The organism is Pseudomonas sp. 09C 129, from assembly GCF_002843625.1.
In the GTDB taxonomy this organism is placed as follows: Bacteria; Pseudomonadota; Gammaproteobacteria; order Pseudomonadales; family Pseudomonadaceae; genus Aquipseudomonas; species Aquipseudomonas chlororaphis.
Genome location: NZ_CP025261.1, coordinates 4,334,796 through 4,390,604, shown reverse-complemented (window position 1 = coordinate 4,390,604; position 55,809 = coordinate 4,334,796). Strand labels below are relative to the sequence as shown.

General features: G+C 66.4%; 52 protein-coding genes and 1 pseudogene (2 of these 53 running past the window's edge). 38 read left to right on the top strand and 15 right to left on the bottom strand.

Features of this window, described 5'->3' with window-relative positions; all coding sequences use genetic code 11:
• The 10 genes from moaC to CXQ81_RS19725 all read left to right on the top strand — a co-directional run.
• On the top strand, positions 1–374 hold the 3' portion of the coding sequence (gene moaC / locus CXQ81_RS19770) for a cyclic pyranopterin monophosphate synthase MoaC (RefSeq protein ID WP_007929119.1). It extends 112 nt beyond the left edge of the window; the window shows 374 of its 486 coding nt (coding positions 113–486); the start codon falls outside the window, past its left edge; it ends in the stop codon at positions 372–374.
• Positions 371–616: a MoaD/ThiS family protein gene (locus CXQ81_RS19765; RefSeq protein ID WP_007929122.1), complete on the top strand. Its 246-nt coding sequence runs from the start codon at positions 371–373 to the stop codon at positions 614–616. The genes moaC and CXQ81_RS19765 overlap by 4 nt, the downstream gene beginning before the upstream one ends.
• Positions 617–620: 4 nt before the next feature.
• On the top strand, positions 621–1,064 hold the full coding sequence (locus tag CXQ81_RS19760) for a CopD family copper resistance protein (protein ID WP_007929123.1): 444 nt from the start codon (positions 621–623) through the stop codon (positions 1,062–1,064).
• Positions 1,065–1,156: 92 nt separating this feature from the next.
• A complete protein-coding gene (locus CXQ81_RS19755; RefSeq protein ID WP_101338278.1) occupies positions 1,157–2,515 on the top strand; it encodes a hypothetical protein in 1,359 nt (452 codons plus the stop codon).
• A 142-nt stretch (positions 2,516–2,657) separates the two neighbouring features.
• Positions 2,658–3,449 carry a CbbQ/NirQ/NorQ/GpvN family protein gene (locus CXQ81_RS19750; RefSeq protein WP_092295349.1) on the top strand — a complete coding sequence of 264 codons (792 nt, stop codon included), beginning with the start codon at positions 2,658–2,660 and terminating at the stop codon, positions 3,447–3,449.
• A complete protein-coding gene (locus tag CXQ81_RS19745; RefSeq protein ID WP_101338277.1) occupies positions 3,433–4,032 on the top strand; it encodes a cytochrome c oxidase subunit 3 in 600 nt (199 codons plus the stop codon). The genes CXQ81_RS19750 and CXQ81_RS19745 overlap by 17 nt, the downstream gene beginning before the upstream one ends.
• 10 nt (positions 4,033–4,042) lie before the next feature.
• Positions 4,043–4,309, top strand: a complete 267-nt coding sequence (locus CXQ81_RS19740) for a cytochrome C oxidase subunit IV family protein (RefSeq protein WP_007929127.1) — start codon at positions 4,043–4,045, stop codon at positions 4,307–4,309.
• A 97-nt stretch (positions 4,310–4,406) separates the two neighbouring features.
• Positions 4,407–4,847 (top strand): cytochrome c, encoded by a 441-nt coding sequence (locus CXQ81_RS19735; protein ID WP_053261567.1) that lies wholly within the window; start codon positions 4,407–4,409, stop codon positions 4,845–4,847.
• Between the two features lie 3 nt (positions 4,848–4,850).
• Entirely contained in the window at positions 4,851–6,278 is a 1,428-nt protein-coding gene (locus CXQ81_RS19730; protein ID WP_087092116.1) for a cbb3-type cytochrome c oxidase subunit I, read from the top strand.
• Between the two features lie 395 nt (positions 6,279–6,673).
• A complete protein-coding gene (locus CXQ81_RS19725; protein ID WP_101338276.1) occupies positions 6,674–8,509 on the top strand; it encodes a nitric oxide reductase activation protein NorD in 1,836 nt (611 codons plus the stop codon).
• A 130-nt stretch (positions 8,510–8,639) separates the two neighbouring features.
• Here CXQ81_RS19725 and CXQ81_RS19720 read toward each other — a convergent pair whose 3' ends face one another.
• Both CXQ81_RS19720 and CXQ81_RS19715 read right to left on the bottom strand, forming a co-directional pair.
• Positions 8,640–8,834: a protein DnrP gene (locus tag CXQ81_RS19720; RefSeq protein ID WP_101338275.1), complete on the bottom strand. Its 195-nt coding sequence runs from the start codon at positions 8,832–8,834 to the stop codon at positions 8,640–8,642.
• Positions 8,831–9,514 (bottom strand): Crp/Fnr family transcriptional regulator, encoded by a 684-nt coding sequence (locus CXQ81_RS19715; RefSeq protein WP_053261563.1) that lies wholly within the window; start codon positions 9,512–9,514, stop codon positions 8,831–8,833. Before CXQ81_RS19715 ends, CXQ81_RS19720 begins: the two co-directional genes overlap by 4 nt.
• A 574-nt stretch (positions 9,515–10,088) precedes the next feature.
• On the opposite strand from CXQ81_RS19715, the gene CXQ81_RS19710 reads away from it, so the two are divergent.
• Together CXQ81_RS19710 and CXQ81_RS19705 are read left to right on the top strand one after the other, a co-directional pair.
• Entirely contained in the window at positions 10,089–11,279 is a 1,191-nt protein-coding gene (locus CXQ81_RS19710; protein WP_101338274.1) for an NnrS family protein, read from the top strand.
• Between the two features lie 29 nt (positions 11,280–11,308).
• Positions 11,309–11,749: a hypothetical protein gene (locus tag CXQ81_RS19705; protein WP_101338273.1), complete on the top strand. Its 441-nt coding sequence runs from the start codon at positions 11,309–11,311 to the stop codon at positions 11,747–11,749.
• Between the two features lie 41 nt (positions 11,750–11,790).
• On the opposite strand, the gene ytfE is transcribed toward CXQ81_RS19705, so the two are convergent.
• Positions 11,791–12,507, bottom strand: a complete 717-nt coding sequence (gene ytfE / locus CXQ81_RS19700) for an iron-sulfur cluster repair protein YtfE (protein ID WP_087092111.1) — start codon at positions 12,505–12,507, stop codon at positions 11,791–11,793.
• 152 nt (positions 12,508–12,659) lie between these two features.
• Between ytfE and norR the strand changes: the two genes are divergently transcribed.
• The 7 genes from norR (at position 12,660) to CXQ81_RS19665 (ending at position 19,521) form a co-directional block, all read left to right on the top strand.
• Positions 12,660–14,186, top strand: a complete 1,527-nt coding sequence (gene norR, locus CXQ81_RS19695; RefSeq protein ID WP_101339445.1) for a nitric oxide reductase transcriptional regulator NorR — start codon at positions 12,660–12,662, stop codon at positions 14,184–14,186.
• 307 nt (positions 14,187–14,493) lie between these two features.
• Positions 14,494–15,141, top strand: coding sequence for a pyridoxamine 5'-phosphate oxidase (gene pdxH, locus CXQ81_RS19690; RefSeq protein ID WP_101338272.1), 648 nt, complete (start codon positions 14,494–14,496; stop codon positions 15,139–15,141).
• A gap of 98 nt (positions 15,142–15,239) precedes the next feature.
• Complete coding sequence (gene moaB, locus CXQ81_RS19685) at positions 15,240–15,806, top strand: molybdenum cofactor biosynthesis protein B (RefSeq protein WP_101338271.1); 567 nt, start codon at positions 15,240–15,242, stop codon at positions 15,804–15,806.
• Positions 15,803–17,038 (top strand): gephyrin-like molybdotransferase Glp, encoded by a 1,236-nt coding sequence (gene glp / locus CXQ81_RS19680; RefSeq protein WP_101338270.1) that lies wholly within the window; start codon positions 15,803–15,805, stop codon positions 17,036–17,038. The genes moaB and glp overlap by 4 nt, the downstream gene beginning before the upstream one ends.
• 110 nt (positions 17,039–17,148) lie before the next feature.
• Entirely contained in the window at positions 17,149–18,144 is a 996-nt protein-coding gene (locus CXQ81_RS19675; protein WP_007927488.1) for a peptidase U32 family protein, read from the top strand.
• Between the two features lie 10 nt (positions 18,145–18,154).
• On the top strand, positions 18,155–19,045 hold the full coding sequence (locus CXQ81_RS19670; RefSeq protein ID WP_007927490.1) for a U32 family peptidase: 891 nt from the start codon (positions 18,155–18,157) through the stop codon (positions 19,043–19,045).
• Positions 19,039–19,521, top strand: a complete 483-nt coding sequence (locus CXQ81_RS19665) for an SCP2 domain-containing protein (RefSeq protein ID WP_053261554.1) — start codon at positions 19,039–19,041, stop codon at positions 19,519–19,521. Before CXQ81_RS19670 ends, CXQ81_RS19665 begins: the two co-directional genes overlap by 7 nt.
• A gap of 59 nt (positions 19,522–19,580) precedes the next feature.
• Here the strand turns inward: CXQ81_RS19665 and CXQ81_RS19660 are convergent, their stop codons facing one another.
• The 3 genes from CXQ81_RS19660 to CXQ81_RS19650 all read right to left on the bottom strand — a co-directional run bounded on the left by CXQ81_RS19660 (position 19,581) and on the right by CXQ81_RS19650 (position 22,820).
• Positions 19,581–20,258, bottom strand: a complete 678-nt coding sequence (locus CXQ81_RS19660; RefSeq protein WP_101338269.1) for a Crp/Fnr family transcriptional regulator — start codon at positions 20,256–20,258, stop codon at positions 19,581–19,583.
• 103 nt (positions 20,259–20,361) lie between these two features.
• Positions 20,362–21,009: a two-component system response regulator NarL gene (gene narL, locus CXQ81_RS19655; RefSeq protein ID WP_007928738.1), complete on the bottom strand. Its 648-nt coding sequence runs from the start codon at positions 21,007–21,009 to the stop codon at positions 20,362–20,364.
• Positions 21,006–22,820: a HAMP domain-containing protein gene (locus CXQ81_RS19650; protein WP_101338268.1), complete on the bottom strand. Its 1,815-nt coding sequence runs from the start codon at positions 22,818–22,820 to the stop codon at positions 21,006–21,008. Before CXQ81_RS19650 ends, narL begins: the two co-directional genes overlap by 4 nt.
• 313 nt (positions 22,821–23,133) lie before the next feature.
• On the opposite strand from CXQ81_RS19650, the gene CXQ81_RS19645 reads away from it, so the two are divergent.
• From CXQ81_RS19645 to CXQ81_RS19595, 11 genes are all read left to right on the top strand, one after another.
• On the top strand, positions 23,134–24,429 hold the full coding sequence (locus CXQ81_RS19645; RefSeq protein ID WP_053261550.1) for a nitrate/nitrite transporter: 1,296 nt from the start codon (positions 23,134–23,136) through the stop codon (positions 24,427–24,429).
• A complete protein-coding gene (locus CXQ81_RS19640; RefSeq protein WP_101338267.1) occupies positions 24,416–25,813 on the top strand; it encodes a NarK family nitrate/nitrite MFS transporter in 1,398 nt (465 codons plus the stop codon). The genes CXQ81_RS19645 and CXQ81_RS19640 overlap by 14 nt, the downstream gene beginning before the upstream one ends.
• 69 nt (positions 25,814–25,882) lie before the next feature.
• A complete protein-coding gene (locus CXQ81_RS19635; protein WP_101338266.1) occupies positions 25,883–29,650 on the top strand; it encodes a nitrate reductase subunit alpha in 3,768 nt (1,255 codons plus the stop codon).
• 9 nt (positions 29,651–29,659) lie between these two features.
• A complete protein-coding gene (gene narH / locus CXQ81_RS19630; RefSeq protein WP_007928745.1) occupies positions 29,660–31,198 on the top strand; it encodes a nitrate reductase subunit beta in 1,539 nt (512 codons plus the stop codon).
• 2 nt (positions 31,199–31,200) lie between these two features.
• The gene (narJ, locus tag CXQ81_RS19625) at positions 31,201–31,956 is read left to right on the top strand and encodes a nitrate reductase molybdenum cofactor assembly chaperone (RefSeq protein ID WP_101338265.1); all 756 of its coding nucleotides are present in this window, start codon (positions 31,201–31,203) and stop codon (positions 31,954–31,956) included.
• Positions 31,949–32,629 (top strand): respiratory nitrate reductase subunit gamma, encoded by a 681-nt coding sequence (gene narI / locus CXQ81_RS19620; protein WP_101338264.1) that lies wholly within the window; start codon positions 31,949–31,951, stop codon positions 32,627–32,629. The genes narJ and narI overlap by 8 nt, the downstream gene beginning before the upstream one ends.
• 10 nt (positions 32,630–32,639) lie before the next feature.
• A complete protein-coding gene (locus CXQ81_RS19615) occupies positions 32,640–33,605 on the top strand; it encodes a peptidylprolyl isomerase (protein WP_101338263.1) in 966 nt (321 codons plus the stop codon).
• Between the two features lie 10 nt (positions 33,606–33,615).
• Positions 33,616–34,608, top strand: coding sequence for a GTP 3',8-cyclase MoaA (gene moaA / locus CXQ81_RS19610; RefSeq protein WP_101338262.1), 993 nt, complete (start codon positions 33,616–33,618; stop codon positions 34,606–34,608).
• Positions 34,609–36,455: 1,847 nt separating this feature from the next.
• The gene (locus CXQ81_RS19605) at positions 36,456–38,474 is read left to right on the top strand and encodes a ribonucleoside triphosphate reductase (RefSeq protein ID WP_101338261.1); all 2,019 of its coding nucleotides are present in this window, start codon (positions 36,456–36,458) and stop codon (positions 38,472–38,474) included.
• A 32-nt stretch (positions 38,475–38,506) separates the two neighbouring features.
• Complete coding sequence (gene nrdD / locus CXQ81_RS19600; protein WP_053261543.1) at positions 38,507–38,674, top strand: anaerobic ribonucleoside-triphosphate reductase; 168 nt, start codon at positions 38,507–38,509, stop codon at positions 38,672–38,674.
• On the top strand, positions 38,671–39,366 hold the full coding sequence (locus tag CXQ81_RS19595) for an anaerobic ribonucleoside-triphosphate reductase activating protein (protein WP_178081074.1): 696 nt from the start codon (positions 38,671–38,673) through the stop codon (positions 39,364–39,366). The genes nrdD and CXQ81_RS19595 overlap by 4 nt, the downstream gene beginning before the upstream one ends.
• A gap of 54 nt (positions 39,367–39,420) precedes the next feature.
• On the opposite strand, the gene soxR is transcribed toward CXQ81_RS19595, so the two are convergent.
• Positions 39,421–39,906 carry a redox-sensitive transcriptional activator SoxR gene (soxR, locus tag CXQ81_RS19590; protein WP_007923596.1) on the bottom strand — a complete coding sequence of 162 codons (486 nt, stop codon included), beginning with the start codon at positions 39,904–39,906 and terminating at the stop codon, positions 39,421–39,423.
• Positions 39,907–40,002: 96 nt separating this feature from the next.
• Here soxR and CXQ81_RS19585 point away from each other — a divergent pair, with 96 nt between their 5' ends.
• The 3 genes from CXQ81_RS19585 (at position 40,003) to CXQ81_RS19575 (ending at position 44,703) form a co-directional block, all read left to right on the top strand.
• Positions 40,003–41,199: an efflux RND transporter periplasmic adaptor subunit gene (locus CXQ81_RS19585; protein ID WP_101338259.1), complete on the top strand. Its 1,197-nt coding sequence runs from the start codon at positions 40,003–40,005 to the stop codon at positions 41,197–41,199.
• A 12-nt stretch (positions 41,200–41,211) separates the two neighbouring features.
• On the top strand, positions 41,212–44,355 hold the full coding sequence (locus CXQ81_RS19580) for an efflux RND transporter permease subunit (RefSeq protein ID WP_007923598.1): 3,144 nt from the start codon (positions 41,212–41,214) through the stop codon (positions 44,353–44,355).
• A gap of 132 nt (positions 44,356–44,487) precedes the next feature.
• Entirely contained in the window at positions 44,488–44,703 is a 216-nt protein-coding gene (locus CXQ81_RS19575; protein WP_101338258.1) for a DUF3079 domain-containing protein, read from the top strand.
• A gap of 29 nt (positions 44,704–44,732) precedes the next feature.
• On the opposite strand, the gene CXQ81_RS19570 is transcribed toward CXQ81_RS19575, so the two are convergent.
• The gene (locus tag CXQ81_RS19570) at positions 44,733–45,494 is read right to left on the bottom strand and encodes an alpha/beta hydrolase (protein WP_101338257.1); all 762 of its coding nucleotides are present in this window, start codon (positions 45,492–45,494) and stop codon (positions 44,733–44,735) included.
• A 343-nt stretch (positions 45,495–45,837) separates the two neighbouring features.
• Between CXQ81_RS19570 and CXQ81_RS19565 the strand changes: the two genes are divergently transcribed.
• Complete coding sequence (locus CXQ81_RS19565; RefSeq protein WP_101338256.1) at positions 45,838–47,433, top strand: serine/threonine-protein kinase; 1,596 nt, start codon at positions 45,838–45,840, stop codon at positions 47,431–47,433.
• A 4-nt stretch (positions 47,434–47,437) separates the two neighbouring features.
• Positions 47,438–47,548: pseudogene (locus CXQ81_RS31540) on the top strand (IS1595 family transposase); the annotation flags it as partial.
• A 148-nt stretch (positions 47,549–47,696) separates the two neighbouring features.
• On the opposite strand, the gene CXQ81_RS19560 reads toward CXQ81_RS31540, so the two are convergent.
• The 6 genes from CXQ81_RS19560 to CXQ81_RS19535 all read right to left on the bottom strand — a co-directional run bounded on the left by CXQ81_RS19560 (position 47,697) and on the right by CXQ81_RS19535 (position 53,174).
• Positions 47,697–48,530 carry an enoyl-CoA hydratase/isomerase family protein gene (locus CXQ81_RS19560; protein WP_101338255.1) on the bottom strand — a complete coding sequence of 278 codons (834 nt, stop codon included), beginning with the start codon at positions 48,528–48,530 and terminating at the stop codon, positions 47,697–47,699.
• A gap of 124 nt (positions 48,531–48,654) precedes the next feature.
• Complete coding sequence (locus CXQ81_RS19555) at positions 48,655–49,941, bottom strand: cation:proton antiporter (RefSeq protein WP_101338254.1); 1,287 nt, start codon at positions 49,939–49,941, stop codon at positions 48,655–48,657.
• Between the two features lie 12 nt (positions 49,942–49,953).
• Complete coding sequence (locus tag CXQ81_RS19550) at positions 49,954–50,397, bottom strand: thioesterase family protein (RefSeq protein WP_101338253.1); 444 nt, start codon at positions 50,395–50,397, stop codon at positions 49,954–49,956.
• Entirely contained in the window at positions 50,387–51,175 is a 789-nt protein-coding gene (locus CXQ81_RS19545) for a glutathione S-transferase family protein (protein WP_101338252.1), read from the bottom strand. The genes CXQ81_RS19550 and CXQ81_RS19545 overlap by 11 nt, the downstream gene beginning before the upstream one ends.
• Entirely contained in the window at positions 51,172–52,116 is a 945-nt protein-coding gene (locus CXQ81_RS19540; protein ID WP_101338251.1) for a DMT family transporter, read from the bottom strand. The genes CXQ81_RS19545 and CXQ81_RS19540 overlap by 4 nt, the downstream gene beginning before the upstream one ends.
• Before the next feature lie 29 nt (positions 52,117–52,145).
• Positions 52,146–53,174: a hypothetical protein gene (locus tag CXQ81_RS19535; protein WP_007923607.1), complete on the bottom strand. Its 1,029-nt coding sequence runs from the start codon at positions 53,172–53,174 to the stop codon at positions 52,146–52,148.
• Positions 53,175–53,450: 276 nt separating this feature from the next.
• Between CXQ81_RS19535 and CXQ81_RS19530 the strand changes: the two genes are divergently transcribed.
• A complete protein-coding gene (locus tag CXQ81_RS19530; protein ID WP_256593487.1) occupies positions 53,451–54,011 on the top strand; it encodes a TetR/AcrR family transcriptional regulator in 561 nt (186 codons plus the stop codon).
• A 14-nt stretch (positions 54,012–54,025) separates the two neighbouring features.
• On the opposite strand, the gene CXQ81_RS19525 is transcribed toward CXQ81_RS19530, so the two are convergent.
• On the bottom strand, positions 54,026–54,949 hold the full coding sequence (locus tag CXQ81_RS19525; protein WP_101338249.1) for a LysR family transcriptional regulator: 924 nt from the start codon (positions 54,947–54,949) through the stop codon (positions 54,026–54,028).
• A 94-nt stretch (positions 54,950–55,043) separates the two neighbouring features.
• Here CXQ81_RS19525 and CXQ81_RS19520 point away from each other — a divergent pair, with 94 nt between their 5' ends.
• Both CXQ81_RS19520 and CXQ81_RS19515 read left to right on the top strand, forming a co-directional pair.
• On the top strand, positions 55,044–55,439 hold the full coding sequence (locus CXQ81_RS19520; protein WP_101338248.1) for a heme-binding protein: 396 nt from the start codon (positions 55,044–55,046) through the stop codon (positions 55,437–55,439).
• A gap of 35 nt (positions 55,440–55,474) precedes the next feature.
• Positions 55,475–55,809: the beginning of an SDR family oxidoreductase gene (locus tag CXQ81_RS19515; protein WP_101338247.1), read on the top strand. 445 nt of this gene lie beyond the right edge of the window; the window shows 335 of its 780 coding nt (coding positions 1–335); its start codon is at positions 55,475–55,477; its stop codon lies off the right edge, out of view.

Genomic DNA, 55,809 nt, shown 5'->3' with positions numbered 1-55,809 from the left:
TGCGCGCCGAGACCGCGCGGCTGATCGTCGGCGGCGGGCATCCCAAGGGCGATGTGTTCGCGGTAGCGCGCATCGCCGGCATCCAGGCGGCCAAGCGCACCAGCGAGCTGATCCCGCTCTGTCATCCGTTGCTGCTGAGCAGCGTGGTGGTCGAGTTAAGCCTCGAGGATGAGCATCGCGTGCGCATCGTTTCGCGCTGCAAGCTGGCCGGGCAGACCGGGGTCGAGATGGAGGCGCTGACCGCCGCCAGCGTCGCCGCCTTGACGCTGTACGACATGTGCAAGGCGGTGGACCGCGGCATGCATATCGAATCGATCCGGCTGTTGCGCAAGTCCGGGGGCAAGAGTGGCGATTACCAGGCGCCGTCGGCATGAGGCTGCAGGTGCAGTATTTCTCCCGCTACCGGGAAACCCTGGGCTGCGCGAGCGAGGTGGTCGAAGGCGATTTCGCCTGCCTCGAGCACCTGCGCCGGCACCTGGCGAGCCGCTGCGGTATCTGGCGGGTGCTGGACGAACCGAGCCTGATGTGTGCCCGCAACCAGGACCTGTGCGGGCTCGACGAGGCGCTGGACGACGGCGACGAGGTGGCGTTTTTCCCTACGGTGACCGGAGGCTGAAGCGATGATCTATCCGCTGCTGCTCACTCTGCACCTGTTCGCCGCGCTGGTCTTCATCGGCACGGTGTTTTTCGAAGTGCTGTTCCTGGAACACATCCGCCAGCAACTGCCGGCCAAGCTTATGGTGCTGCTCGAACAGGGTATCGCCGGCCGTGCCCGCCAGCTGATGCCCTGGGTGCTGCTGGTGCTGTTCGGTGCCGGGCTGGGCATGGTCTGGGCGCGTTATCTGCCGGTGCTGGCAGCGCCCTTGGCGTCGTCGTTCGGCACCTTGCTGCTGCTCAAGATCCTGCTGGCCGCCAGCGTGCTCGGGCATTTCCTGGTGGCCATGCTGCTGTTCCGGAGCGGGCGCATGAATGCCCGCTATTCGCGCTTTATCCATCACAGCCTGTTCGGCCATATGCTGCTGATCGTGCTGCTGGCCAAGGGCATGTTCTACCTGAACTGGTAGGTCGGCGCCGACCCCACGCTTGATGCAAGTCAAGGAGCCCCGGGCGTTAACGCCGGACACTGACCCTCCACCGCCAGCCATGGAGCCCAGTCATGCCCGATCTACTCCCGCACCGCAGCGAGCCGGTCGTTCGACGCGATCAAGGTGTGCTCGACCCCAACTGCCATGTCGACACCCGCCGCTTTCACGGCGGCATCGGCTCCCTGGACCTGCTGCGGGCATTGCGCAACAGCCGGCAGAAGCGCCGGCCGCTGTCCTTGAACGTGCAGTTCCCGCCGCGCCTGGCGGGCACGCCGGTGGACGCTGGCGCAAGCTACCTGCGGCGGCTGGAACGCGAGATAGATCTGGTGGGCTGCCACCTCGCGCCGGAGCAGCGTATCGAGCAGTTCCACCTGGGCGGCGGCACCCCGGAGGCGGCGCAGTTGCAACGCTTGATGCAGCACCTGCGCCAGCGCTTTCACTTCCTCGAACACGATTGCGGCGACTACAGCATCGACGTCGACCTGCACCACACCGACTGGGCGACCATGGGCCTGCTGCGCGACCAGGGGTTCAATCAGGTCAATATCGGGGTGCCGGATATCGGCAGCGACAGCCAGTTGTCGGTGGCCTGCTACCAGAACCCGGCGCCCATCCATTCGCTGATCGATGCGGCGCGGACCTTTGGCTATCGCTCGGTGAATGTCGACCTGGGGTATGGCCATGCCTGGCAGACCCCTTCGAGCTTCGCCTTGAAGCTGGGCACCCTGATCGAGCTGGAGCCCGATCGCCTGCAGGTGTTCGACTATGCCCAGCCACCGTTGCGCTACCGGCGCCAGAGCCAGGAGCGCCCCGCGGCAGCCTGCAGCCAGGAGGCCAAGGAGACGATGCGGCGCATCTGTTTCGAGCGCCTGCTGGCGGCGGGTTACCAGTACATCGGCCTGGGCCAGTTCGTGCGCCCCGACGACGACCTGATGATGGCCCAGGAGCGCGGCCGGCTGCGCCGCAACTGCCAGGGGTTTACCTGCCACGGTTACTGCGACCATGTGGGCTTCGGCCTGGGCGCCATCAGCCAGTTCGACGAGCTGTATACGCAGAACAGCGAGCGGCTCGAGGACTATCTGCAACAGCTGGACCTGGGCCAGCTGGCGACCCGTCGCGGCTGGCGCTGCGAGGCCGGCGACCAGGTCCGGCAGCTGGTCATGGAGCGCCTGGCGTGCGACCTGGAGCTGGACATCCTGGCCATCGAAAGCCGCTACGGGCTGATCTTCCGCCAGTACTTCGCGTCCGCCTGGCTGCGCCTGCAACAGCTGAGCTGGAACGGCCTGGTGGAGCTTTCGGAGCGCTTCATCAGCATCCTGCCCGCCGGCCGGCTGGAGGTGGACAGCATCTGCCAGCTGTTCCAGGAGGACCTGGACAGCCCGGGGCAAGCCTCTGGTTGCGAGTGCGTCGAGCCCGATTGCGAGCGTTGATTGCAGGCAGTTATTTCGAGGCCTGAGCGCAGCCCGGCGCGGCCCGCTTGACGGCGATCAAGTTTGCCCGCCGGTTCGCTTGCCGCTCCCTTGCGTGGCGCCTTAGCGTGGTCCCCGAACCCCGCTGTGAATCAGGTAGCCCATGGATCTCGGAACGGCTTGCGAACCCTTCTATCAACCCTTGAACAATGAACAGGCGCTGTTCGAACAGGCCTGGCGGCACGGCATGCCGGTGCTGATCAAAGGCCCCACGGGCTGCGGCAAGACCCGATTTGTCCAGCACATGGCACATCGCCTGAACCTGCCGCTGCACACCGTGGCCTGCCACGACGACCTCAGCGCCGCCGACCTGATCGGCCGCCATCTGATCGGCGCCCAGGGCACCTGGTGGCAGGACGGGCCGCTGACCCGGGCGGTGCGCGAGGGCGGCATCTGTTACCTCGACGAAGTGGTCGAGGCGCGCCAGGACACGGTGGTGGTCCTGCACCCCCTGGCCGACGACCGCCGCGAGCTGTTCCTGGAACGTACCGGCGAAGTGCTGCGGGCGCCGCCGTCCTTCATGCTGGTGGTGTCCTACAACCCCGGCTACCAGAACCTGCTCAAGGGCATGAAACCCAGCACCCGCCAGCGCTTCGTGGCGATGCGCTTCGACTATCCGCCGCCGGCCGAGGAGGAACGCATCGTCCAGCGCGAGGCGCAAGTGGATGCTGCGCTGGCGCGGCAGATTGTCGGGCTGGGGCAGGCCCTGCGCCGCCTGGAGCAGCATGACCTGGAGGAGGTGGCGTCCACCCGGCTGTTGATTTTCACCGCGCGCATGATCGGCGCCGGCATGCCGCCGCGCGAAGCCTGCCTGGCGTGCCTGGCCGAACCCCTGAGCGACGACCCGGTGACGGTGGCGGCGCTGATGGACGTGGTCGATGTGCACTTCGGCTGACTCCGCCGCGGCAGCCACCGAGGCCTCGCGGCGCCACCTGCCGGGGGACCTGGCGATGTGGTTGTTCATCCTCGCCGAGCTGTCGGTGTTCGCCATCCTGATCCTCGCGTTCGCGGTGACCCAGCGGCTCAAGCCACAGCTGTTCGCCGAAAGCCGCCAACTGCTCGACAGCTCCACCGGCCTGGCCATGACCCTGAGCCTGCTCAGCGCCGGGCTGCTGGCGGCGCTGGCCCAGGAACGGGTGCGTCGGGCGCGGCCACGCCAGGGCGCGGCGCTGCTGCTGGCGGCCGTGCTGGTGGCCACGGTCTACCTGCTGCTCAAGCTCGGCGAGTTCCGGCACCTGCTGGGCCTGGGCTTGGGGCTGGAACACAACACCTTCTTCACCCTGTACTGGATCCTCAGCGGTTTTCATTTCCTCCATGTGCTGCCGGGCATGCTGATTTTCGCCTGGCTGGCGCAGCGTTGCCTGAGAGGCCGCTATGGCGCCGACAACTGCTCGGGTTTCGAATCCGGGGTGCTCTACTGGCACATGGTCGATCTGGTCTGGGTGCTGCTGTTTCCGCTGGTCTACGTTCTGGATTGACGAGGTGCGCATGTCCGCTGGCAGGTTCTTGCTGAGCTGTTGGGTCGCCCTGGTCGGTCTCAGCGTCGGCACGGTGTGGCTGGGCAGTTGGCTGGGGCCGGGTGCGCCGCGCGGGTTGGCGCTGCTGATCCTGCTGCTGGCGGTGGCCAAGGCCTGGCTGATCGCCGACGGCTTCATGGAGCTGCGCCACGGGCCGCGCCTGTGGCGCTGGCTGCTGCTCGGCTGGCCGCTGGCGCTGGCCTTGCTGCTGGGGTTGATCCTCAGTCTGGGCCGGTAATACCCGAGTAAAACCATCGGCGTTTCTTGATTGCCATCAAGCGGGTTTATGCCCCGCGCTTCCTATCATGGCCGGGCCAAGCCAAGAGGAAGCGAGCATGTCGCAGAACTTCACCAAAGGCATGGCCAGGAACATCTATTTCGGGGGAAGCGTGTTCTTCTTCCTGATCTTCCTGGCCTTGACCTATCACACGGAGCAGACCTTTCCCGTACGCAGCAACGACGCGCTGTTGAGCGCGGCGGTGGTGCGCGGCAAGACGGTCTGGGAACAGAACAACTGCATCGGCTGCCACACGCTGCTGGGCGAGGGCGCCTACTTCGCGCCGGAGCTGGGCAACGTGTTCCAGCGTCGCGGCGGCGAGGAGGGCTTCAAGCCCTTCCTGCAAGCCTGGATGAAGATGCAACCGCTGGGCGTGCCCGGACGCCGGGCCATGCCGCAATTCAACCTGAGCCAGCAGGAGGTCGACGACATCGCCGAATTCCTCAAGTGGAGTTCGAAGATCAATACCAATGGCTGGCCGCCAAACAAGGAGGGCTGAACGATGCGTCTTGCCAATCCACACCTGAAATTCGCCTCGCAGGCCGTGGCCAAACCCTACTTCGTGTTTGCCCTGATGCTGTTCCTCGGCCAGGTGCTGTTCGGTTTGATCATGGGCCTGCAATACGTGATCGGCGATTTCCTGTTCCCGATCATTCCCTTCAACGTGGCGCGCATGGTCCACACCAACCTGCTGATCGTCTGGCTGCTGTTCGGCTTCATGGGCGCGGCCTACTACCTGATTCCGGAGGAGGCCGACCGCGAACTGCACAGCCCGAAACTGGCGCTGCTGCTGTTCTGGGTGTTCGCCGCCGCCGGCGTGCTGACCATCCTCGGCTACCTGCTGGTGCCCTACGCGGGCCTGGCCCGGCTGACCCACAACGAGCTGCTGCCGACCATGGGCCGCGAGTTCCTCGAGCAGCCGACCATCACCAAGATGGGCATAGTGCTGGTGTGCCTGGGCTTTCTCTACAACATCGGCATGACCCTGCTCAAGGGCCGCAAGACCACGGTCAGCATGGTGATGATGACCGGGCTGATCGGCCTTGCGGTGTTCTTTCTGTTCTCCTTCTACAACCCGGCCAACCTGGCCCGCGACAAGTTCTACTGGTGGTGGGTGGTGCACCTGTGGGTGGAGGGCGTGTGGGAGCTGATCATGGGCGCGATGCTGGCCTTCGTGCTGATCAAGGTCACCGGCGTGGACCGCGAAGTGGTGGAGAAGTGGCTCTACGTGATCATCGCCATGGCACTGATCAGCGGGATCATCGGCACCGGCCACCACTTCTTCTGGATCGGCGCGCCCGAGGTCTGGCTGTGGGTCGGCTCGATCTTCTCGGCCCTGGAGCCGCTGCCGTTCCTGGCCATGGTGATCTTCGCCTTCAGCCTGGTGAAGAACCGCCGCCGCCAGCACCCCAACCGCGCCGCCACGCTGTGGGCCAAGGGCACCACGGTGACCGCGTTCTTCGGCGCCGGGGTCTGGGGTTTCCTGCACACCCTGGCGCCGGTCAACTACTACACCCATGGCACGCAACTGACCGCGGCCCACGGCCACCTGGCGTTCTACGGCGCCTACGCGATGATCGTCATGACCCTGATCAGCTACGCCATGCCGCGCCTGCGCGGGCTCGGCGAAGCGGCGGACGAGCGCTCGCAGACCCTGGAAGTCTGGGGCTTCTGGCTGATGACCCTGTCGATGGTGATGATCACCCTGTTGCTCACCGCCGCCGGCGTGGTCCAGGTGCTGCTGCAACGCTGGGCCGAGGACGGCACGGCGATGCCGTTCATGGCCACGGTGGAGCATCTCAATGGGCTGTTCTGGGCACGCCTGATCAGCGGGCTGGGGTTCTTCGCCGGGCTGCTGTGCTACCTGCTGAGCTTCCGCCAGCGCGGCCGCGCCGCCTTGCGCGCACCGGCCCCGGTGGTGTCTTCATGAACGACCACTAGCCTGTAGCCGCTGCCGAGCGCAGCGAGGCTGCGATCGGTCTGGGCGGCATTCCGACGCAGCGGCCGCAAATCCGGCAACGCAGTCCTTCCGACAAACCGGGTGCGCAGGTTTTGCGAGGACTACGTCCTCGGTCGCAGCCTCGCAGGCTCGGCAGCGGCTACAGGACAACGTACGACGACGGTCTATGTAGCCGCTGCCGAGCGAAGCGAGGCTGCGATCGGCTGCGTAGCGGCCGCAAACCGGGCCATGCGGTCTTTCAGGCAAACCGCGTGCACAGGTTTTGCGAGGACTACGTCGGAATGCCGCCCAGACCGATCGCAGCCTCGCTGCGCTCGGCAGCGGCTACAGCGCACCGTTTTCCTGCATTCGAAAAAGGAGGCTCCATGGCCTTTACCCTGGAACTGGAAGAGTGGGTCGGCAGTGTCTGGCATCGTTTCATCACCCGTCGCGCCAGCGTGGACTTTCCCGAGGCGCGAATCGAGCTGGCGCCGCGCCAACGTTCCCTGGCCCTGCTGTTGCGGGCCATGGGCGGTGCCGGCCGCGGCGTCGAGGCGGCCAGCGAGCGCGACCTGCTGTTGCGCCGCAGCCTGTTGCAGCAGATCGCCGGCACCTGCCGGCAAACGCCCCTGGCCTGGTGCGACGCCGACAACCTGCGCCTGCCGGCCAGCCTCGCGGTGTTCCCCGAGGCGGCGTTGAACGAGGAACTGTACCGCTGGCTGGCCCTGCTGGCGGCGCAGTCCGGGCCGATGCGCCATTGGGGCCGGGACAATCAGCGCTGGACCCGGCGCCTGCTGCAACGCTACCCGGCGCTGCGTGAGCGCTACCGGCGGCTGGTGGAGGCGCACCTGCAACTGCGCCCCGATCCAACCTCGTTGAGCCGCCCCGAAGCCGCGCTGGAACGCGCCCTGTGCCAGGCCCTGCGCGAACCCGGCAGTGTCGCCGAGTTTCCCCGCAGCGAACGCGCGGCCTGGCCCGTGCCGCTGTGGCTGTACCCGCCGCTGCACCTGGCCAGCCCGCTGGCCGCCGATCTCGAGGACTCGGTGGAGGACCTGGCCACCGCTGCCGGCGAGCAGGCGGGCGGGCGCAAGCGCGCCAGCCGGGTCGAGGACCACAGCCGCGACGGCGGCCTGCTGATCGTGCGCCTGGAGAACCTGTTCAGCTGGACCGAGCATGTGGACCTCGACCGCTGGGCTGACGACAGCCAAGACCCGGACGCCGCCCAGGTCGCCGCCGACCTGGATGAGCTGACCCTGTCGCGCACCCGCCTGCGCAAGGGCGGCGGCCTCAAGCTGCACCTCGACCTGCCGCCGGCCGACGTCGACGACATTCCCCTGGGCGAGGGCATCCACCTGCCGGAATGGGACTACCGCAAGGGCCGCCTGCAAGAGCACTTCGTCAACCTGCAGATGCTGGTGCCGCGCGATTGCCAGGCGCAGCCGCTGCCGTCGCGCCTGAAACCGTCGGCGCAGTTGTTGCGGCGACAGTTCCAGCCGTTGCGCAACGAGCGCCAATGGTTGCGCCAGCAGCCCCAGGGTTCGGAACTGGACCTGCAGGCCTGGCTGGATTTTCACGTCGAGCGCGCCCATGGCGCCTGTGCCGAGCGCGGCCTGTTCATGGAGCAGCGCCAGACCCGGCGCGACCTGGCGTGCCTGTTGCTGGCCGATGTCTCGATGTCCACCGACGCCCACCTCAACGACGAGCACCGGGTGATCGAGGTGATCCGCGACAGCCTGCTGCTGTTCGGCGAAACCCTGGCTGGCCTCGGTGATGACTTTGCCCTGTACGGGTTTTCCTCGTTGCGCCGCCAGCAGGTGCGCATGCAGGAACTCAAGGCCTTCGACCAGCGTTACGACGACCACACCCGCGGGCGCATCCTGGGGCTCAAGCCGGGTTTCTACACGCGCATGGGCGCGGCGATTCGCCAGGCCACGCGCCTGCTCGGCAGCTGCAAGCGCCAGCGCAAACTGTTGCTGTTATTGACCGACGGCAAGCCCAACGACCTGGACCTCTACGAAGGCCGTTATGGCGTCGAGGACACCCGCGAGGCGGTACTGGAAGCGCGGCGCCAGGGGCTGACACCGTTCTGCATCACCATCGATCGCGAGGCCGCGGCTTACCTGCCGTACCTGTTCGGCGTCAATGGCTACACCCTGATCCGCCGGCCCGAGCAACTGCCGCTGCGTCTGCCGCAGTTGTATCGGCAACTGACCCAGCCTTGAGGCGCCCGCCGCCTGGGACACCTTCGCCGGCCAGGGCAGGCGAGGGGGAAGGGTTCAATGTTCCAGGCAAACCAGATGTGCAGGCATTCCGACGTAGCGGCCGCAACGGTGTTTCAGGCAAAAGCGTCCGCTAGGAACGCGGCAACCAGAAAAACATCGCCACGCAAAAGATCGTCAGGCCAATACAGAACAATCCGAAGCGCCGCAACCGGCGTTGTTCGGCGTGCGCTGCGGTGGCCGGCAGGGGCATGCCGCAATGGCGGCAGGAGGTTTGCCCGGGCGGGTTGGAGCCGTGGCAGTACAGGCAGACCGGCCCGGCGCTCATTCGAATTGCTCCAGCCGCGGACGGTCGAGAATGACGATCTGGCGGCCGTCCTGGCTGATGATCTTTTCATCGATCAGGCGCCGGATGATCCGCGAGAACGTCTCCGGCTGGATCGCCAGGTGGCCGGCGATCAACTGCTTGGCCATCGGCAGCTCGAACCGGCGCTCCACCGGTTGCAGCTGCATCAGTTGCGTCAGCAGATAACGCACCACCCTGTGGGTGGCGTTCTTCAGCGACAGGGTTTCGATCTCGTTGACCCGCTGGTGCAGGCGCACGCAGAGCTTGCCGAGCAGGGCGAAGGTCAGGCGGCTGTTGCTTTGCAGCAGCCGCAGGTAGGTGTCGTTGGACAGCCGATAGAGCTGGGTCGGGCCGATGGCTTCGGCGCAGGCCACATAGTCCGGCGTGTCCATCAGCATCATTGCCTCGGCGAAGGTCTGGCGCGGGCCGATGACCTCGAGCACTTTTTCCTGCCCATCCGGCGTCAGGCGGTAGACCTTCACCGCGCCGGCGATCACGAAATAGAAAGCCTCGGCCGGCTCGCCCTGGCGGAACAGCGGGTCGCCCTTATCGAGGCTGAGCAACTGGCTGGCCGCCATCAGCTCGTCCAGCTGTTCCTCGTTCAGGGGCTCGAACAGGTGATGGCTGCGCAGGATCTGGTGATGCACGCGATGTAGCACCATGAATATTCATCCTTATGGCTGGGGGAGAGGTGCTGCCGTGGTTCAGACGAGGCCCAGGGCGACGCGGCTGGCGAGGGCCAGGATCGCGCCCAGGACGACAAACCACGTCAGTGGCTGGAGGGTCTTTTTCAGGGTGGCTCCGGCGGTATTCATGGTGGCTCCGGTCATTTGGGAGGGATTTGGGTGCCCTGTGTTCAGCAAGACCCGGGCCAGGCGCCAGGCCTCCTGTATTGGGGGAGATTTCCAGCGGCGTGGTCAAAAAGACCTGGCGATTTCGGGTGTAAATGACTAGCGAATGGTCATTTTGACCCTCGCGCTGTAAGGCGAGCCCCGGCACCGCGCCGGCCGCAACCCCGGCCCGCCGGCTTACGGCCGTTCCTGGTGGTGATCGGGCCCCGGGGCACGGCCCTTGCACTGCCAGACAGGACGGCGGGCACAACAGCCCGCCGCATCCCGGGCAAGCTTGATTTGCGACAACGGCAAGGGCACGCCAATGGCCGATGATGGCCGGGGATTTCATTCGCCGCGTGTCGACCGTCGCCGGGTCGGCACGCTGGGTAAAGGAGTGGGCTTGATGCAAGTACTTGAGCGTCGTGCGGCGATGGCAATCGTGCCGCTGTTACGCCTGGCCTTCCGGCCGTTTTTCCTCGCCGGTGGTGTCCTGGCGCTGCTGGTGGTGCCGCTGTGGCTGGCGGCGCTGCAGGGCGCCCTGGGCGACTGGCAACCGGCGGGAGGCTGGCTGGGCTGGCACCGCCACGAACTGCTGTTCGGTTTCGGCCTGGCGATCATCGCCGGCTTCCTGCTGACCGCGGCGCAGACCTGGACCGGCCAGCCGGGCCTGAGCGGCAAGCCGCTGGCGGCCCTGGCCTTGCTCTGGCTGGCCGCGCGCCTGGCCTGGCTGGGCAGCGCGCCCTGGCCGCTGCTGGCCGTGCTGGAACTGGGGTTTCCCCTGGCGCTGGCCGGGTTGATGGGCCGCATGCTGTGGAAGGTGCGCCAGCAGCGCAACTACCCGATTGTCCTGGTGCTGCTGTTGCTCGCCGCGGCGGACGGCCTGTCGGTGGCCGGCCTGCTGCAAGGCCATGAAGGCTGGCAGCGCCAGGGCGTGCTGAGCGGTCTGTGGCTGGTGGCGGCGATGATGAGCCTGATCGGCGGGCGGGTGATTCCGTTTTTCACCCAGCGCGGCCTCGGTCGGGTCGCGGCCGTGACGCCCTGGCCATGGCTCGATTATCTGCTGCTGGCGGGCTCGGCCCTGGTGGCGCTGCTGTATGCCGCCGGGCCGGCGCTCATCGCCAATACCTGGGTTGGCGCGCTGTTCCTGCTGCTGGCGGCCGCGCATCTGCTGCGGTTGTGGCGCTGGCAGGACCGCGGGCTGTGGCGCGTGCCGCTGCTGTGGTCGCTGCACCTGGCCTACGGCTGGCTGGCGCTGGCGTGCCTGGGCATGGCGCTGTGGCATTTCGGCGCGCCGCTGAACCCCAGCCTGGCCGTGCACGGCCTGACCGTCGGCGCCATGGCCGGGCTGATCCTGGCGATGATCGCCCGGGTCAGCCTGGGTCATACCGGGCGGCCGCTGGAGCCGCCAGCGGGCATGACCCTGGCGTTCATCCTGCTCAATCTGGCCTGCCTCAGCCGGGTGCTGCTGGTGCTCTGGTTGCCGGTGGCGGCGTTGTGGCTGGCGGGCCTGTGCTGGGCCCTGGCCTTTGCCCTGTACGTCTGGCGCTACGGGCCGATGCTGCTGCGGGCGCGGGTCGACGGGCACCCGGGCTGAGCCCTGAATGCGGAGCAAGGAGAAGGGCAATGATTTATCCCTGGTTAGTGGTTATCCACCTGCTGGCGGCCATCGGTTTTATCGGCACGCTGTTCTTCGAGGTGTGCATCTGGCACACGGCGCGCCGGCAACTGGCGACGGACGCCCAGGTGGCGGCGGACCAGGCCATCGCGGTGCGTTCGCGCAAGGTCCTGCATGGCGTGGTGCTGCTGTTGTACGGCGCCGGTATCGGCCTGGCCTGGCAGCATCGCGGGGCCTTGAGCCAGCCCTTGAGCAGCAGTTTCGCCAGCCTGTTGAGCCTGAAGATCGTCCTGGCCCTGAGCATCATCGGCCATTACCTGCTGCTGGCGTACTGGCTCAAGACCGCGCGGCTGAGCGCCGGCCGCGCCTGCTGGATCCGTCGCAGCGTGCTGGGGCACATGCTGCTGATCGTGGTCCTGGCCAAGGCGATGTTCTATTGGCATGGCTGAATGAACGTGCCAGCCACCGGGCTGGCACGCAGGGGCGGGGATCAAGCGTTCAGGGCGTTGGCGAACAGCACGTTGTTTTCCAGATGGATGTGCTGCATCAGGTCGTCGCGAAATTCGCTCAACCCGCGGTACAGCGCGCGCCAGGTGTTGCAGGCGTCGGCGGGTGGGGTGATGTGGTCGGTCAGCACCAGCAGTTTTTCCAGGGCCTCGCCATGTTGCTCGTGCTCCAGGCGCAGCACATGGATCGGCGGCGCCGCCCGGCGGCCCAGGCCCTGTTGCAGCATCGGGAACAGCACCTGTTCTTCCTTGAGCATGTGGCCTTCGAGTTCCTGCTGCATGTCCCGCAGGTGATCGGCCAGGCCGTTGGGGCAGGTGTCGCGGGCGCCATGCACTTGCTCCACGCGACAGGCCAGGCGGATCAGTTCCGGCAGCTGTTCGCGGTGGCGGGCGTGGTAGCGGGTGAGGATATGGGCGATCAGCGCCTCGCTCGGTTCATCGCGCCAGTCGTGCCGCCGGGCGTCGCTGTCTTGCAGCAGGTGCAGGGCCTCGGCGATCTGCACGGGGTCGAGGCCTTTGCCGAGGGCGGCGTCGCGCAGGGTTTTCTGTCCGCCGCAGCAGAAGTCCAGGTTGAACTCATGAAACACCCGGCTGGCGCCGGGGATGTCGCAGGCCAGCTGGCCGAGGCTTTGCTCCAGGAGGTTGGGCTGCGAAGCGTCTTGTCGGGCAAGACCGGGTCGTTCCAGCAGTGTCGGGTTCATCAGGTTTTCCTTGTTGTGGCAACGGTTCCCCTGGGCCGTTGCATCCGCCATGCCAGCTGTAACTTATTGAAAGTAATGGACTGATTTTTTGTCGTGGTGCGGATGACCCTGAAATCTCGGGGTCGGAACCACCAGAAAGGGTGATGACTACCATGTTGCGTGAAAGTCTGGCGGCCGACCTGATTGTCGAGTTGCCCAATGCCGTGCGGTTGCAGCGTCTGGTGCAGACCCTGCGTGAGTACTTCAAGGCCGGGGCCGTGGGCCTGCTGCGCCTGGACGACGACAGCCTGCGGCCGCTGGCCACCGTCGGCCTGGTGCATGAAGCCCTCGGGCGGCGCTTCGTGATCGCCCAGCACCCGCGCCTGGCGGCGATCATGGCGTCCCGCGAGCCCACCTGGTTCGAGCCCGACAGCCGCCTGCCGGACCCTTATGACGGGCTGCTCGACCACCCGGACAGCGGGCCGCTGGCGGTGCACGACTGCATGGGCGTGAGCCTGTATGTGGAAGGGCGGGTCTGGGGCGCCATCACCCTCGACGCGCTGCGGCCCGGGACCTTCGACCGCCGGGCGCGGGATGAGCTCAAGCGCTGCAGCCTGCAGATCGAGGCGGCGCTGCGGGTCACCCGCCTGGAACAGGAAAACCGCAGCCTGCGCCTGTCGCGCAGCGAGCCGCAGGATGCCCGCGGGCCGGTGGAGGAGGGCGAGATCCTCGGCCAGAGCGAAGTCCTGCATCAATTGCTCAACGAGCTGGACGTGCTCGCCGATTCCGAGCTGCCGGTGTTGCTGCTGGGCGAGACCGGGGTTGGCAAGGAGCTGTTCGCCCGGCGCCTGCATCGCCTGTCCCGACGCGCCCACAAGCCGCTGGTGCAGGTCAACTGCGCGGCGCTGCCGGAATCCCTGGCCGAGAGCGAGCTGTTCGGTCACGTCAAGGGCGCCTTCTCCGGCGCCACCAGCGACCGCGCCGGGCGCTTCGACGCGGCCAACGGCGGCACGCTGTTTCTCGACGAGGTCGGCGAGCTGCCGCTGAGCGTGCAGGCCAAATTGCTGCGCACCCTGCAGAACGGCGAGATCCAGCGCCTGGGGGCGGACAAGCCGCTGCATGTGGATGTGCGCATCATCGCCGCGACCAACCGCCACCTGCCGGACAGCATTCGCGACGGGCTGTTTCGCGCCGACCTGTACCACCGGCTTTCGGTGTACCCGGTGCCGATCCCGCCGCTGCGCGAACGCGGCTCTGACGTGTTGCTGCTGGCCGGGCATTTCCTCGAACTCAACCGCAGCCGTCTCGGCCTGCGTGGCCTGCGCCTGTCGTCGGCGGCTGAACGGGCGCTGCTGGCGTACCCCTGGCCGGGCAATGTGCGCGAGCTGGAACACGTGATCAGCCGCGCCGCCCTCAAGCAGCTCAGCCGTGGCGGCAGTCGCAACCTGATTTTGACCCTGGAGCCGGAAGTCCTCGATCTCGACAGCACGCTGAAGGGCGCGGAGCCGCTCGAACAGTCGCCGCCGGCGGCCGACGACGGGCCGTTCCAGCCCCTGAGCGAAGCCGTCGACGAGTACCAGCGGCAGAAGATTCACCAGGCCCTGAGCCGCTGCCGCAACAACTGGGCGCGCGCCGCCCGGCTGCTGGAGGTCGACCCGAGCAACCTGCACAAACTGGCCCGGCGCCTGCGGCTCAAATAGCAGGCCGGCCGACGTTCGATTGCTTGCGATGGTCGTCAACGATGACGCGCATAACCTGACACCCCGCGTCGTCCTCAGGTTCATCGCGAGCAATCGAGCGTCGACCGGCTGCTCCTACAGAAGCAACTGCTGGCCCACCTCGATCGCAGCCTCACAGGCTCGGCAGCGGCTACGGAACATGGGTGCCTAGAGGGGCGCGGCGCAATTGCTACAGAAAATAGGGATCGGCAGCTGCCGTTGATGGCGATCAAGGTCATGCCAGGCGGCTCCTCGCAGACTGCGGCAAACCCCAACGGAGATCACCCTCATGCCGCTTTCCCTGGCCCAGATGCGCCGTAACTATTGCCGCGATGGCCTGGCCGACGAGGCCGTGCCGGAGGATCCGCTGCCGCTGTTCCGTCAGTGGCTGCAACAGGCCCGCGACACCGAGCAGGCGCCGGTGGAGGCCAACAGCATGTGCCTGGCCACGGTCGACGAACAGGGCCAGCCCCATTGTCGGGTGCTGTTGCTCAAGGGCCTGAGCGATGACGGTTTCACCTTCTTCGGCCACTACCAGAGCGCCAAGGGCCTGGAGCTGGCGGCCAATCCCCGGGCCGCCATGACCTTCTTCTGGCCGGCTCTGGAGCGCCAGGTGCGCATCGAAGGATGGGTATCGCGGTTAGCGCCGCGGCTGTCGGATGTGTATTTCGATTCGCGCTCCCTGGCCAGTCGCCTCGGTGCCTGGGCCTCGCCGCAAAGCCAGCCCTTGGCCAACCGGCTGCAACTGGAATCCCTGCTGGCCAGCACCACCAGCCGTTTCGACGGCCAGCCGCTGCCGCGCCCGGAACACTGGGGCGGCTACTGCCTGCGCCCGCAGCGCATGGAGTTCTGGCAAGGGCGCAGCGACCGTCTGCATGACCGCCTCGACTACCGCCTGCACCAGGGCGTGTGGCGCCACGGCCGGCTGGCGCCCTGAGGGTCGTCGTCCCGTCGAGGTACCTCCTTGGAGGAATAGGTTCGTCGGCGGATTCGGTTCAGGCTGGGGCCAATCTCATTTCACGGGAAGGCTTGGATATGGCCCATCTGGCGCAACGCACGTTTCAACCCCTGAACATCGCCGTGCTGACCATCAGCGATACGCGCACCCTGGAAACCGACACCTCGGGCCAGACTCTCTGCGACCTGTTGCAGAGCGCCGGCCATGTGCTGGTCGATCGAGGCCTGGTGCCGGACGACATCTACCAGATCCGCGCCAGCGTCTCGCGCTGGATTGCCGACCCCCAGGTGCAGGTGGTGCTGATGACCGGTGGCACCGGTTTCACCGCGCGGGACAACACGCCCCAGGCGGTGCTGCCACTGCTGGACAAGCATGTGGAAGGTTTCGGCGAGCTGTTCCGCCAGGTGTCGGTGGAAGAAATCGGCATGTCCAGTCTGCAGTCGCGGGCCCTGGCCGGGGTCAGCAACGGCGTGCTGGTGGTGTGCGTGCCGGGCTCGCCGGGGGCCTGCCGCACGGCCTGGAACATGATCCTGCGCCCACAGCTGGACAGCCGCACCGGTCCGTGCAATTTCGCCCCCCACCTCAAGCCGCAGACCCATGAGGGACCGCCACAGAACATCGAGGCCTGTGGGGCGCGGTCGTGACCGGCTGTGGCTGCGACAGCGGCCAACTGATCCCGGTGGACCAGGCCATCGCCCATCTGCTGGACCAGGCGCCGCCACCACCGACGACCCAGATCATCGCCCTGGAGCAGGCCCTGGGCCGGGTGCTGGCGGCGGACCTTCATTCGCCGCTGGACCTGCCCGGCTGGGACAACAGCGCCATGGACGGCTACGCGTTGCGCGCCGCCGACCTGCCGCCCGCCGGTGGCCGCCTGACCCTGGGGGGACGGATCGCCGCCGGGCAAGCGGGTGAGACTCCCTTGGCGGCGGGGCAGGCGGTGCGCATCTTCACCGGCGCGCCCTTGCCGCCGGGGGCCGATACGGTGGTGCCCCAGGAGAACTGCCAGGTCGAGGACGGGCAAGTCTGGTTGCCGCCGACGACTGTCGGCGCTCACGTGCGCCAGCAGGGCGAGGAGGTCGCCCGCGGCGATCTATTGCTCAAGGCCGGCAAACGCCTGCGCGCCCAGGAACTGGGCTTGCTGGCGGCGGCCGGGATCGCCCGGGTCGAGGTCTATCGGCCGTTGCGCGTGTGCCTGCTGAGCAGTGGCGACGAGCTGCGCGAACCCGGCCAGCCCCTGGCGCCGGGGCAGATCTACAACAGCAATCGCTATTGCCTGTCGGCGTTGCTGCGCGGCTGGGGCGTGGAGGTGCACGACTACGGGGTGATGGCCGACGAGCTGGCGGCCAGCCGCCACGCCTTGAGCCTGGCCTCGTCGGAGTGCGACCTGCTGCTGACCTCGGGCGGGGTGTCGGTCGGCGAGGAAGACCACCTCAAGCAGGCCATTGAGGAGCTGGGCCATGTGGATTTCTGGCGCCTGGCGATCCAGCCGGGCAAGCCCCTGGCCTTTGGCGCAGTGGCCGGCAAGCCGTGGCTCGGCCTGCCGGGCAACCCCTCGGCGGCGCTGGTGACCGCGCTGGTGGTGGTGCGCCCGTTCCTGCTGCGGGCCCAGGGTGTGACGGATGCATTGCCGCGGCCCATGGCGTTGCCGGCGGGCTTCGAGTGGTTGCAGCGCAACCGCCGGCGCCAGTACCTGCGCGCCCGCCTGGTGCCCGGCGACGATGCCCGGGTTCGTGTGCAACCGCACCCGCAGCAAAGCTCGGCGATGCTCGCCGCCGCCTGCTGGGCCGAGGGCCTGGCGCTGGTGGAAGGCGAGCGCTTGGTACGTCCGGGCGACCCGGTGCCGTTCCTGTCGTTCGCCGAACTGATGCAGTGACGGCAATTGATTGCGGTCAAGGCCGTGGCTGTCGGTCTGGCTAGACTGGCAGCGCATTTCCGATCGCTGCGCACGCGTCGCTCCGGCGCGTTCTTTGATGAGGAACCCCCATGCAACTGGTCTGCCCCGCAGGCAACCTGCCTGCGCTCAAAGCGGCGGTGCGCCAAGGCGCCGATGCCGTCTACGTCGGCTTTCGCGACGACACCAACGCCCGGCATTTCGCCGGCCTGAACATGGACGACAAGCAGTTCGACGCGGCGGTCGCGCACATTCGCCAGCACCAACGCAAACTCTATGTGGCGGTCAACACCTACCCCCAGCCCCAGGGCTGGGCGCGTTGGCAACGGGCGGTGGACCGCGCCGCCGAGCATGGGGTCGACGCGCTGATCGCCGCCGATCCCGGGGTCCTGGCCTATGCCAGCCAGCGCCATCCGCAATTGAACCTGCACCTCTCGGTGCAGGGCTCGGCGACCAATGCCAGCGCCCTGGCGTTCTACGCCCGGCACTACAACATCCGCCGCGCCGTCCTGCCGCGGGTGCTGTCCCTGGCCCAGGTGCGCCAGGTGGCGGCCAGCAGCACGGTGCCGATCGAAGTATTCGCCTTTGGCAGCCTGTGCATCATGGCCGAAGGGCGTTGCCACCTGTCTTCCTACATCACCGGCGAGTCGCCGAACCTGTGCGGCGTCTGCTCGCCGGCCAAGGCGGTGCGCTGGAGCGAGGACGCCGAAGGCTTGAGCGCGCGCCTCAGCGAAGTGCTGATCGACCGCTATCAAGCCGACGAGCCAGCCGGCTACCCGACCCTGTGCAAGGGGCGCTTCCTGGTGGAGGGCAAGCGCTTCCATGCCCTGGAGGAACCCACCAGCCTCGACACCCTGGACCTGCTGCCGGAGCTGGCGGCGATCGGTGTCGAGGCGGTGAAGATCGAAGGCCGCCAGCGCAGCCCGGCCTATGTCGAGCAGGTCACCCGGGTCTGGCGCGCGGCGCTGGATGCCCATCGCGCCGCGCCCGCCAGTTTCACGGTCAAGGACCAGTGGCGCCAGGTACTGGCCGGCCTGTCCGAGGGCAGCCAGACCACCCTGGGTGCCTACCATCGATCATGGCAATGAGGAGTTCGCGATGAAGCTCAGCCTGGGCCCCGTCCTGTTCTACTGGGACAAGGAACAATTGGGGCGTTTTTATGCCGAGATGTCGGCCTTGCCCCTGGATGTGATTTACCTGGGGGAAACCGTGTGTTCGAAACGCCGGGCGCTGTCCCTGGACCAGTGGCTGGGCCTGGGGCGCGAATTGCAGGGCTGCACGTCGGCGCAGATCGTGCTCTCCAGCCTGACCCTGATCGAAGCCGCCTCGGAGCTGTCGAGCCTGCGGCGCCTGTGCGACAACGGCGAGCTGCTGGTGGAGGCCAACGACATGGGTGCGGTGCAGTTCCTCGCCGAGCGCAAATTGCCCTTCGTCGGTGGCCCGGCGCTGAACCTGTACAACGGCCACGCCCTGGCCCAGTTGCAGGGCTGCGGGATGATCCGCTGGGTGCCGCCGGTGGAGTGTTCGGCGGCGCTGATCCGCGCGGTGCTGGATCAGGTGCGCGAGCTGGGCCAGGCGCTGCCCGAGGTCGAAGTCTTCGCCTATGGGCATTTGCCGTTGGCCTATTCCGCGCGCTGTTTCACCGCCCGGGCCCAGGACCGGCCCAAGGACGACTGCCAGTTCTGCTGCATCCAGTACCCCGACGGCCTGGCGCTGAGCAGCCAGGAAGGCCAGGCGCTGTTCACCCTCAATGGCATCCAGACCCTGTCGGCGGAGGTCACCAATCTGCTGGCGGACTATGCCGGGCTGGTGGCCTGCGGCGCCGACCTGCTGCGCCTGAGCCCGCGGGCCCAGGGCATGGGCGAGGTGATCGAGGCCTATCAGCGGGTGCGCCAGGGCGCGACGCCGCCGCTGTTCGTCGAGGGCTGCAACGGTTACTGGCATGGCCAGGCCGGGATGTTGCGCGTCGAGGAGGTGGGCCTGTGCTGAGTGGCAAATCCAAACGCAAGGACTGGCTGCTGCGCAGCGCCGACCGGCTGCTGCCATTGCTGCGGCGGGTGCCGTTCGGCGTGCAGCGCCTGGCCTTGCAGCAGGGGCTCAACCGCTGTTTGGCCGAGCCGCTGCGCGCCGGCGAATTCGACCTGCTGCGCCGGCGCTGGCTGTGCCTGCGGATTCCCGACCTGGGCCTGGCCTGGTACCTGACCCGCGACCGCGACGGCCTGCGCATCGCCGAACACGCCCGGGCCGATGTGACCATCAGCGGCAACTGGCGCGAGTTCCTGCTGCTGGCCAGCCGCCAGGAAGACCCGGACACCTTGTTCTTCCGCCGGCGCCTGGTGATCGAGGGCGATACCGAGCTGGGCCTGACCCTGAAAAACCTGATCGACAGCCTCGACCCGGACGTATTGCCGGTCTGGCTGTGGCGCAATCTGGAACGGGCGGGCAAGGGGTTGGCCGCAGGCTGAACATCTCTGTAGGCGCTGGCTTGCCGGCGATTGGGGCGACGCCAGGCGAGCGGCGGCGGTTACGCGTCGTACGCCGCCAGCTCCTCGGCGCCGGGGATCTGGATAGTGCGCCGCTCCATGGCGATCAGGCCGCTTTCGACCAACCGATGGAGGATGCGCGAGAAGGTCTCCGGCTGGATCCCCAGCTTGGAGGCCACCAGGCGCTTGGACACTTGCAGCACCACCTCGCCGCTGTGCGGGTCGCGCTCCTGCAACAGGAAATTCACCACCCGCCGGCTGGCGCTGCCCAGGGTCAGGGTGTCGATGTCCTTGAGGCGCTGGTGCAGGTGCACGCTCATGCTCGCCAGGATCGCCAGGCACACCTGCGGCTGGTCCTCCAGGGCGTGGCGGTAATGGTTGCCGTCGATGCTGACCAGCACGCTGTCTTTCAGCGCAGTGGCATTCACCGGGTAGAAGCGCGCCTGGCTGAACAGCAGGGCCTCGGCGAAGGTCTGCCCGGGCTGGATGATTTCCACCAGGTTCTCCTGGCCTTCGCCGCTGATGCGGTACAGCTTGACCTGGCCGCTGACCAGCAGGAAAAAGCGCTTGGCCGGGTCGCCCTGGTGCATCAGGGTGTTGTGGCTGGGCAGGCGCCTGAGCATGGCCCGGGCACAGACCTCCTCGAAGACCTTGTCCGGCAACTGGCTGAACAGATGGTGGCGACGCAACAACAGCACGATGGAAGGGTGGGTCAGCATGGGTACCTCCGCTGCCGGCCATGGTAGAGCGCGCGGCTGCCAGGGCCTATGCCTCCACCGGCGTACCTCCAAAGGGGCAGGGGGCCAAAGGGGCAGACGCGGCTCAGCCGGCGTTGCGCAGGTGCTCCATGGCCCACACGGCGGCCTCGACCCGCGAGCGCAGGCCGAGCTTGTGCAGCAGGTTCTTCACATGGACCTTGACCGTGCCTTCGGTGATGCCCAGCTTGTGGCCGATGACCTTGTTGCTGTAGCCGCTGGCGATGGTGCGCAGCACCTGGCGCTCGCGCTCGGTCAGCTCGACTTCCGGCTGGCGCGGCGGCGAACGCAGGGCCTGGGCCATGACCCGGGTCAGCCCCGGGCTGATCACCAGGGCGCCGCTCAGGGCATCGCGCAAGTACTGGATCAGCAACTCGGGCTCCATGTCCTTGAGCAGGTAGCCGTCGGCGTCCAGGCGCAGGGCGTCGCGAATGTCGTCCTCGGCGTCGGACACGGTGAACAGCAGCACCTTGCCGCGGTAGTCCATGGCCCGCAGGCGGCGCAGGGTCTCGATGCCGTTGAGTTGCGGCATGTTGTTGTCGAGCAGCACCAGGTCGGGCTGCAAGGGTTCGATCAGGCCCAGGGCTTCTTCGCCGTGGCTGGCCTCGCCGACGATCTGCAGGTCGTCTTCCAGTTCGAGCATCTGGCGGATGCCGCGACGCATCATCGGATGGTCGTCGACCAGCAGGATCCGGTAGGTGGGGGATGGGTTCATGCGGCGCTACCTTGTGTGGGGACGGCGAGAAACTCCGGACGGAATTCCATCTGCACCAGGGTGCCCTGGGGCGTCCTGGAAGAAATCTGCAACTGGCCATGCAGGCTGCGGGCCCGCTCATCCATGATGTTCAGGCCGTGGTGTTCGCGCTGGTTGCCACTGTTGTCGTGGTCGCCGTTGAAACCGCGGCCATCGTCCTCGATCGACAGGCGCAGGGTTTCGCCATGCTGGCGCAGTTGCAGCCAGACATTCTCCGCGTGGGCGTGGCGCAGGCAGTTGGAGAGCGCCTCGCGGGTGATCTGCAGCAGGTGGATCTGCTCGCTGGCCGACAGCTCGAAAGCCAGGCTGTCGAGTTGCACATGCACCTGGAAATCGCCGCGGCGCGAGAACTCCTCGGTGGTCGCCTCAAGCTCGCGCACCAGACCGGCGTCGTGGATCTGCAAGCGAAAGGTGGTCAACAGTTCGCGCAGCTGGCGGTAGGCATTGTTCACCCCCTCGCGCAGTTCGGCGGTGACGTTCTCCAGGGTGCTCAGCGGTTCGCCACGGCGCATCAGGGTCTGCATGCGGCTGACCTGCAGCTTCATGTAGGACAGGGCCTGGGCCAGGGAGTCGTGCAGCTCGCGGGCGATGATCGCGCGCTCTTCGAACAGCAGCAGGCGATGGTCCTGTTCGCGCTGGCGCTTGAGCGACAGCGAGGTGCCGATCAGGTTGGCCAGGGCCTGGATCAGTTCGGTTTCCCAGGCTTGCGGGGCATGGCCGTCGACGAAGTGCGCCTTGAGCTCGCCCAGTTCGCTGCCCTGGTTGCTGATGCTGAAACGCTGCCGGGCGATCGGCTGGTGCCGCTGGCAGCTGGCGCAATCGCTGACCGCGCAGACCTCCCGGCTGTCGGCGCCATGCAGGGCGATCAACTGCTGCGCCGGGGCCTGCAACTGGCCTTGCAGGCACAGCGACAGGCGCAACCCCGGCAGGCGTTGCTGGAAGCGCCGGATCAGTTCGTCCAGGCCTTCGGCGTTGGCCAGCCGCGTGGCCAGGCTGCGGCTGCTCTGGTACAGCAGCTCGAGGGCGGCGTTGGCCTGTTGCAGGTTGTGGGTCTTTTGCCGCACCAGGGTTTCCAGGGTGCGGTGGGATTGCTCGATGGTCTCGGCCATGGCGTTGAAGCTGGTGGCCAGTTGGCCCAGTTCGTCCCGGGACTGGTGGTTGACCCGCACCTGGAAGTCGCCACGGCGAAAGCGCTGGGTGGCTTCCACCAGTTCCTGCAAGGGCGTGACCACGCCGTATTGCAGTTCGTACAGGCCCAGCAGCAGGACGAACAGGGTGGTGAACAGCGCCGCGCCCTGGATCAACTGTTGCCAGGTCTGCTTATGTTCGCTCTGGCGTTGCAGCAGGCTGACGAACTGGTTCAGCTGCTCGACGAAGGGCAGGGCCAGGGCCTGGAACGCGGCGGCATCGCGTTGTTCCAGGGCCGGCTGCAACTCAGCGTTCCAGCGTTGCTGGATCTGCCGGTAGCTGTCCACCAGCTCGGGGTCGGCGCCGTCTTCCAGCACCGCCCTGAGCGACTGGCTGTCGAGGCGCTGTTGCAGGCTCTGGCGGATCTGCCCGATCTCTTCGGCGCTGGCGCCCGCGGCCAGCTTCCAGCTCAGGTGGTAGGTCTCCATGCGCACCGAGCCCGCGGTATTGATGGCCGCCGCGTCGCCCTGGCTGAACCAGGCGATCAGCCCGGCGCTCAGGGAACTGGCCAGCGCCAGCACGGCGATCAGGATCACCGCCAGGCCGGCGCGGGCGGGCAGGGAACTGCGCAGCCAGCGGATCAAGGGCGCGGGCCGGATGTGAACGGGGGAAGGGTGGACATAGCAGGCTCCAGGGACGACTGGCGATGGTTTTGCAGCCGGTCCCTGGCGCTCTACCTCTAAAGAGTTGTTGTTCATCGGATCCGTGCAACCGCCTCGTGGAGCCAAGGCAAGAGCCTGATAAACAAAGGGTTCAGAGGTTTTTCGGCACTACCTCGTTGGAGGTAGGCGGCGCAAGCATAGGCCCATGAGGCCCCGGGCTTCCTTGACCCGGGTCAAGTTTTTACCGGGTTCGCCTCTCTAGTCTGCGGCCATGAATGACTGACTGGAGAGCGAGATGACCCAACCGCGTGTACGACAAGGCCTGGTGCTGGGCATGAGTACGCTGGCCTTCACCGTGTGCTTCATGGTCTGGATGATGTTCGCGGTGCTCGGTGTACCGATCAAGGCACTGCTTGCGCTCAACGAAACCCAGTTCGGCCTGCTGGCCGCCACTCCGGTACTCACCGGTTCGCTGGCACGCCTGCCGCTGGGCCTGCTGACCGATCGCTTTGGCGGGCGCAGCGTGTTCTTCCTGCTGATGCTGTGCTGCGTGTTGCCGCTGTACTTGATCAGCCACGCCACGGCCTACTGGCAGTTCCTGGTCCTGGGCCTGTTCGTCGGCCTGGCCGGCGGTTCGTTTTCGGTGGGCATCGCCTACGTCGCCAAGTGGTTCGACCAGGACAACCAGGGCTTCGCCATGGGCATTTTCGGCGCGGGTAACGCCGGTGCCGCGCTGACCAAGTTTCTCGCTCCGGCGCTGATCGCCGCCGGCAGCTGGCAGCTGGTGCCGAAAGCCTTCAGCGCCATCCTGTTCATCACCGCGCTGCTGTTCTGGTTTCTCAGCGCCGACAACAAGGCCCATCGCAGCGCCTCTGGCGCCACCCTGCGCGAGCAGTTGGGCGCGTTGAAGGACCCGGCGGTGTGGCGCTACTGCCAGTACTACTCGATCGTCTTCGGCGGCTACGTGGCCCTGGCGCTGTGGATGACCCAGTACTACGTGCAGGAATACGGTTTCAGCCTGCAGAGCGCGGCGCTGCTGGCCGCCTGTTTCTCGCTGCCGGGTGGGGTGCTGCGCGCCGTCGGCGGCTGGATGTCGGACCGCTGGGGCGCCCAGAGCGTGACCTGGTGGGTGCTCTGGGTCAGCTGGATCTGCCTGTTCCTGCTGTCCTACCCGCAGACCCAGCTGCAAGTGCGCACCGTCGACGGCGCCCTGGATTTCCACATCGGCCTGAATCCTGCGTTGTTCACCGTGCTGCTGTTCGTCATGGGCATCGCCTTCGCCTTCGGCAAGGCCTCGGTGTTCAAGTACATCGCCAACGACTACCCGCAGAACATGGGCGCGGTGTCCGGCATCGTCGGCTTGGCCGGCGGCCTGGGCGGCTTCGTCCTGCCCATCCTGTTCGGCGCCCTGGTGGACCTCACCGGCGTGCGCTCTTCCTGCTTCATGTTGATGTACGGCGTGGTCTGGGTGTCGCTCACCTGGATGTACTTCAGCGAAATCCGCAAGCGCCCGCTGCTGGGCAAACAGCCGCCGGCCACCTCGTCCCCGTTTTCCAGCATTGCCCAAGGAGAAGAACATGTCGGTTCTTGATAAGCCCGATTCAGGCCCGTTGATTCATGACTGGCGCCCGGAAGACCCCGCTTTCTGGGGGCGCAGCGGCAAGCAGACGGCGACCCGCAACCTGTGGATCTCGATTCCCGCGTTGCTCTTGGCCTTTGCCGTGTGGATGGTCTGGAGCACGGTGATCGTGCGCCTGAACGCCATCGGCTTCAGCTTCAGCACCGACCAGCTGTTCTGGCTGGCGGCGCTGCCGGGGCTGTCCGGCGCCACCTTGCGGGTGTTCTATTCGTTCATGGTGCCGATCTTCGGCGGCCGCCGCTGGACCGCCCTGAGCACCGCCTCGTTGCTGCTGCCGTCGCTGTGGATGGGCTTTGCCGTACAGGACCCGAACACCCCCTACAGCGTGTTCGTGCTGATCGCGCTGCTTTGTGGTTTCGGTGGCGGCAACTTTGCCTCGAGCATGTCCAACATCAGCTTCTTCTACCCCAAGTCGCAGCAGGGCACGGCCCTGGGCCTGAATGCCGGGCTGGGCAACCTCGGGGTGTCGGTGATGCAGTTCTGCGTGCCGCTGGTGATCACCTTCGGCCTGTTCGGCTGGCTTGGCGGGCAACCCCAGGTGCTGGCCGACGGCAGCCAGCTGTGGCTGCAGAACGCCGGGTTTGTCTGGGTGCCGTTCATTATCGCGGTGACCCTGCTGGCCTGGTTCGGCATGAATGACCTGTCCAGCGCCAAGGCTTCGTTCAGCGAGCAGGCAGTGATCTTCAAGCGCAAGCACAACTGGCTGATGTGCTGGCTGTACCTGGCGACCTTCGGCTCGTTCATCGGTTTCTCGGCGGCTTTTCCAATGCTGATCAAGACCGCGTTCCCGGACGTGGTGGCGCTGAAGTTCGCCTTCCTCGGCCCGCTGGTGGGCGCCCTGGTGCGGCCGCTGGGCGGCTGGCTGGCGGACAAGCTGGGCGGTGCCCGGGTGACCTTGTGGAACTTCGTGGCGATGATCGTGATGGTCTTCGGGGTCTTGCACTTTCTTCCGCATAACGGCGCCGGCGGCAACTTCTACGGCTTCCTCGGCCTGTTCATGCTGCTGTTCATCACCACCGGCATCGGCAACGGCTCCACCTTCCGCATGATCCCGGTGATCTTCCGCACCCTGCATGAAAAAGCCGCCGCCGGGCAAAGCGCCGCGGTGCGCGAGCAGGCGCAAAAGAACGCCGGCAAGGAGTCGGCCGCGGTGCTCGGTTTCAGCTCGGCCATGGGCGCCTTCGGCGCGTTCTTCATCCCCAAATCCTTCGGCACTTCCATGGCCCAGACCGGCGGCCCGGAGATGGCCTTCTACATGTTCGTCGGCTTTTACCTGAGCTGCATCGTGGTGACCTGGTGGTGGTACGCGCGCAAAGGCGCGGCGACTCCCTGCTGACACGACCCGAATCCAAACCTTGCCCGGTCGGGGCATAGAACCCCGCGGCAAGCCTGAGAGGAAAGCACCATGAGTCATTTGTTGGATCAACTGCGGTTTTTCAACCGCAAGCAAAGCGAGTTCGCCGAGGGCCACGGGGAAACCCGCAAGGAGTCCCGCGACTGGGAAAACGTCTACCGCTCGCGCTGGCAGTACGACAAGATCGTGCGCTCCACCCATGGGGTCAACTGCACCGGTTCCTGCTCGTGGAAGATCTATGTGAAGAACGGCCTGATCACCTGGGAAACCCAGCAGACCGACTACCCGCGCACCCGCAACGACCTGCCCAACCACGAGCCGCGCGGCTGTCCGCGGGGCGCCAGCTACAGCTGGTACATCTACAGCGCCAACCGCCTGAAGTACCCGAAGATCCGCAAGCCGCTGCTCAAGCTGTGGCGCCAGGCGCGGCAGACTATGGCGCCGGTGGAGGCCTGGGCGAGCATCGTCGAGGACCCGGCCAAGGCCGAGTCGTACAAGAGCAAGCGCGGCATGGGCGGCTTCATCCGTTCCAGCTGGGATGAGGTCAACGAGATCATCGCCGCGGCCAACGTCTACACCATCAAGCAGTACGGCCCCGACCGGGTCGTCGGCTTCTCGCCGATCCCGGCCATGTCGATGGTCAGCTACGCCGCCGGCGCCCGTTACCTGTCGCTGATCGGCGGTGCCTGCCTGAGCTTCTACGACTGGTACTGCGACCTGCCACCGGCCTCGCCGATGGTCTGGGGCGAGCAGACCGACGTGCCGGAATCGGCCGACTGGTACAACTCCAACTACATCATCGCCTGGGGTTCCAACGTTCCGCAGACCCGCACCCCGGACGCGCACTTCTTCACCGAGGTGCGCTACAAGGGCACCAAGACCGTGGCCATCACCCCGGACTATTCGGAAGTGGCCAAGCTCACCGACCTTTGGCTCAACCCCAAGCAGGGCACCGACGCGGCGCTGGCCCAGGCCTTCAACCATGTGATCTTCAAGGAGTTCCACCTCGACCGCCCGAGCGCCTATTTCACCGACTACGCCAAGCGCTACACCGACCTGCCGGTGCTGGTGCTGCTCAAGCCGATGCTCGGCACCGCGCCGGGGGCCGGCTACCAGCCGGACCGTTTCCTGCGCGCCTCGGACCTGGCCGGCAACCTCGGCCAGGACAACAACCCGCAATGGAAGACCATCGCCATCGACGCCAGCGGCGAGCTGGTGTCGCCCCAGGGCTCCATCGGCTACCGCTGGGGCGAGCAGGGCAAGTGGAACATCCTCGCCCGGGAAGGCGGCGCGGGGCGCGAGATCGACCTGAGCCTGAGCCTGATCGGCGGCGATGTCGCCGAAGTGGCCTTCCCGTATTTCGCCGGGGAAATCCAGGAGCACTTCCAGCATGTGGCCGGCGACGCCGTGCAATACCGCCGCGTGCCGGTGCGCAGCCTGACCTTGGCCGACGGCAGCCAGGTCAAGGTGGCCACGGTGTTCGACCTGTCGGCGGCCAACCTGGCCATCGACCGTGGCCTGGGCGGCGCCAACGTGGCCAAGGACTACGACGACGCCAGCGTGCCCGGCACTCCGGCCTGGCAGGAGCAGATCACTGGCGTCAGCCGCGAGAAGGCGATCCAGATCGCCCGCGAGTTCGCCGACAACGCCGACAAGACCCGTGGCCGCTCGATGATCATTGTCGGTGCGGCGATGAACCACTGGTACCACATGGACATGAACTACCGCGGGCTGATCAACATGCTCATGCTCTGCGGTTGCGTCGGCCAGACCGGTGGCGGCTGGGCCCACTATGTCGGCCAGGAAAAACTCCGTCCGCAATGCGGCTGGCTGCCCCTGGCCTTCGGCCTGGACTGGAGCCGGCCACCACGGCAGATGAACGGCACCAGCTTCTTCTACGCCCACAGCTCGCAATGGCGCCACGAGAAGATGAGCATGCACGACGTGCTCTCGCCGCTGGCCGACAAGAGCCAGTTCCCCGAGCACGCCCTGGACTACAACATCCGTGCCGAACGCGCCGGCTGGCTGCCCAGCGCGCCGCAGCTCAACAGTAACCCGCTGCACATCTGCCGGGACGCCGCAGCACTCGGCATGACGCCCAAGGACTATGTGGTCAAGTCGTTGCATGAGGGTTCGCTGCGTTTCGCCTGCGAACAGCCGGACAGCCCGCAGAACTTCCCGCGCAACATGTTCATCTGGCGCTCCAACCTGCTGGGCTCCTCGGGCAAGGGCCACGAGTACATGCTCAAGTACCTGCTCGGCACCCGTAACGGGGTGATGAACGAGGACATCGGCCAGGTCGGCGACCGCAAGCCGCAGGAAGCCGAATGGGTCGACCAGGGCGCGATCGGCAAGCTCGACCTGGTCACCACCCTGGACTTCCGCATGTCCTCGACCTGCGTGTATTCCGACATCGTCCTGCCGACCGCCACCTGGTACGAGAAGGACGACATGAACACCTCGGACATGCACCCCTTCATCCACCCGCTGTCGGCGGCCATCGACCCGGCCTGGGAATCGCGTTCCGACTGGGAGATCTACAAGGGCATCGCCAAGGCGTTCTCCAGCATGGCGGTGGGGCACCTGGGCGTGGAGCAGGACCTGGTCACCGTGCCGCTGATGCATGACAGCGTCGGTGAGCTGGCCCAGCCGTTCGGCGGCACCGACTGGAAAACCGCGGGCGTGGCCCCGCAGCCGGGCAAGAACGCGCCGAACCTGCAAGTGGTGGAGCGCGACTACCCGAACATCTACAAGCAGTTCACCTCCCTCGGGCCGCTGCTGGAAAAACTCGGCAACGGCGGCAAGGGCATCAACTGGAACACCGAGGAGGAGGTGAAATTCCTCGGCGAGCTGAATTACCGCGAGGGCGCGGCGGGCATCAGCCAGGGCCGGCCGAAGATCGACACGGCGATCGACGCCGCCGAGGTGATCCTGTCCCTGGCCCCGGAAACCAACGGCCATGTGGCGGTCAAGGCCTGGGCCGCGCTGTCCGAGTTCACCGGCATCGACCACAGCCACCTGGCGCTGTCCAAGGCCCACGAGGCGATCCGCTTCCGCGATATCCAGGCGCAGCCGCGCAAGATCATTTCCAGCCCCACCTGGTCGGGCCTGGAGGACGATCACGTCAGCTACAACGCCGGCTACACCAACGTCCACGAGAACATCCCGTGGCGCACCATCACCGGCCGCCAGCAGTTCTACCAGGACCACCCGTGGATGCAGGCGTTCGGCGAACAGCTGATGAGCTACCGGCCGCCGGTCAACACCCGGACCATCGAGGCGGTGAAGGGCAAGCGCAGCAACGGCCACCCGGAAATCGTCCTCAACTGGATCACCCCGCACCAGAAATGGGGCATCCACAGCACCTACAGCGACAACCTGCTGATGCTCACCCTGAGCCGTGGCGGGCCGATTGTCTGGCTCTCGGAAATCGACGCGAAACGCGCCGGCATCGAGGACAACGACTGGATCGAATGCTTCAACGCCAACGGCGCGGCGACCGCCCGGGCGGTGGTCAGCCAGCGGGTCAAGGAGGGCATGGTGATGATGTACCACGCCCAGGAACGGATCGTGAACGTGCCCGGCTCCGAGACCACCAAGACCCGCGGCGGCCACCACAACTCGGTCACCCGGGTGGTGCTCAAGCCGACCCACATGATCGGCGGCTATGCCCAGCAGGCCTACGGTTTCAACTATTACGGCACGGTCGGTTGCAACCGCGACGAGTTCGTCGTGGTGCGCAAGATGGCCCGCGTCGACTGGCTCGATGGCTCGGACGGCGATGAGCTGCCACGCCCCCTGCCGACCGAGATGGATTGAGGAGTTGTCATGAAGATTCGTTCACAAATCGGCATGGTCCTGAACCTGGACAAATGCATCGGCTGCCATACCTGCTCAATCACCTGCAAGAACGTCTGGACCAGCCGCGAAGGCATGGAATACGCCTGGTTCAACAACGTCGAGACCAAGCCCGGGATCGGCTACCCGAAAGAATGGGAAAACCAGGACAAGTGGAAGGGCGGCTGGGTGCGCAACGCCAACGGCTCGATCAACCCGCGCATCGGCGGCAAGTTCCGGGTGCTGGCGAACATCTTCGCCAACCCCGACCTGCCGAGCCTCGACGACTACTACGAGCCGTTCGACTTCGATTACCAGCACCTGCACACCGCGCCCCTGGGCGACCACCAGCCGACCGCGCGGCCGCGTTCGGTGGTGTCCGGCAAGCGCATGGAAAAGATCGAGTGGGGGCCGAACTGGGAGGAGATCCTCGGCAGCGAGTTCGCCAAGCGGCGCAAGGACCGGAACTTCGACCAGATCCAGGCGGACATCTACGGCGAGTACGAAAACACTTTCATGATGTACCTGCCGCGCCTGTGCGAGCACTGCCTGAACCCGGCGTGCGCGGCATCCTGCCCGAGCGGGGCGATCTACAAGCGCGAGGAGGACGGCATCGTCCTGATCGACCAGGAGAAGTGCCGCGGCTGGCGCATGTGCATCAGCGGCTGCCCGTACAAGAAGATCTATTTCAACTGGAAGAGCGGCAAGTCCGAGAAGTGCATCTTCTGCTACCCACGGATCGAGGCGGGCATGCCCACCGTGTGCGCCGAGACCTGTGTCGGGCGCATCCGCTACCTCGGCGTGCTGCTGTATGACGCCGACCGCATCGCCGAGGTGGCGAGCACCGCCAGCGAGCAGGACCTGTACGAGAAGCAGCTGGAAATCTTCCTCGATCCGCATGACCCGGCAGTGATCCGCCAGGCCCTGGAAGACGGGGTGCCGCAGTCGGTGATCGACGCCGCGCAGCGTTCGCCGGTGTACAAGATGGCGGTGGACTGGAAGCTGGCGCTGCCGCTGCACCCGGAATACCGCACCTTGCCGATGGTCTGGTACGTGCCGCCGCTGTCGCCGATCCAGAACGCCGCGGCCGCCGGCACCGTGGGCATGAACGGGGTGATCCCGGATGTCGACAGCCTGCGCATTCCCCTGCGTTACCTGGCCAACCTGCTGACCGCCGGCGACGAAAAACCGGTCAAGCGCGCCCTCAAGCGCCTGCTGGCGATGCGCGCCTACAAGCGCGCCGAACAGGTCGAAGGCGTGCAGGACCTGCAAGTGCTGGAGGAGGTCGGCCTGAGCGTGAGCCAGGTCGAGGAGATGTACCGCTACCTGGCCATTGCCAACTACGAAGACCGCTACGTGGTGCCCAGCGCGCACCGCGAGGAAGCCATGAGCGATGCCTTCGCCGAGCGTTCCGGTTGTGGCTTCAGTTTCGGCAGCGGCTGCAGCGGCAGCTCCGACACCAACATGTTCGGGGCGAAGAAGGCCAACCGCCGCGACGTCCTGAAAACCGTGCAGCTGTGGGAGGAATGAGCATGCGCATCCTGAAAGTGATTTCGCTGCTGCTCGACTACCCGAGCGAAACCCTGGTCGAGGGCCGCGACGAACTGGAGCAGGCGATCATCCAGGCCCGGGAAATCAGCCCGAAGCAGCGCGGCGCGCTGTTCGAGCTGTTGGAACTGCTCTGCAACAACGACCTGATGGATGGCCAGGAGCACTACGGCGCGCTGTTCGGTCGTGGCCGCTCGCTGTCGTTGCTGTTGTTCGAGCATGTGCACGGCGAGTCCCGCGACCGCGGCCAGGCCATGGTCGACATGCTCGCCCAGTATGAAGCCGCGGGCTTTGCCATCGGTATCAAGGAGCTGCCGGACTACATCCCGCTGTACCTGGAGTTCCTTTCCACCCGCGACGATCTTGAGGCCCGCGAGGGCCTGGCCGATGTCGCGCACCTCTTGGCCTTGCTCGCGGCGCGCCTGGAGGAGCGCGAGAGCGCCTATGCCAGTTGCTTGCGCGCCTTGCTGCAGATCGCTGGCGCGGAGCCGCACCAGGCGGTGGCCGACCTGCGCGAACAGGTGGCGGCCGAGCCGCGCGACGACTCCCTCGAAGCCCTGGACCGGATCTGGGAAGAGGAGGCGGTGGACTTTCTCAAGGCCGAGCAGCAGGAGCGTTGCAGCGCCATGCCAAGCGCGCCGGGCAAGGCCCGGGAGGAAAGCGCGGTACCGCTGCACTGGGTGGATTTTCAGCATCAGGGGCTGGCCGCCGCGCCAGCCGGGGAGGTGGGCAATGTCTAAGTGGAATCTGTTGGTGTTCGGGATCTATCCCTATGTCGCTCTGGCGATCTGCCTGCTGGGCAGTTGGGCACGCTTCGACCTGTCGCAGTACAGCTGGAAGGCCGGCTCCAGCCAGATGCTCGACAAGCGTGGCATGCGCGTGGCCAGCAACCTGTTCCATGTCGGCGTGCTGTTCGTGCTGGCCGGGCACTTTGTCGGCCTGCTGACCCCGGCCTCGGTCTATCACCATGTGATCAGCACCGAGCACAAGCAGTTGCTGGCGATGGTCTCCGGCGGCTTCTTCGGCTTGCTGTGCCTGGTCGGTTTGCTGATGCTGATCAAGCGCCGTCTCACCGACCCGCGGGTGCGCGCCACCTCCAGCCCTTCGGACATCCTGATCCTGCTGGTGCTGCTGGCGCAGTTGCTGCTCGGCCTTTTGACCATAGTCGCCTCCACCGCCCATATGGACGGTTCGGTGATGGTGATGCTTGCCGATTGGGCGCAGAGCATCGTGCTATTGCGGCCCATGGACGCGGCGGCGGCTATCGCCCCGGTCGGCTTGACCTACAAGCTGCACGTGTTCCTCGGCCTGACCCTGTTCGTGCTGTTCCCCTTTACCCGCCTGGTGCACATGGTCAGCGCGCCGGTCTGGTACCTGGGGCGGCGTTATCAAATCGTTCGGCAGAAAGTCTGAGGAGGCAGTCATGTCAGGTGGATGTGGATGTGGCGGCGGTAACGGCGGCAGCGGCGGTTGCGGGTCTTCGGCCCGCGAGGAAACGCTGGTGCCAGAGAGTGAAGTGGAGGTGGGCGTGCAGGCGTTCACGCCGCCGGGCCATGAGCCCGTGGCCGCGGACGAGGCGCCTGTGCAACTGATCGCCAGCAGCGAGCAGGAGTGGCCGATCATCAGCGTCAACCAGGTGCCGATCACCCCGCAGGCGCTGGCCCAGGAGCTGCAATATCACCCGGCGGCCAGCCGCGAGGAGGCGGTGTACCTGGCGGCCAGGGCCCTGGTGATCCGCGAGCTGTTGCAGCAGCGCATCGCCGAACTCGGCCTGACGTTGCAGATTGGCGCCGGCGAGAACGTGGAGGAGGCCGCCACCCGCCTGCTGCTCGAACGCGAGGTGCAGGTGCCGGAGTGCGACGAGGCGGCGTGCTGGCGTTACTACGACAACAACCGCGGGCGTTTTCACAGCGCGCCGTTGCTGGCGGTGCGGCACATCCTGCTCGAATGCGCGCCGGACGATGCCGGGGCGCGCAGCACGGCCCAGGTCCAGGCGGAGATTTTGCTGCAACGCCTGGACGAGCAGCCCGACAGTTTCGCTGCACTGGCGCTGAAGTATTCGGCCTGCCCGTCGAAGGCCCAGGGCGGTTCCCTGGGGCAGATCAGCAAGGGCCAGACCGTGCCGGAACTGGAGCGCCAGCTGTTCAGCCTGCCGACGGGACTGGCGGCCAAGCCGCTGGAAAGCCGTTATGGCTGGCATGTGGTCTGCGTCGATCAGCGGGTCGAGGGCCAGGCCTTGCCCTATGAGGCAGTGGCTTTGGTGATCCGCAACCAGCTGCAACAGGGCGTCTGGCAAAAGGCCGTGGTGCAGTACCTGCAAACCCTGGTCGGGGCCGCGGACATCCGGGGCATTCATCTGCAAGGCGCCGACTCGCCGCTGCTGCAGTAAGGGGAAGGCCATGAGCAATGTGATGCAGGACGGCTTCGGGCGGCAGATCGACTATCTGCGGATGTCAGTGACCGACCGTTGCGATTTTCGCTGCGTGTATTGCATGGCGAAGAACATGACCTTCCTGCCGCGCCAGCAGGTGCTGACCCTGGAGGAGTTGCAGCGGCTGGCGGCGCTGTTCGTCGGCCAGGGCGTGCGCAAGATCCGCCTCACCGGCGGCGAGCCGCTGATTCGCCCGGGCATCGTTGGCCTGTGCCGCGACATCGCCGCCTTGCCGGGCCTGCGCGAACTGGTGATGACCAGCAACGGCTCGCAGCTGGAGCGCCTGGCTCGGCCGCTGGCGGAAGCCGGGGTCAAGCGGATGAACATCAGCCTCGATAGCCTGGACGGGCAGAAGTTTCGCGCCATCACCCGCAACGGCGATCTCGACCAGGTGCTGCGCGGTATCGAGGTGGCGCGCGGGGCGGGGTTCGAGCGGGTCAAGCTCAACTGCGTGGTGATGAAGGGGCGCAACTTCGAGGAAGTGCCGCAATTGGTGCGGTACGCCATCGAGCAGGGCATCGATATCAGCTTTATCGAGGAAATGCCCCTGGGCGACGTCGGCCGTTCCCGGGGCGAATCCTTCTGTTCCAGCGACGAGGTACGGGCGCTGATCGCCAGCCGCCATGCCTTGCTCGACAGCGCCGAGAACAGCGGCGGGCCGGCGCGTTACGTGCGCCTGGAGCGCCATCCGCAGACGCGCATCGGTTTTATCTCGCCCAACAGCCACAACTTTTGTGGCAGCTGCAACCGGGTACGCATGACCGTCGAAGGCAAGCTGCTGCTGTGCCTGGGGCAGGACGATGCCCTGGACCTGCGCGGCCTGCTGCGGCGTTATCCGCTGGACGACCAGCCGCTGATTGATGCCTTGCAGCAGGCTTTGCGGCGCAAGCCGTTGCGGCATGATTTCAACCCGCAGGGCACGGTGCAGGTGGTGCGGTTTATGAATATGAGTGGGGGGTGAGATTGGGGGGATATCCGTTGCTGCGGTAACGGCTACTTAGGGTTCCGCTCTTACAGCGGCTTACTTTTGAAAAGCGCAAAAGTAAGCAAAACGCTCTTGCCCCACCACTCGGCACCTCGCTGAGGCTCGGTGTGCCCGAACGGAGGCATTACGGAGCGGGCCGCCGCCACGGGCCATCCATGGCCCGGGGCGGCTAAACCGGCATCCCTGCCGGTTTACCCGCTCCGTAATACCTCCGTTCGGCCAGCGTGGTTAACGGGGCGTTGGAGATCAAGATCAAGATCAAAAGCCAGAGCCAGAGCCAAAACAAAGCCTTCGCCGGGCGGAGCTTGCTGTTTTTGCCACACTACGGCTCTTCTGCCGGACATGCTTTGTGTAGCCGCTGCCGAGCGCAGCGAGGCTGCGATCGGCCCGCAGGGACGCTAAACCTGACACCTCGCAGGATCTGGGGAAACGCGGTGCCCGCCTGGCGAGTCCTTCGGCCTCGATCGCAGCCTCGCTGCGCTCGGCAGCGGCTACAGGGAATGCGTTCTCAGGCCGGCCGGTAGGCCGCCGTCCTGCTTTTGATCTGAGCACCCCGTTAACCGCGCTGGCCGAACGCAGGTATTGCTCCGGGGGCACGCCGCCACAGGCCATCGCCACGCTACGGTTCTTCTGCCGGACACGCTTTGTGTAGCCGCTGCCGAGCGCAGCGAGGCTGCGATCGGCCCGCAGGGCCGCTAAACCTGACGCCTCGCAGAATCTGGGGAAACGCGGTGCCCGCCTGGCGAGTCCTTCGGCCTCGATCGCAGCCTCGCTACGCTCGGCAGCGGCTACAGAGCCCACGTTCTCAGCCAGGCCGGCCGGCAGGCCGCCGTCCTGCTTTTGATCTGAGCACCCCGTTAACCGCGCTGGCCGAACACAGGCATTGCTCCGGGGGCACGCCGCCACAGGCCATCGCTACGCTACGGTTCTTCTGCCGGACACGCTTTGTGTAGCCGCTGCCGAGCGTAGCGAGGCTGCGATCGGCCCGCAGGGCCGCTAAACCTGACACCTCGCAGGATCTGGGGAAATGCGGTGCCTGCCTGACGAGTCCTTCGGCCTCGATCGCAGCCTCGCTGCGCTCGGCAGCGGCGACAGGGAATGCGTTCTCAGCCAGGCCGGCCGGTAGGCCGCCGTCTTGCTTTTGATCTGAGCGCCCCGTTAACCGCGCTGGCCGAACACAGGCATTGCTCCGGGGGCACGCCGCCACAGGCCATCGCCACGCTACAGCTCTTCTGCCGGACATGCTTTGTGTAGCCGCTGCCGAGCGCAGCGAGGCTGCGATCGGCCCGCAGGGCCGCTAAACCTGACACCTCGCAGGATCTGGGGAAATGCGGTGCCTGCCTGACGAGTCCTTCGGCCTCGATCGCAGCCTCGCTGCGCTCGGCAGCGGCTACAGGGCCCACGTTCTCAGCCAGGCCGGCCGGCAGGCCGCCGTCTTGCTTTTGATCTGAACGCCCCGTTAACCACGATGGCCGAACGCAGGCATTGAGCCGTGGGTAACCCGGCAGGGATGCCGGGTTAGCCGCCCCGGGCCATGGATGGCCTGTGGCGGCGGCCCACGGATCAATGCCGGAGTGAGGGCATGCCGAGCCTAGGCGAGGCACCGAGTGGTGGGGCAAAGCGTTTTGGTTACTTTGGCGCTTTTCCAAAGTGACCCGCCGTAAGGGCGGAACCCTAAGTCGCCGTTACCCAAAAAACGGATATGTACACAAACCAAAAAATACTTGATCGCGATCAATGGCAACCCAACGCGCTCTCCGTAATCTCACTGCATCTTGTGTTTTAAGAATTAAAAACATCTATATGTAGTATGCGGAGGTCAAATGCACAGCACGCTGATCAGGGTGGGCAACAATCGCCTGCACAAACGCGATGGCAGCCGGGTTGCCTTCGATGCGGACAAGATCCGCCAGGCGTTGATCGCCGCCGGCAAGGCCAGCGGCGAGTACGCCGAGGTCGAGGCCGAGGGCTTGCTCAAGGCGGTGCTGGCCCACCTTGAAGGGCATGCGCGGCTGCATGTGGAGCAGATCCAGGACCGGGTCGAGCGGGTGCTGATGGACGCCGGGTTCTTCTTCGCCATGCGCGCCTACATCGTCTACCGCGAACAGCACGGGCGCCTGCGCCGCGACCGCAAGACCCTGGTCGAGGTGGCGGCCTCGATGAACGAGTACCTCGACCGCGAGGACTGGCGGGTGCAGGCCAACGCCAACCAGGGGTATTCCCTGGGCGGGCTGGTGCTCAACGTGTCCGGCAAGGTCACCGCCAACTACTGGCTGGACGAGGTCTACAGTGAAGCCATCGGCCGCGCCCACCGCGAGGCCGACCTGCATATCCACGACCTCGACATGCTCGCCGGCTACTGTGCCGGCTGGTCCCTGCGTACCCTGTTGCATGAAGGCCTCAATGGCGTGCCGGGGCGGGTCGAGGCCGGGCCGCCCAAGCACCTGAGCAGCGCCCTGGGGCAGATGGTGAATTTCCTCGGTACCCTGCAGAACGAATGGGCCGGGGCCCAGGCCTTCAGTTCCTTCGACACTTATCTGGCGCCCTATGTGCGCAAGGACCGCCTGAGCTACCCGCAGGTGCGCCAGGCGATCCAGGAGTTCATCTACAACCTCAACGTGCCGTCGCGCTGGGGTACCCAGACCCCCTTTACCAACCTGACCTTCGACTGGGTCTGCCCGGAGGATCTGCGCGAGCAGGTCCCGGTGATCGGCGGCGAGGAAATGCCCTTCGCCTATGGCGAGCTGCAAGCGGAAATGGACCTGCTCAACCGCGCCTATATCGAAGTGATGCAGGCCGGCGACGCCAAGGGCCGGGTGTTCACCTTTCCGATCCCGACCTACAACATCACCCATGATTTTCCCTGGGACAGCGAGAACGCCGACCGCCTGTTCGAGATGACCGCCCGCTATGGGCTGCCGTACTTCCAGAACTTCCTCAATTCGGACATGCAGCCCAACCAGGTGCGTTCCATGTGCTGCCGCCTGCAACTGGACGTGCGCGAGCTGCTCAAGCGCGGCGGCGGGCTGTTCGGCTCGGCGGAGCAGACCGGCTCGCTCGGCGTGGTGACGCTCAACTGCGCGCGCCTGGGCCATGTGTTCAAGGGCAATACCAGCGGCCTGCTGCAACGCCTGGACGCGCTGATGGAACTGGCGATGGAGAGCCTGGAGGTCAAGCGCAAGGTGATCCAGCACCACATGGACGCCGGCCTGTACCCCTACACCCAGCGTTACCTGGGCACGCTGCGCAATCACTTCTCGACCATCGGCCTCAATGGCCTGCACGAAATGCTGCGCAACTTCAGCGGCGACGAGCAGGGCATGCACACCGAACAGGGGCGCCAGTTCGCCCTCAGGCTGCTGGACCATGTGCGCGCGACCCTGGTGCGCTTCCAGGAGGAAACCGGCCATCTCTACAACCTCGAGGCGACCCCGGCCGAAGGCACCACCTACCGTTTCGCCAAGGAAGACCTCAAGCGTTACCCCGGCATTCTCCAGGCCGGCAGCCGCGAGGCGCCGTACTACACCAACTCCTCGCAGTTGCCGGTGGGGCATACCGACGATCCGTTCGAGGCCCTGGAGCTGCAGGACGAACTGCAATGCAAATACACCGGCGGCACCGTGCTGCACCTGTACATGGCCGAGCGGATTTCCTCGACCGCGGCCTGCAAGCAGCTGGTGCGCAAGGCCCTGGGGCGCTTCCGCCTGCCGTACCTGACGGTGACCCCGACCTTTTCCATCTGCCCGGTGCACGGCTACCTCGACGGCGAGCACGAGTTCTGCCCCAAGTGCGACGAAGCCCTGCTGCAGGCCCAGGCCACGGGCATGGCCACCGCGCACTGACCTGTCTTCCCCCAACTGCAAGGAGTTCCACCATGAACGCACAGTCCACATTGCCCCAGGCGCAACGCCAGCGCTGCGAAGTCTGGACCCGGGTGATGGGTTATCACCGCCCGGTCTCGGCCTTCAACCCGGGTAAACAGTCCGAGCACCGCGAGCGCGTGCACTTCACCGAACAGGCCACCGCGGCCGGTTGCCAATGAGCCGAAAGATGCGGGTCGGGGGCATGGTGCCCCTGACCACTCTCGACTACCCGGGGCTGCTCGCCTGCGTGCTGTTCTGCCAGGGCTGCGCCTGGCGTTGCCGCTACTGCCACAACCCGCAACTGATCCCGCCGCGCGGCAGCGAGGAGCTGGACTGGTGCCGGGTCCTGAGTTTCCTGCAACGCCGCCAGGACCTGCTGGACGCGGTGGTGTTCAGTGGCGGCGAGCCGACCCTGCAGGACGGTTTGCCGGCGGCGATGGATGAAGTACGGGCCATGGGTTTCCGCATCGGCCTGCACAGCGCCGGCATCAAGCCGGCGGCCTTTGCCCGGGCGGTGGCCGGCGCCGACTGGGTCGGCTTCGACGTCAAGGCCCTGGCCGAAGACGGCCCGATGATTACCGGCGTGCCGGGCAGCGGCAAGGCCAACTGGCGCAGCCTGGAGCTGCTGCTGGCCAGCGGCGTCGACTACGAATGCCGCACCACCGTGCACTGGCACCTGTTGCAGCCGGCCCGCCTGCTGCTCCTCGGCCAGCGCCTGCAAGCCCTGGGGGTCAGGCGCTTCGCGGTGCAGATGGTGCGCACCGCGCGCATGCTCGACCCGCAATTGCCGAGCACGCCGCAACAGGTGCTGGTGCCGGACCTGTGGCAGCACCTGCGCGAGATGTTCCCGGTGTTCGTGCTGCGCGGCTGAGGCGCTGGCGCGGATCGAACGGTCGCCGCCGGGGAGGGCAGGCGACCCCCTCGATCAATCGGCCTGCGGCTCGCCGGGGATCGCGATTTTCTGGTCCCCCAGCCAGCGCCGGGCGCCGCAGCCGTTGCGCGAGTAGATGTCCTCGGGGTTGTTGAGCTGGCAGTGTTCCATCGACATGCAGCCGCAACCTATGCATTCCTCCAGGCTCATGTTCAGCCGTTCGAGTTCGGCGATGCGTTGCTGCACCCGGGTTTTCCAGGTGGCGGTCAGGCGCCGCCAGTCCGCGCCCGCCGGGGCGGTGTTGATGGGCAGGCCGGTCAGTTGCTGGATGATTTCATCCAGCGAGAAACCGATGCGCTGGGCGAACACGATATAGGCGACCCGCCTGAGGATCGAGCGCGGGTAGCGGCGGTGGCCGCTGCCCACGCGGATCGAGTGGAGCAACCCGCGGGTCTCGTAGAAACGCAGTGCCGAAGCCATGACGCCACTGCGTCGGGCCACTTCGGTGATGGTCAGCAGCGGTTCGCTGGGCTTTTTCATGGGGCCTCCGAAGGGGCTTTACTTAAAGTTAACTTTAACTTTTATATTCCGTCTGCCTATAAATCAATACCTCTGGTGCAGCGGGAGTCCACGTTCATGAATCGAATTCGCCGAGTAGTCGGTCGAGGCTGTTCTTCAACCCATCGATTGGGCGCGTTGTGCCTCCTCTTGGCGCTGGGCGGCTGTAACGAAAAGGGCGAGCCGGTCGCCGCCGCGGCGCCGGTGGTCGAGGTGACGACCGTGAGCGTGCAGGCGGTGCGTGAGTGGGACCTGTTCAATGGCCGTATCAGCGCGATCGACGCGGTCGACCTGCGGCCACGGGTCAGCGGTTATGTCGACCGGGTGGCGTTTCGCGAGGGCGACGAGGTGGAAAAGGGCCAGACCCTGTTCGTCATCGATCCGCGCCCTTACCGCGAGGCGCTGGCCAGCGCCCAGGCCCGGCTGGCCCGGGCCCGCGCCACGGTGCGCCTGGCCACCGAGCAGGACCGCCGCGGCCAGGCCCTGGTCAAGCAGTCGGCGCTGTCGCGGGAGGAGGGCGACATTCGCAGCGCCTCCCTGGCCCAGGGCGTGGCGGACGTGAACGCGGCCGTCGCCGAGGTGGCCACGGCCCAGCTCAACCTCGACTTCACCCAGGTCCGCGCGCCGTTTTCCGGGCGTGTCGGCCGGGCCATGCTGACCCTCGGCAACCTGGCCCAGGCCGACCAGAGCGTGCTGACCAGCATCGTTTCCCAGGACCCGATGTACGTCTATTTCGACGCCGACGAGCAGAGCCTGCTGCGCTACACCGAGCTGCTGGGCAAGGGCCAGCGCCCGGGGGTGAGCAATACCGTGCGGGTCGGCCTGGCCAACGATGTCGGGACCTTCCCCCTGACCGGCACCGTGGACTTCCTGGATAACCAGGTCGACCCGGCCACCGGCACCATCCGTGTGCGCGCGGTGCTGCCCAACCCCGAGCGTCGGCTGACCGCGGGCCTGTTCGCCCGGGTGCGTCTTGAAGGCGGCAGCGAGACCCGCGCCGTGCTGATCGACGACCGCGCGGTGCAAACCGACCAGGACCGCAAATACGTGTACGTCATCGGCCCGCAAAACCAGGCCCTGCGCAAGGACGTGACCCTCGGCCGCCAGCTCGATGGCCTGCGGGTGATCAGCGCCGGGCTGGCCGCCGGCGACCGGGTGGTGCTGAACGGAGCGCAGAAGATCTTCTACCCGGGCATGGCGGTGGAGCCCAGGGACATCGCCGCGCCGCCGCAGCAGGCCGCGGCCGCCGCGCCCCAGACACCCTTGGCGAATTAAGGAAGAGCAGCCATGGATTTTTCCAAGTTTTTCATCGACCGACCGATCTTCGCCATCGTCCTGTCGATCATCATTTTCGCCCTCGGTCTGATCGCCATCCCGGTGCTGCCGTCGGGGGAATACCCCGAGGTGGTGCCGACCAGCGTGGTGGTGCGCGCCACCTACCCGGGGGCGAACCCCAAGGAGATCGCCGAGTCGGTCGCCGTGCCTCTGGAAGAGGCGATCAACGGCGTCGAAGGGATCATGTACATGAAGTCGGTCACCGGCTCCAACGGTAGCCTGGCGCTGAGCATCACGTTCGTCCCCGGCGTCGATCCGGACACCGCCGCGGTGCGCGTGCAGAACCGCGTGAGCCAGGCGTTGTCGCGGCTGCCGGAAGAGGTGCGGCAGTATGGCGTGACCACCCAGAAGCAATCGCCGACGCCGCTGATGTACGTCAGCCTGCTGTCCCCGGACAACAGCTACGACTCGCTGTACCTGCGCAATTACCTGACCCTGCACGTCAAGGACGAGCTGTCGCGGTTGTCCGGGATCGGTGATGTCGGAGTCTATGGTTCGGGCGACTACGCGATGCGCATCTGGATGGACCCCAACAGCCTGTCCGCCCGGGGACTGACCGCGGCCGACGTGGTGAACGCGATCCGCGAGCAGAACGTGCAGGTCTCGGCCGGCCAGCTGGGCGCCGAGCCTTCGCCCCAGGGCGCCGACTTCCTGGTGTCGATCAGCGTGCGCGGGCGCTTGCGCAGCGAGCAGGAGTTTGCCGATATCGTCCTCAAGAGCGGGGCGGACGGGCAGTTGGTGAAGCTGTCGGACGTGGCGCGGGTCGAGCTCGGCGCGGGCGACTATACCCTGCGCGCGCGCCTGGACGACCGCAACCAGGCGACGGTGGGGATTTTCCTCTCGCCGGGGGCCAACGCCTTGCAGGTCGCCGAGGCGGTCTACGGCAAGCTTGACGAGTTGTCCCAGCGTTTCCCCGAAGGCGTGGCCTACAAGGCGGTGTGGGACCCGACGGTGTTCGTCCGGGAATCCATCAGCGCGGTGCAGCACACCCTGATGGAAGCGGTGGTGCTGGTGGTGCTGGTGGTGATCCTGTTCCTGCAGACCTGGCGCGCCTCGATCATCCCGCTGATCGCGGTGCCGGTGTCGGTGATCGGCACCTTCGCCTGGCTGTATTTGCTGGGGTATTCGATCAACACCCTGACCCTGTTCGGGCTGGTGCTGGCCATCGGCATCGTGGTCGACGACGCGATTGTGGTGGTGGAAAACGTCGAGCGTTTCATCGAGAAGGGCTATGACCCGCGGGAGGCCGCGCACCGGGCGATGAAGGAGGTGTCCGGGCCGATCATCGCCATCGCCCTGGTGCTCTGCGCGGTGTTCATTCCCATGGCCTTTCTTTCCGGCGTCACCGGCCAGTTCTACAAGCAGTTCGCGGTGACCATCGCGATTTCCACGGTGATCTCGGCGATCAATTCCCTGACCCTGTCGCCGGCCCTGGCGGCCAAGCTGTTCAGGCCCCACGGCGCGCCGCAGGACTGGCTGGAGCGGGGCATCCAGAAGGTGTTCGGGGGCTTTTTCCGCGCCTTCAATCGGATGTTCAAACGCCGCTCCGACGGTTATCACGGCCTGGTGTCCTACTCCCTGGGGCGGCGCGGCTCGGTGTTCTTCCTCTACGCCTTGCTGCTGATCGGCACGGCCTGGCTGTTCAACCTGGTGCCGGGCGGGTTTATCCCGACCCAGGACAAACTCTACCTGTTCGCCGGCGCCAAGCTGCCGGAAGGCGCGTCCCTGGCCCGCACCGATGCGGTGACCAGCGAGCTGATCGAGACGGCACTCTCGGTGGAGGGCGTGGAGACCGTGCCGGCCTTCAGCGGCCTGAATGCCTTGCAATCGGTCAACACGCCGAATGTCATGGCCGCCTACGTGATCCTCAAGCCGTTCGACCAGCGTCAGCGCGGCGCGGTGGAGATCAATGCCGAACTCAACGCCAAGCTGTCCCAGGTCCACGAAGGTTTTGCCTATGCGCTGTTGCCGCCGCCGATCCAGGGTCTGGGCAACGGCTCGGGCTATTCGCTGTACCTGGAAGACCGCGCGGGCCTGGGTTACGGCGCCTTGCAGAATGCCTTGAGCGCCTTCCAGGCCGCGGTGGCGCAGACCCCGGGCATGACTTACCCGGTCAGCTCCTACCAGGCCAACATCCCGCAGCTGGAGGTGCAGGTGGACCGGGTCAAGGTCAAGGCGCAAGGGGTGTCCTTGAGCGATGTGTTCAATACCTTGCAGACCTACCTGGGCTCGGTCTACGTCAATGACTTCAACCTGTTCGGCCGGGTCTACCGGGTCATGGCCCAGGCCGACAGCTCCTACCGGCAGACCGCCGAGGACATCACCAGCCTGCGGGTGCGCAACGACCGGGGCGAGATGGTGCCGCTCGGCGCGATGATCACCGTGACGCCCAGCTACGGCCCCGACCCGGTGGTGCGCTACAACGGCTACCCGGCGGCCGACCTGATCGGCGACTCCGATCCCAAGCAGCTGTCGTCGGGCCAGGTGATCGCCAAGCTGGAAGAGATCGCCGCCCGGGTATTGCCCCGCGGCATCACTCTGGAGTGGACCGACCTGAGCTACCAGCAGGTCACCCAAAGCCATGCCGCGGCGGTGGTGTTCCCGCTGGCGGTGATGCTGGTGTTCCTGGTCCTCGCCGCCCTGTACGAGAGCTGGACGCTGCCCCTGGCGGTGATCCTGATCGTGCCGGTGTGCATGCTCGCGGCCTTGTCGGGGGTGTGGCTCAGCGGCGGCGACAACAACGTCTTCGTCCAGGTGGGGCTAGTGGTGCTGATGGGCCTGGCCTGCAAGAACGCGATCCTGATCGTCGAGTTCGCCCGGGAGCTGGAGCTGCAGGGCAAGGGCATCATCGAGGCGGCGCTGGAGGCCTGCCGCTTGCGCCTGCGGCCGATCGTCATGACCTCGGTGGCGTTTATCGCCGGCTCCGTGCCGTTGCTGATCGGCAGCGGCGCGGGCAGCGAGATTCGCCGCGCCACCGGCGTCGCGGTGTTCTCCGGCATGCTCGGGGTGACCCTGTTCGGGCTGTTCCTGACCCCGGTGTTCTACGTCGCCTTGCGCAAGCTGGCGGTGCGCTACGCGCCGGCGGTCACGGCGTAACAGGTGGCCCGGGGTGCCAAGACGAGCGCCCCGGGCCTGTCATTCTTGACCCCGATCAAGGGCATTTCCCTGTGGGCGTCGTAGTCTGGGAGCCATTCCCACTCTCACCTGCACCCGCACCCGGGGAACGCCATGGCCAAGCACTTTCCCATCAGCCCCAAGCACCCCGAACGCATCTGCTGGGGCTGCGACCGCTACTGCGCGGCCAATGCCCTGGCCTGCGGCAATGGCGCGGACCGCACCATGCACCCGGCCGAGATGCTCGGCGACGACTGGTACCTGCACGGCGACTGGGGCATCGAGCCGCCGATCGCGTCGGACAAGGCGCTGGACGAGGAGCGGTCCTGAGCCGGCGCCTTGCCGGAAGGCCGGCGCGCTCACAGCCCGCTGCGGAGCAGTTCCAGGAACCCTGGGCTCGCGGCTATCGAATTGTGCCCCGCGCCCGGGACGACCTCGAGCCTGGCCACGCCGGGGGCGAAGTGCGCATAGAGCGTCTCGGTGCTCGAACGCGGGATGACTTCGTCGTGTTCGGCGGCGATCAGCAAAGTCGGCACGGCGATGCGCGGTGCGTATTTCCAGGATTCGAACTTGTCCTGCAGCAGCCACCTCACCGGAAGATAGGGAAACCGGCTGGCGGCGAACTCCTGCAGGCTGTGGAACGGCGTGATCAGCACCAGGCGCGATGCCGGACGCTGGCTGGCCAGGCGCACGGCGACAGCCGCGCCGAGGCTGCGCCCGACCACCACGATATGCGGGTGGGCGGCTTGCACCTTGTCGAACAAGGCCATGGCATCGCGCGTGATGGCCGCCTCGGAGGGCGATCCGGAACTGCCGCCATAGCCTCGGTAGTGCAGCAGGTAGAGCGCATGCTCGGGAAAGGCCCGGGTAAATTCCGGCAGGTTGAGGGACACGTCCTCGGCGTTGCCACCGAAGTAGAGCAACGCCTTCGGGCCGTCGTGGGGCCTCACGGAAACCAGCACCTCGGCGTCGGTGACCGGCAGCCTGAGCAGCGTGGCGGGGCTGGCGATGGCGCGGGGCTGGGGGAAGTAGATGAGCGAACGCTGCAACGCCCACGCCGCGACGCAGAGCGCCAGGTACAAGGCGCCGAGCAATGCCAGGAGCGAAACCATTCGTGACATGTGGCTCACCTCCGTTGGGCGACGAAGCGCTGCTGAACGACCGCCGGCGGTCGTTTGCAGCGCCCCAGGATAGGCTCATATGCCGGCATTGCGCACTCGACCCGGCGCCCGGGGTTGGCGTCGGCGCCTGCTCCGCTAAGCTTGTGGCATTGCTCACCGCCAGAAGGATCGTCCCCAGCCAGGCGCAGCGCAAAACGCCAGGACGGCGGTAGACGGCGAGCCGGGAACTATCGGAAAAGTTCCCCGCTCTTATTAATATTAATTAGAGACCCGATCCGACGGGTGACATCCGGCCCGACAGTATCGGCGATCCCCCAATCAGTGGCTGCTCACGGATTCTTTCATGGACGAACGATTACCCGAGATACCCGGCTACAGCGTGCATAGCCGGCTTGGCCAAGGCGGGATGGCCGAAGTCTACCTGGCAACCCAGGAGTCGCTGCACCGCAAGGTGGCGGTGAAGGTACTGCTCAACGCCAATGACGAGGCGTTCAGCAAGCGTTTCATCCGCGAGGGGCATATCGTCGCCTCGTTGCACCACCCCTCGATCATCACCATCCACGACATCAACAGACTGGCCGATGGCCGCTACTACCTGGCCATGGAGTTTGTCGGCGGCGGCGACCTGGCCCGGCACAAGGGCGAGGTGTTCGAGCCGACGCGTGCCCTGGATATCGTCCGGCAGATCGCCACCGGCCTCGCCGTGGTGCATGAGCAGGGCCTGATCCACCGTGATATCAAGCCGGCGAACATCCTCTTCCGCAGCGACGGCACGGTGGTGATCACCGATTTCGGCATCGCCAAGGCGCTGGAGATGGACAGCGAGCTCACCGGGCTCGGCATCGCGGTCGGCAGCCCGGCCTACAGCAGCCCGGAACAGACGCAGTGCCAGCCGCTGGATATCCGCACCGACATCTACAGCCTGGGCGTGATCTTCCTGGAGATGCTCATCGGCACCAATCCGTTCCGCGGTGCCAGCTATACCCAGACCGTGATGAACCACGTGCAGATGCCGGCGCCGAGCTTGCCGGCGCACATCAGCCCGTACAAGGCGCTGCTCGAGCGGATGCTGGCGAAGGACCCCAACCAGCGCTTCGCCGACTGCCGGGCGCTGCTGCAGGCACTCGATGAGCTGGACCAGCCAGAGCAACCGGACGAACCGGACGAGCCCAGCGAGGTGGAGCTGGAATCTACCCGCTTCGTGCCGGCCCTGATCGATCCTGCGCCGCCCCAGGCCGAGGCCGAGCCTGAGCCCGCCCGCCGGCGCAGCCCGAACAGGCGTCTGGCGCTGTGGGCACTCGGCAGCCTGCTGCTGCTCGGCGCTGCCAGCGGCACTGGCCTGTACCTGCAGCAGCGGATCGAGATCGCCGAGCTGCTGGCTCGTGGCGAACAGCGCCTGGCGACGGGCCAGCTGTTCGAGCCGGCGCAGGACAATGCCGAGTATTTCTTCAACCAGGCCTTGCAGCTCGACGAAGCCAGCGCGCAGGCCCGGCAAGGACTGCAACGGGTTGCCGCGGCGCGGATCGCCGGCTACCGGCAACTGGCCGAGCAGCGCATCGCCGAAGAACACCTGCTGGAGCCCGAGGATGACAGCGCGGTGTTCTATTACCGGCAGATACTCGACCTGGAGCCGAGTAACGCCCAGGCGCTGTCCGGGTTGAACCAGGTGGCGCTGCTCTACGCCGAGATGAGCGAAAGCGCGTATGCCAAGGGCGATAAAGACCTGGCGCGGGCCTATATCAAGCATGGCCTGGAAGCCCGTCCGGACAGCCCCGAACTGCTCGCACTCCGGGACCGGCATGAGCAGCGCAAACGCACTGGCCAAGCGCCGCGCCCATCCGCTGCGCCGCCTTCCCCACGGCCCTCGGCACCTCAATCGACCGGCGAGCGGGCGGAACAGCCGAGTGCGGTCAAGCGCCTGTGGAACAGGCTCTTTTGACCCAAATTACCTGGGCTGGCGCCGCATGCTGGAACGTTATCAGCAGGGTATTCGACCGGATCACTGCATCCAGGAGGCAGTCGGGTGCACCATGCGACACGCTATTGGGACATAGCCTTATAGATAGCGTTTTTTCCCAGAACTCCTGGTCAAAGGCTTGGCCGTACAGCGTCATGGAGCTGCCCTTGGTTGCACCTGTGAAGCCGTATTTATTTGCGCTGTTTGCAGCCGATGCGTGAGCCGCACCGGTGACGCTATGGCCCTCAATCCTTGAGCAACCCCGGCGTCTGGGACGGCACATCGCCGCGCAAGTCCGGATGGTCGCGTTCGCAGAAGCGGCGCAGTCCTTCCTGGGTTTCCGGCTGATGGATGGAGCGGTTGAAACACTCGGCTTCGATGCGCAGGCCCTCGGCCAGGGGCTGGCCGTAGCCGCGGATGACTGCTTCCTTGTCCGAGCGCATGGCGGGCTGGGGCAGGCTGCAGAGCAGGCGGGCCAGTTCCAGCGCGCGCTCCAGCGAGCGGCCCTTGGCGACGACCTCGTTGACCAGGCCGATAGCCAGCGCCTCGCTGGCGCAGATCACCTTGCCGGTGAGGATCAACTCCAGCGCCCGGCCCATGCCGACGATGCGTGGCAGGCGCTGGGTGCCGCCATCGCCCAGGCCGATATTCCAGCGGCGGCAGGTCACGCCGAAGGTGGCGTGTTCCTCGGCGATGCGCATATCGGCGAAGCAGGCCCACTCCAGGCCGCCGGCGTAGGCCAGGCCATTCACCGCGGCGATCACCGGTTTATAGATATCCGTCCAGCGGCTCGGGCCGATGATCCCGGGGCGCTCGCCGCGATTGTGCGCGGCGATCTCGTCCGGGGTGGTGGGCACCAGGTCGAGTGCCGCCTTGAGGTCGCCGCCGGCACAGAAGGCCTGGTCGCCGGCGCCGGTGATGATGGCCACGAGGGCGTGCGGATCGTCGCGAAAACGGCTCCAGGCCTCGATCAGTTCCAGGTGGGTGGTGGGGCCGATGCAATTGCGTTTCTGCGGCCGGTTGAAGCGGATGATCCTGATCGGTCCCTGGGTTTCGTAGTCGATTTCGGTGAAGGCCATGGCCGCCGCACCTCCTGTGGTTGGCGAGGGAAGTCCATTACCAGGCCTGGCTTTCGGGCGCAGGCAAGGCACAACCTGCGAGTGTAGCCGGAGGGTTTTCCCGGTCTCCCCGGTCGGCCGATGGTTAGCGATCGGAAGTCTGCAACTCGCCTTTCGCCAGGGCGGATGGAACGGCCTCGATCCTGGCCAGGCGCCGGAGCAGCGGGGTGGTCATCAGGGTGGTGGCGATGGCCACCATCAACAGCAGGAAGAACGCGCTCTGGGAGATCAGCCCCATGTCCAGGCCCACGGAGAGCACGATGATCTCGATCAGGCCACGGGTGTTCATCAATATCGCGACGCTGCGCGAGACCTCCACGGACAGGCCGGCCAGGCGTCCGGCGAGGTAGCAGCCGGCGGTTTTGCCCAGCACCGCGGCGGCGAAGAAGGCCAGCAGCCACAGCCAGCTGTCGAGCGGCGCCAGGGCGCCGAGGTCCATCTTCAGCCCGGTGGCGGCGAAGTAGAAGGGCACCAGAGCGATGTTGACGAAGCCTTCCATATGGCGGTGCCAGTGCTGGCGCCGCTCGCGCAGCAGCCAGCCTGCGATCAGCCCGCCCAGGGCGCTGTGCAGGCCGATCAGGGTGGTGATCCAGCCACACAGCAGGGCGGTCGCCAGCATCAGCGCCATGCTCATATCCGCGGCGGGGGCCGCGCTGCGGGTCGCGGGCAGCCGGGTAAACAAGGTGTGCAGCAGCGGGCGCAAGCCCCAGCGGGCGAGGGCGAGGAACAGGACGATGAAGCTCAGTTGGCGCAGCACCCCGAACAGCGAGCTGTCGCTGCTGGACAGGGCGACGATGATCGTCAGCAGCACCCAGCCAATGATGTCGGTGATGGCGGCGGCCGCGATGCCCAAGGTTCCGGCCAGCGAGTGTTCCAGCCCCAGGTCGCTGATGATTCGCACCAGCACCGGCAGGGCGGTGATCGACAACGCGATGCCGCAGAACAGCACATAGCCGAGCCGGGGTTGGGCGGGCGCCAGGGCGCTGTGGGAGAGCAGCCCGACCATGGCCCCGAGGGCGAAGGCCAGGATCACCCCGCCGGCGGCCACCGAGAGGGCGCTGAAGCCGATCTTGTGGCTGCTCAGGTGATTGCTGTCGAAGCGCAGGCCGATCTGGAACATCAGCAGGACCAGGCCGATATTGCCCAGGGTCTCGATGCCCAGGCGGATGGCCGCCGGAAAGACCGCGGCATGCCACTGCGCGCCGAGGGCCAGCAGCAGGCAGGGACCGAGCAGGATGCCCACGCAGATTTCGCCGATCACCCGCGACTGCCCCCAGCGGGCCAGCAGCGCGCCGCACAGCTGGCTGGCGACGATGATTACCGCCAGCTGGAAAAACGGCAGGGCCGAGAACAGTTGCTGGAGCGTCGACATGGCGTCCTCCGCCTATTTTTCCGCGAACGACTCCGCGGCCGTGGTCAGGGCGCTCAAGCGGCGCCGCGCCGTTTCGCCAAAGGGTTTCGAGCGCCGGCTCTGGGCGTCGATCTGCACGATCACGGTGCTGGCCAGGGCCGCGCAGCGCCCGTCCTGGAACAGCGCCTGCTCCAGGGTCATCGAGCTTTTGCTGAGGGTCGCGACCCGGGTGCCGATCTGCACCGTGCCGGGCCAGCGCAGTTCGGCGCGCAGGTCGAGCTCCAGGCGCGCGATGACAAATTCGCTGCCCGGCTCGGCAAGCGGCGCATGCGGGTCGTAGATGATCTCCACCCGCCCGGTTTCCAGGAAGGTGGCGAACACCGCGTTGTTCACATGGCCCTGGCGGTCGGTGTCGGCGTAGCGGATCTTGTCCGAGGAACGGACGGCGAAGTCGTGCAGGGCGGGATCATTGGACATGGCGTGCTCCAGTCTCGAGGGGGGTGGCCAGGGTGGCCGCGCGCGCCAGCCCGCCAAAGGCGTCCAGCAGGCGTTCGCGCCAGGCATGCAGGGCGTCGTTGGGGGCCAGCAGTTCCTCGCTGCTGGTGCAGCGCGCCCACATGAACATGCCGAACACACAATAGTCGGCGTAGGCCGGGGCTTCGCCGGCCAGGAAGGGCTGGCCCTTGAGGGTCTGGCGAAGCGGGGTCAGGACCTGGCGCAGCTGTTCCAGATGCTGGGCCCGGGGGGCCACCAGCTGTTCCAGCGAGGTGCCGAAGTGCGCTTCGCGGGAGCCGCGGAAATAGGCCCGGTCCTCGGCGGCCAGTTGTGCGTAGACATCCAGCAGGATCACCCGGGCCACGGCGGGCAGCAGCATGCTGTCGGCCCAGCGGTTGACGAAAGCCGACAGCGCGACGGCCTCGCGGCCACCGAACAGGGACGGGCGCTCGGGGTAACGCTGTTCCAGGTGCAGGGCGATGCGCCAGGAGTCGCTGATGCTCTGGTCGCCATCCACCAGCACCGGGACCGCGCCCTGCCTGGAGAAGTCGATACGCGCCTTGTCGCTGAAACGCCAGGCGATGCGCTGGCTTTGCAGCCCCTTGTGGGCCAGGGCCATGCGGGTCTTCCAGCAGTGCGGGCTGAAGCGCAGGTCCGGGTCGGCGCCGGCCAGTTCGTAGAGGGTCAGGGGTGCGCTGCTCATGCTTGGTTTTCCTTGGTTGTGGACAGTGGCCGCTGTCCGCTCATGTAGCTCGTTCATGGCGTGGGTCCTGGTGGCCGGGGTGTCGGCTGGCCGATGGCGTCCGGCAGCGGGCGCGGGCGTTGCGGCAGCAGGGTCAGGAGCATGCCGGCGGTCACCGCCAGCAAGCCGGCGATGGCGCTGCTGTCCGCTTGCTCGCCGAGCAACAGGGCGGCCAGCACCATGGCCGTGCCCGGCACCAGCGCGGCGAAGGTGGAGCCGAGCGAAGCGCCGAGCAGCTGGACCGAGCGGCTGTAGAAGAACAACGCCACCGTCGACACCAGCAGGCCCTGGTAGACCACCTGGATGCCGATATCCCAGAGCGGCGCCTGGAGGATCCGCAGCCCGCGGCTGGCCAGGTAGACCGGCAGGTACAGGACCATCGAGCACACCGAGACGATCGCCGTGGCGTGCAGCGCGGCGCTGCCGGACCATTTCGACACCAGGGTGTAGATCGCCCACAGCAGGCCGCCGAGCAGGAACATCAGGTAGGCGTAGGGCGAGGCCTGGGCCCCGGCGAAACTGTGCCAGCCGGCCAGCAGCACGCCGCCGATGATCAGTGCGGTGCCGGCGTTCGCCCGGGCGCCGAGGCGGGTGCCGAACAGCCGTGCGCTGATCAGGATCGACAACAGGATCATGCTGCCGGGAGTCACCACCGCGAACAGCTCCACCGGGGCCAGGGCCAGCCCCTGGGCCACCACCAGCATGTACGGCGCGCCGATGCCGATGACCATCAGGCCGATGCTTGTCCAGCTCAGGCCCCGGCGGCCATGGCGGAGCAGGTACGGCAGCAGGATCAGCCCGGAGACGCTGTAGCGGATGCAGGTGATGTCGTAGGCATCCAGCGGCGTGCGGGTCAGCCCCAGCCGGGTGACCACCGGGAACGCGCCCCAGATCAAGGCCGCGGCGAGGCCGCACAGAATGCCGGCCCAGCGCTGTTCGGGACTGACGGTAAGCGTCATGAGCGGGTCCTCGCTGCGGCGCCTGGGGGCTAGCGGTGGCCGATCTTCACCGAGCCAGCGTTGCCGCGCTTGCGCAGGTAGGCGTACTCGATGTCGTTGAGCAGCATCTGCGCCCGGTTGATGTGGCGCGAGGCGTAGTTGACGCTGGTGAGGAAGTGCGCCAGCTCCTCGGTCTCAGCAAAGTGGCCGTTGTCATGGGCGACCTTGGAGAGGTCCAGGTTGCGGCGGTTCTCCAGCTTGTCCAGGTAGTCGATGTCGATCACCCGGAACGCCGCGCCGATGCTCAGGCCACGGGCATTGAGCACCTTGTGCCATTCGAAGGGCGGGTTGATCAGCACGTCGCCCGGCTCGACGTAGACGGTGTCGGCCTCGTAGTCGCCGCCTGGCGCTTCGCGGCCGCTGCTGGTTTCGAACATCAGGTCGTAGTCGCGGAACTGGTCGCCCAGCTGCGGTGGGCGGGTGCTCCACTTCTTGGTGCCGGCAATCATCACGAAAATATTCAGGGTCGGGAAAATGTGCCAGTCGCTGCCCACCGCGCCGCGGGCCGGCTCGCCGTATTCCTGGGTGCTGTAGCCGAGGAACATGTGGCCGGTGACTTTCCAGGCGTCGATGTTGAACCAGGGTTTGCTGAAGACGTGCTGCTTGACCAGGTTGAAGGCGTCCTTGCCCCACTCGTAGGGGTCGTTGTAGCTCGAGGAAATGGTGCCCAGGTGCGAGTAGACGTCGAGGTGGTGGGTGAAGATGTCGTCGAGGAATTCCTGCCCGGTGCCGACGCGGCCGGTGACGTAGTTGTAGTCCGAGGCGCCGTTCTCGTCGCGCATCGACACCGGCTGGTCGCCGGACTTGACCCGCCATTGCAGGTTTTTCCCCGAGCCGACCTGATCGAAGAACGCCCGTTGCGAGAATTCCTCGCCGATGGGCGCGAGTTTGCGCAGCAGGGCCGGTTTGCTGAAGCCCTCGGTGAAGCGCTCGACCTTGTCGCGGGTGAGCTCGCCCTTGTGCTCGGAGGGCTCGATGACGTTGATGTAGCCATACTGGATACGACTGTTCGAAACCATTTCGAAGACTCCTTTTTCCTGACGTAAAAAGAGAAAACCGCTCGCGCCCACGACCGCTGTTACCGGGTGTGACTGCGCAGGTGAAGCCGACTTCCTTCCGTGGCGCGGAACGAAAGTCGTGGACCAGTACATCAAGCATGCTTACCGGACAGCGCCTATCGGCTATGATTGACAAGGCTGTCAAAGATCGCAGTGTTGGTATCTTTGACAGCGTTGTCAACAATTATGTGAGCAGTGATTTTTATGGCGGGTGTCAGGCAGTTTGACGAAGAAAAAGTGTTGTCGGCGGTCCTTGAAGTGTTCTGGCGCAAGGGCTGGCAGTCCACCTCCATGGCCGACCTGGCCGAGGCGGCCGAGGTCCAGCGCGGCTCGCTGTACCATGCCTACGGCGGCAAGGAAGCGTTGTTCCTGCTGGCGTTCGAAGCCTACGCCACGCGCTTTTTGGGCAACGCCGCCAAGGCCCTCGAGGCTGCGGACGCCGAGACCGCGCTACGGCGGTTTTTCCAGGTGGCGATCAGCAACATGACCAGCGGCACGCCGGCCAAAGGCTGCCTGACCACCAAGACGGCCACCGAAGCCGATGCGATCGGCCCGCGCATCCAGCAACGCTTGCGCGAGCTGCTGGACGCTCTGCAACTGACCATCAGCAGCGCGCTGTCGGCCGAGCGAATCCGGGGCGATCTGGTCCTGGCGCCGGATGAAGCGGCGCAGGTCATGGTCACCTTCACCCGCGGGCTGGCGGTGATGGAACGCATCTACCAGGAGCCGGAGCGCTTGCGCAGCACGGCCGACTCCCTGGTGCGCATGCTGGTGCCGAGCGTCCAGGCGCGGGCCTGAGCCTCTGCGCCGTTTTAGCGGTTGTCGCGCCCGAGGGACTGCTTCCAGTCCCGCAGCACCTCGATCAGGGCGCGCAGCTTGGGCGGGACGTGCCGGCGGTTGGCGTAGTACAGCCACATGGCCGGCAGCGGCTGGCAGGTGCCGGGCAGGACTTCCACCAGTTGGCCGCTGTCGAGGTCGGCGGCGATCCGTTCGCGAATGAACACATGGGCAATGCCCACGCCGGCGCGGGCGGCCTCGATCACCGCCTGAGTGTCGGTGCTGATGAAGCGCCCGGGCACATCCAGCTTCACCTCGTGCTGGCCGTCGTGCAGCTGCCATTTGTGCATCTGCCCGCTGCTGGGAAAACGAAAGCGCACACAGGAATGCTGGTGCAGCTCGTCGATGCTGCGCGGCGCCGGGTGGCGCGCCAGGTACTGCGGGCTGGCCACCAGGGCGCATTGCAGCGGCGGGGTGATCTGCACCGCGTGCATGCCCGGGTGCAGGGCGTCGGCCAGGCGGATGCCGGCGTCGAGCTGTTCCTTGACGATGTCCACCAACTGATCTTCGTAGCGTATTTCCAGGGTGACCCTGGGGTAGCGCTGGAAGAAGTCCTCGAGCAGCGGGGCGACGATCAGGTGCTTGGCCATGTGCAAGGCACTGATGCGCAGATGCCCTGAGGGCTCGCCCTGGGTTTCCCCCAGCTCCTCCCTGGCCTGCAGCAGGCTGCGGTAGCCGGCTTCACTGCCTTGGTGAAAACGCTGGCCGCTTTCCGTCAGGCTGACGCCGCGGGTAGTGCGATGGAACAGTTTGGTCTGCAGTTCGCTTTCCAGTTGGTTGATGGCCAGGCTCACGGCCGCCGGGGTCACGCCCAGCACGGCGGCGGCGCGGGTGAAGTTGCCGGTCTCGACCACCGCCATGAAGAGGTGCAGCCCGGCCAGTGGATCGCGTCGGCTCATTGTTAGGAATACTTAATAGTCTTGTAGGGAGAATGTGGATTCTCTTAAAGCTACGAGCTTCATAGACTCTTTTCAACCGCAAAGGAGTCCTGCCATGCACTGGCCCGTCACCCTCAAACCCGCCCGGCAGATGCTCGACAAAGGCATCGCCAAAGCCCTGCAGATGCAGCTGTCGGTGTGCATCGCCATCGTCGATTCGGGCAGCAATCTGCTGGCGTTCGTGCGCATGGACGACGCCGTGCCGGGGGCGATCGACCTGGCCCAGCGCAAGGCCCGGACTTCGGCGCTGTTCCGGACCGCCAGCGCCGAACTCGGTGCCTTGTCCGGGCCGGGGCAGTCGTTGTGGTCGATCGAGCAGAGCAACGGCGGCTTGACCAGCTTTGCCGGTGGCCTGCCCATCGTCGATCAGGCGGGGCGCTGCCTGGGCGCCATCGGCGTCTCCGGTGGCACCGCGGTTGAAGACGACATCATCGCCCGGGCTTGCCTCTGAGCCCTGGCCCCCGACATTCTCCTGGAGAACCCAAGATGAGCAAAAAACGTATTCTGGTCACCGGCGCCGGTTCGGGCTTTGGCCGTGCGGTGGCGCTGCGCCTGGCAGCCAACGGCCATGAAGTGATCGCCGGGGTGCAGATCACCCCGCAGGTCACCGAACTGCGCGAACTCGCAGCCAGCCTGGACCTCAAGCTGCGGGTGGAGAAGCTCGACATCACCTCGGCCCGCGACCGGGCCCATGCCTGGCAGTGGGACATCGACGTGCTGCTGAACAACGCCGGCGACGCCGAGACCGGCGCCATAGCGGAAATCCCGGTGGATATCCTGCGTTCCCAGTTCGAGACCAACGTGTTCGCCAACCTGGAGCT

Coding starts and splice junctions, on each gene's coding strand:
- CXQ81_RS19670 (WP_007927490.1), top strand. CDS start 18,155: ATGAAGCTCAGCCTGGGCCCCGTCCTGTTCTACTGGGACAAGGAACAA.
- CXQ81_RS19730 (WP_087092116.1), top strand. CDS start 4,851: ATGCGTCTTGCCAATCCACACCTGAAATTCGCCTCGCAGGCCGTGGCC.
- CXQ81_RS19635 (WP_101338266.1), top strand. CDS start 25,883: ATGAGTCATTTGTTGGATCAACTGCGGTTTTTCAACCGCAAGCAAAGC.
- CXQ81_RS19575 (WP_101338258.1), top strand. CDS start 44,488: ATGGCCAAGCACTTTCCCATCAGCCCCAAGCACCCCGAACGCATCTGC.
- CXQ81_RS19545 (WP_101338252.1), bottom strand. CDS start 51,175: ATGAACGAGCTACATGAGCGGACAGCGGCCACTGTCCACAACCAAGGA.
- pdxH (WP_101338272.1), top strand. CDS start 14,494: ATGCCGCTTTCCCTGGCCCAGATGCGCCGTAACTATTGCCGCGATGGC.
- CXQ81_RS19710 (WP_101338274.1), top strand. CDS start 10,089: ATGCAAGTACTTGAGCGTCGTGCGGCGATGGCAATCGTGCCGCTGTTA.
- CXQ81_RS19640 (WP_101338267.1), top strand. CDS start 24,416: ATGTCGGTTCTTGATAAGCCCGATTCAGGCCCGTTGATTCATGACTGG.
- CXQ81_RS19745 (WP_101338277.1), top strand. CDS start 3,433: ATGTGCACTTCGGCTGACTCCGCCGCGGCAGCCACCGAGGCCTCGCGG.
- narH (WP_007928745.1), top strand. CDS start 29,660: ATGAAGATTCGTTCACAAATCGGCATGGTCCTGAACCTGGACAAATGC.
- CXQ81_RS19675 (WP_007927488.1), top strand. CDS start 17,149: ATGCAACTGGTCTGCCCCGCAGGCAACCTGCCTGCGCTCAAAGCGGCG.
- CXQ81_RS19760 (WP_007929123.1), top strand. CDS start 621: ATGATCTATCCGCTGCTGCTCACTCTGCACCTGTTCGCCGCGCTGGTC.
- CXQ81_RS19765 (WP_007929122.1), top strand. CDS start 371: ATGAGGCTGCAGGTGCAGTATTTCTCCCGCTACCGGGAAACCCTGGGC.
- narI (WP_101338264.1), top strand. CDS start 31,949: ATGTCTAAGTGGAATCTGTTGGTGTTCGGGATCTATCCCTATGTCGCT.
- CXQ81_RS19735 (WP_053261567.1), top strand. CDS start 4,407: ATGTCGCAGAACTTCACCAAAGGCATGGCCAGGAACATCTATTTCGGG.
- CXQ81_RS19715 (WP_053261563.1), bottom strand. CDS start 9,514: ATGGTGCTACATCGCGTGCATCACCAGATCCTGCGCAGCCATCACCTG.
- CXQ81_RS19555 (WP_101338254.1), bottom strand. CDS start 49,941: ATGTCGACGCTCCAGCAACTGTTCTCGGCCCTGCCGTTTTTCCAGCTG.
- CXQ81_RS19540 (WP_101338251.1), bottom strand. CDS start 52,116: ATGACGCTTACCGTCAGTCCCGAACAGCGCTGGGCCGGCATTCTGTGC.
- CXQ81_RS19520 (WP_101338248.1), top strand. CDS start 55,044: ATGCACTGGCCCGTCACCCTCAAACCCGCCCGGCAGATGCTCGACAAA.
- CXQ81_RS19580 (WP_007923598.1), top strand. CDS start 41,212: ATGGATTTTTCCAAGTTTTTCATCGACCGACCGATCTTCGCCATCGTC.
- ytfE (WP_087092111.1), bottom strand. CDS start 12,507: ATGAACCCGACACTGCTGGAACGACCCGGTCTTGCCCGACAAGACGCT.
- CXQ81_RS19525 (WP_101338249.1), bottom strand. CDS start 54,949: ATGAGCCGACGCGATCCACTGGCCGGGCTGCACCTCTTCATGGCGGTG.
- CXQ81_RS19535 (WP_007923607.1), bottom strand. CDS start 53,174: ATGGTTTCGAACAGTCGTATCCAGTATGGCTACATCAACGTCATCGAG.
- CXQ81_RS19615 (WP_101338263.1), top strand. CDS start 32,640: ATGTCAGGTGGATGTGGATGTGGCGGCGGTAACGGCGGCAGCGGCGGT.
- norR (WP_101339445.1), top strand. CDS start 12,660: ATGTTGCGTGAAAGTCTGGCGGCCGACCTGATTGTCGAGTTGCCCAAT.
- CXQ81_RS19605 (WP_101338261.1), top strand. CDS start 36,456: ATGCACAGCACGCTGATCAGGGTGGGCAACAATCGCCTGCACAAACGC.
- CXQ81_RS19595 (WP_178081074.1), top strand. CDS start 38,671: ATGAGCCGAAAGATGCGGGTCGGGGGCATGGTGCCCCTGACCACTCTC.
- CXQ81_RS19660 (WP_101338269.1), bottom strand. CDS start 20,258: ATGCTGACCCACCCTTCCATCGTGCTGTTGTTGCGTCGCCACCATCTG.
- CXQ81_RS19565 (WP_101338256.1), top strand. CDS start 45,838: ATGGACGAACGATTACCCGAGATACCCGGCTACAGCGTGCATAGCCGG.
- narJ (WP_101338265.1), top strand. CDS start 31,201: ATGCGCATCCTGAAAGTGATTTCGCTGCTGCTCGACTACCCGAGCGAA.
- narL (WP_007928738.1), bottom strand. CDS start 21,009: ATGAACCCATCCCCCACCTACCGGATCCTGCTGGTCGACGACCATCCG.
- nrdD (WP_053261543.1), top strand. CDS start 38,507: ATGAACGCACAGTCCACATTGCCCCAGGCGCAACGCCAGCGCTGCGAA.
- CXQ81_RS19645 (WP_053261550.1), top strand. CDS start 23,134: ATGACCCAACCGCGTGTACGACAAGGCCTGGTGCTGGGCATGAGTACG.
- CXQ81_RS19750 (WP_092295349.1), top strand. CDS start 2,658: ATGGATCTCGGAACGGCTTGCGAACCCTTCTATCAACCCTTGAACAAT.
- moaA (WP_101338262.1), top strand. CDS start 33,616: ATGAGCAATGTGATGCAGGACGGCTTCGGGCGGCAGATCGACTATCTG.
- soxR (WP_007923596.1), bottom strand. CDS start 39,906: ATGAAAAAGCCCAGCGAACCGCTGCTGACCATCACCGAAGTGGCCCGA.
- moaB (WP_101338271.1), top strand. CDS start 15,240: ATGGCCCATCTGGCGCAACGCACGTTTCAACCCCTGAACATCGCCGTG.
- CXQ81_RS19725 (WP_101338276.1), top strand. CDS start 6,674: ATGGCCTTTACCCTGGAACTGGAAGAGTGGGTCGGCAGTGTCTGGCAT.
- CXQ81_RS19740 (WP_007929127.1), top strand. CDS start 4,043: ATGTCCGCTGGCAGGTTCTTGCTGAGCTGTTGGGTCGCCCTGGTCGGT.
- CXQ81_RS19570 (WP_101338257.1), bottom strand. CDS start 45,494: ATGTCACGAATGGTTTCGCTCCTGGCATTGCTCGGCGCCTTGTACCTG.
- CXQ81_RS19585 (WP_101338259.1), top strand. CDS start 40,003: ATGAATCGAATTCGCCGAGTAGTCGGTCGAGGCTGTTCTTCAACCCAT.
- CXQ81_RS19755 (WP_101338278.1), top strand. CDS start 1,157: ATGCCCGATCTACTCCCGCACCGCAGCGAGCCGGTCGTTCGACGCGAT.
- CXQ81_RS19720 (WP_101338275.1), bottom strand. CDS start 8,834: ATGAGCGCCGGGCCGGTCTGCCTGTACTGCCACGGCTCCAACCCGCCC.
- CXQ81_RS19560 (WP_101338255.1), bottom strand. CDS start 48,530: ATGGCCTTCACCGAAATCGACTACGAAACCCAGGGACCGATCAGGATC.
- CXQ81_RS19705 (WP_101338273.1), top strand. CDS start 11,309: ATGATTTATCCCTGGTTAGTGGTTATCCACCTGCTGGCGGCCATCGGT.
- CXQ81_RS19550 (WP_101338253.1), bottom strand. CDS start 50,397: ATGTCCAATGATCCCGCCCTGCACGACTTCGCCGTCCGTTCCTCGGAC.